The sequence below is a fragment of the Butyrivibrio sp. X503 genome (genome assembly GCF_003625475.1).
Classification (GTDB): Bacteria; Bacillota; Clostridia; order Lachnospirales; family Lachnospiraceae; genus Butyrivibrio.
The window spans coordinates 1-57671 of sequence record NZ_RAIQ01000009.1; the positions used below are offsets into that span (position 1 = coordinate 1).

Here is a 57671-nt window from a genome sequence, read left to right on the forward strand (position 1 = left end):
AGATAAGTTGGGGATTAAGAAAGAATAATGATATAAGTGGAAAATAAAAAAGAGAGGAAGCTCGAGTGAGCTTCCTCGTTTTTGTGGTTTACTTTACAATGTCAAAGCTGATTGCCGGTGTGTTTTGTAGTTGTTTAACATATTTATCATAATCTTTTTTGTCTCTACTTTGGAATTGTTTTCCGGGAGCGCTGACATCCGAATCTCTTCGAATGCCTTCGCATTCCTCCTCATGACGAAAAAGAAAGATGTGATCTTTGTAAAGGAGCTTCTGTCCATCAGATGTTACCAGAAAGGTCTCGTATATGTCTCTTGTTGCACTTGCATAGAGAATACCATCACTGGATAGCTTTATCGGTCTGTCATAACTATCTGTCTTGATGCTTCCAACGTAGCGGACATGGCTGCCGCTTTGTTTTGTAAAGAAATAAGCATAATATGATGTGTTTTTTCCATTCGAGGTATCGGGGTGACCGGTGATGGCAAAAACCTCTCCTTTGTAGCCCTTTAAATAGAATTTCTTATATCCAAAACCTTTTGGGAGGCCTTTTATTATTTCGTCAAAACTATCGCATTCATGGATGCTTTTTTGCACTATTTTACCGTCTTTATTATACGTTATTGTTATGTATGGCGTGCCTAATGTATTTAGCGAGTATTCTTGAGACGTAAAATTATGTTCGTTTTCTTTCATCACATATTCTACAGTCTCAGTAGTTTCTACGTTCCCCTTGATTGTTGCTGCGCCCGTAATAGTTGATGTAGCCACAATTCCGGCAGTTAATGCACCTATGAATAACTGTGCGCCCTTCTTTTCCATATTTTTTCTCCTTTTCCTTTGATAAACGTTAGATGAAACATGAGTTGATAATTAAAACACTCATTCCAATTGTTATACCATTGTTAAGATATTTTTGTCAAATAATGCGAAATATTATTGGCAATTGCGGGAATCTCCCAAATCAGCTCTTTTGTATTGGTAAAACATTTTAGAATAAAGTATAATCATTCTTATGTTGTTATTTCAGCTTTTATGTGAGGTATAGGTATGGTTTTATCAAATGAGGAATTAAAAGAGATTTATTTTGGGGCGTACGAATTTGAGGGGACCGAAGACGGATATCTTCAGGCTTTTCAGTACAACAAGGATCAGATCGAGTACTTCAAGGGGGCTCTGGATTTTTGGTACGAGAGATGTACGGCGACTACAGCTAAGACTTTTGAGTTTACGACTGAGGCGAGCGAAGTTTCTTTTGACTACAAGATAATCTGGAAGGGCTCCGAAGACTCTTTTGAACTAATGATAGACGGACAGATCACGAACATTGTCTATGTAAAAGATATTGCGGATGAGGGAAGGCTTTCATGGAAGCTTCCCACCGGTAAAAAATCAGTTGTTATTTATCTTCCTGCGGACGAGACAGTGCTTGTAAGGAACTTTGAGATTGACGCGGCATATACTAAGGCTGCGAAAAATGAGAAGGTTCTTTGGCTCGGAGATTCGATCACACAGGGCTACGGACCGCTTCGTTCGGGCTGTACTTATGTGAGCGTTGCGAACAGAATTCTAAATTATGATATAGTCAATCAGGGAATCGGCGGATATATCTATGATAAGAACTGCCTGATGAAGATGGAGGGGTATAACCCCGATAAGATCATCGTTGCGCTCGGAACCAACCAGTACGGCGATGCTGATGCTGTGCAGGCTGTCGAGGAGTACTATGAGAGGCTTATAGGAATTTACGGAAATGAGATTCCGATCCTGTGCATTTCACCTTTGTGGCGCGGCGACAGCGAAGAGGGAATTCCGGTTCTTATGGCATTCTGCGAGAAGGTAAAAGAGATCGCGGGTAGCTATAAGAATGTGAGCGTAATAGACGGAATGGAGATGGTTCCGCACCTTCCCGAATACTTCCTTGATCTTCTTCATCCGAATCCGCTTGGATGTGAGATCTACGGAAGGAATCTTGTGGAAAAGATTCGTAAGCTCGGATGGTAAGCATAGTAACAATGCGTTCCGATAATACTCGGGACTTTTGGAATAAAACAGTTTTAAGGAGATACTTGGCAATGATACACGACAACGTGCTCGCTGCTGTAGGGCATACACCAATGATAAGGCTTAACAGGATCGCGGATCCGGACGGAGCGGAGATTCTTGTTAAATATGAGGGACTTAATGTGGGCGGTTCGATCAAGACAAGAACCGCGCTTAACATGATAAAAGCTGCTGAGAAGCAGGGACTTATAAACGAAAATACTGTGATCGTTGAGCCGACGAGCGGCAATCAGGGAATAGGACTTGCGCTTGTAGGAGCGGTAAGGGGCTATAAGACGGTTATCATCATGCCTGATTCCGTAAGTGAGGAGCGAAGAAAGATAGTTAAGCACTACGGAGCTGATGTTATTCTGGTTCATGATGACGGCGATATCGGTGCTTGTATTGAGGAGTGCCTTAACACGGCTCTCAGAATGAGAGATGAAGATCCCAATGTTTTTGTGCCTCAGCAGTTTGAAAATCCGAATAACACAATGGCGCACAAGAACCACACTGCGCTTGAGATAATGGAGCAGGTTGAAGGACCTATTCACGGTTTTTGTTCGGGAATCGGAACGGGTGGAACCATTACCGGTATCGGAGAGGTTCTTAAGGCGCAGTATCCCGAAATTGAGATCTGGGCTGCAGAACCTGAGAATGCTGCGATCCTTGCAGGGGGAAACATCGGAACGCACATCCAGATGGGTATCGGAGACGGAATTATTCCGGACATCCTTAACAGGACCATATACGATAATATTCACATCGTTTCTGATGATGAAGCACTTACAATGGCTAAGAGACTTGCGAGAGAAGAGGGGATCATGTGCGGAATTTCAAGCGGAACCAATGTTGCTGCCGCAGTGAAGCTTGCAAAGAAGCTTGGGCCCGGAAAGACGGTTGTTACCGTGCTTCCCGATACCGCGGAGAGATATTTTTCAACACCGCTATTTGAAGAATGACGGAGGAAAAGCTTTTGGGAGAGAGAATTAAGAAGAATACTGTTTTATCATGTCTTATCATATTTGGTCTTTTGATCCTGGTACATGGTCTGGAAGCGATAGTTGTCCGTACGGATGAAACTGTTCTTGGAGAGAATTGCATCAATAAGATTTTTGGGATCATCATAGTATTCATTGTTTTGGATCTGCTTAAGTGGAAGCCTATCGACATAGGCTTTACCAAGGAAAAGATAAGAAGAAGCATCGGAATCGGCCTGGCTATGGGTTTGGCTTCTTTTATCATAGCTTACAGTATAGAGATCATTGTCTTAAGAAGCTACGGATACACGGTTTCTTTTGGCATATTTACGACAGGTTTTTCGCTTACGGGAGAATCTGAGATTCACAAGGGAATCGGCTTTATACTGATGTGCATTTTCTTTAATATCATCAATGTGGTTATGGAGGAAGGCACGTTCCGTGGGCTGTTTGACAAGATATTGCTGACGGATCATTCGATGAAGTTTGCGCTGCTGTTTCAGGCGCTTCTTTTCGGAGTGTGGCATATCGTGACGCCGCTTCACAACTTGATTGACGGAGATATTAATTTTGCTTCGTTTTTGGGACTTGGAATTGGATATATTATTCTCGCGGGAATGATGGGAATAAAGTGGGGACTTTTGTACCGAATGACGGGTAGTCTGTATGCGGGAATGGCAGATCACTTTTTTAACAACTGTATCGCAACAAATCTTCTTCATGTGATAACTGAAGGGGGCGTCGATGACTTGATGATCGTGAGAGTCGTGATCGCGCAGCTTTTGTCGTTTGCGGCGGTGTTCATGATCTGGAAGAAATGCGGGTATAAGAAAACTTGCGATTCATCGCTAATATGACTTTTGACACCTATATCATATTATAATATATTATTCTGTGTTAAAATTTGAGTAGAGATATAACTATAGGAAGAATTAGGAGCAAATATGAGTAAAGTTGCACTTATAACAGGTATTACAGGACAGGACGGATCATACCTTGCGGAGTTCCTTCTTGAGAAGGGTTATGACGTTCACGGTATTATAAGAAGATCATCGGTAGATTTCCGCGAGAGGATCGCGCATCTTGAGGGCAAGCCTCATTTCCATCTTCATTACGGAGATCTCGGCGATTCAATGAGCATCATCGGTATCGTGTCCAAGGTTCGTCCCGATGAGATATACAACCTCGCTGCACAGTCACATGTTCAGGTATCATTCGATTCACCTGAGTTTACTGCTGACGTTGATGCGGTAGGTGTTACAAGAATCCTTGAAGCTGTTCGTCAGTGCGGTCTTGCAGAGACATGCCGTATCTATCAGGCTTCAACTTCGGAGTTATACGGAAAAGTTGAGGAGGTTCCTCAGAACGAGAACACTCCTTTCCATCCATACAGCCCCTATGCGGTTGCCAAGCTTTATGGTTTCTGGATCGTAAAAGAGTACAGAGAAGCTTACAACATGTTCTGCTGCTCGGGTATTCTTTTCAATCACGAGTCAGAGCGCCGCGGCGAGACTTTCGTCACACGAAAGATCACACTTGCAGCATCACGTATCGCACAGGGCAAGCAGGATAAACTTTATCTTGGTAATCTCTCAAGTCTTCGTGACTGGGGCTATGCCAAGGATTATGTTGAGTGTATGTGGCTTATTCTTCAGAACGATAAGCCTGAGGATTTTGTTATCGCAACAGGCGTTCAGCACTCTGTTCGTGAGTTTGCACAGCTTGCATTCCATTATGCGGGCATTGAGCTTGAGTTCAAGGGCGAGGGCGCAGACGAGAAGGGTTACGACAAGGCTACAGGAAAGGTGCTTATCGAGGTATCACCTGATTTTTACAGACCTACAGACGTTGTTAACCTTTGGGGCGATCCTACCAAGGCAAAAGAGAAACTCCACTGGAATCCTCAGACCACTTCTTTTGAACAGCTTGTAAAGATCATGGTTGAGCACGATATGGCTAAGGTTGCCGTTGAGAGAGCAAACGAACACGTAGAATTTAACCTTGCGGAGTTCCTTGAAAAAGGAATCGACAAATAAGAGGGAAAAGAGGCGCATATCATGATGGAAAAAAATGATAGAATTTATGTTGCGGGTCACAGAGGAATGGTTGGCTCTGCGATCGTAAGAGAGCTTAAGGAACAGGGATATTTCAATATCATCACGAGAACCCACAGCGAGCTAGATCTTACGAGACAGGACGAGGTCGAGAAGTTCTTTGCCCAGGAGCAGCCCGATTATGTTTTCCTTGCAGCTGCCAAGGTTGGCGGTATCATGGGTAATTCCGAAGCTCTTGCGGATTTCATGTACGAGAACATGATCCTTGAGATGAATGTTATCCACGCGGCTTGGAAGAACGGCTGTAAGAAGCTTGAGTTCCTCGGTTCATCCTGTATTTATCCCAGAATGGCTCCTCAGCCCATGAAAGAGGATTGCCTTCTTACATCAGAGCTTGAAAAGACCAACGAAGCTTACGCACTTGCCAAGATATCAGGCCTTAAGTACTGTGAGTACCTCAATAAGCAGTACGGAACAGATTATATTTCGGTTATGCCGACCAATCTGTACGGACCCAATGATAATTATCACCCCACACATTCTCATGTTCTTCCCGCACTTATAAGAAGATTCCATGAGGCTAAGGAACAGAATCTTCCTTACGTTACATGTTGGGGCGACGGAAGTCCTTTGAGAGAGTTCCTCTACGTAGACGATCTTGCGAACCTCTGCGTATTCCTTATGAATAACTACAGCGGCAACGAAACGGTCAATGCCGGAACGGGAAAAGAGCTTACGATAAAAGAGCTTACGGAGAAGGTTGCATCCATCGTTGGATACACCGGCGAAATCAGATGGGATCCTACAAAGCCCAACGGAACGCCCAGAAAACTTCTTGATGTATCAAAAGCCAAGGCGCTTGGCTGGACGTATAAGACAGAGCTTGAAGACGGTATCAAGCTTGCGTACAAGGATTTCTTAGAGAATCCTATGCGCGCGGAGAGATAAAGATTGGAAAATGAAAACCCTCTACACAGTTGAGTTGTGTAGAGGGTTTATTATTTGATTCAAAATTTATTTTGGCAGATAAAGATTTACAAATATTACTTGATCGGCGTTTTCGCCGTTAAATGTTTCTGCGGGGATAGATAAATTGGACCATGAATCCCAGCTTGATTCGTATAAGCTGTTTCCGCTTAGTATTTTGCCGTCTTTATCAAGTATAAGTCCGCAACCTGTTTTGGTGCTGTAGGAATTCATATGCTCCGTATCGGAAACCACCTCGGATTTAATGCTGTAATTTCCGGAATCACCCTTGTCTAGTTTTGCGGAGATTTCGTATGGAGTATATTCTAAGTCAAGAGGCTGGATTTCAACCTTGTTCCACTTGATGTTTCCGGAAGGAACCTTTTCTAACAATTCCAAAGTAATTGCTACAGTGTTACCTGCCCAGATTTCAATATCATCAGTGAAGATGTCCTGTATATAGGTACCGTCTACGCCTTCAACATTACCGTCCAATGATAACTTGATATTCTGATCGGTTGTATTGGTAAATGCTACGACCAAATGGTGGTATTCTACGCTTACCATATTCTGAGTGTCAATATATGTTCCTTCAGAAACTACGATGCCGTCTGTCGGCATGTATTCAGCTTCCCAATTTACTTTTGAATAATTTGTTGTTAAAGCATCAAGCTTTTTCCGGACCTCATCTGAAATAGGGTATTCCTCTTCAGATTTTTTACCGAATTCTATTTCGGCTGTATTTTCGGTAGCTGCAGCTTCAGTGCCCTGTTCGGGTGATGACTCAGCGCTTTCTTTCTTTGAACCGCATGCGGCAAGCATTGTCACAGTTCCCAATAATGCAAGTGTAAGTCCAAGTAATCTAGTCTTTTTCATATTATGTCCTCCTATATTATGTTGATTAGATTTTAAGGCTTCTGCAAAATAAAGTAAAGATTCTATTGTGAAAATATGAATTATTTTTTAATTACGGCAAAATAAAACCTTTACACATCATAAACAATCATAAATGTGTAAAGGTTGCAGGTAGTATATGCTTTTTTCCAAGAATATCCCGCAGAAATTTGAAAGACAGGCCCTTTAAGTGTAAAATACTGAATAGAGTGGGATTTTATAACTTGTGGCAGAAGAGGGCACAGGCTTTTGGATGTCCGAGAATATGAATCAGGAGTAAAAACAATAATGAAGCTACTTAGTGTTGTTGTTCCCTGCTACAACGAGCAGGATAATATCGCGGATTTCTACAACGAGCTTTTAAAGAACGAGTCTTTTTTCAAGGAAAAAGATATCGAGCTTGAGATCATATACATTGATGACGGGTCTTCAGATAACACGCAGGAAGAAGTGAAGAGTCTAAATGAGAAGGATAAGAGAGTTCATCTTGTCAGCTTTTCAAGGAACTTTGGAAAAGAGGCGGCAATGTACGCGGGACTTCAGAAGTCAAAGGGCGACTATGTCGTGATCATGGACTGTGACCTTCAGGATCCACCGGCTCTTTTGCCTGAAATGATAAATGCGGTGATGGATGAAGGATACGACAGCGTAGCCACCAGAAGAGTCAGCAGGAAAGGCGAGCCTCCGATCAGATCGTTCTTTGCAAGGATGTTCTACAGGCTCATCAACAAGATTTCCAACGCGGAGATTGTTGACGGGGCAAGAGATTACAGGCTGATGACACGCAAATTTGTTGACGCGGTTCTTTCTATGGAGGAATACAACAGGTTCTCCAAGGGAATATTCGGCTGGGTCGGCTTTAAGAATAAATGGATTGAATTTGAAAATATCGAGAGAAGAAAGGGCGAGACCAAGTGGTCTTTCTGGAAGCTTTTTACCTATGCGATTGACGGAATTGTGGCTTTCTCGACTACGCCTCTGACAATTGCATCTGTTTTGGGCATGCTATGTTGTTTTGTCGCCTTTATCTTTGTCATATTTATTGTTATAAGGCAGCTTACTGTGGGAGATCCTAACCATTTGGCAGGATGGGCTTCCATGGCGAGTATCATTTTGTTTGTTGGCGGATTGCAGCTGTTCTTTGTGGGTGTGGTCGGTCAGTACCTTTCAAAGACGTATCTTGAAGTTAAGAAGCGTCCTTTGTACATCGTAAAAGAGGAGTTGTAATGGTCAGTATTATCGTGCCGGTCTACAATGCGGCTAAATATATAGAAGATACCATAGCCATGGTATGCAATCAGACATACAAGGATTGGGAGCTTATTCTTGTGGACGACGCATCAAGAGATGGGAGTGCGGATCTCATCGAGGAGTGCATCAAAGAGCAGGGCAAGCGTATCAAGCTTATTAGAAAAGAAGTTAACGAGGGAGCGGCTGCTGCGAGAAACACAGGAATTGACGCTTCAATCGGAAGGTATATAGCATTTCTTGACGCAGATGACGTATGGGAGATGGATAAGCTTGAAAAGCAGATTGCTTTCATGGAAAAGACGGGAGCCGCTTTTTCTTTTCACTCTTATGAATTCGGAGATGAGAAGGCGCGGCCTACGGGAAAGATTGTTCATGCGCCCGCTACGCTTAATTTCAGGCAGGCGCTTTCCAGAACAGTTATTTTCACGAGTACGGTCATGTTCGATACGGAAAATATAGATATGGAAATTATCCACATGCCTATGGTTCCGAGTGAGGACACGGCGACGTGGTGGAGGATACTTAAGAGCGGAATTACAGCTTACGGACTTGATGAGAATCTTACGATCTACAGGAGACCACCAAAGTCTCTTTCGTCCAATAAACTTATCGCTATGGAAAGAATCTGGTTTTTATACAGAAATATAGCCAACCTATCGGTGTTGGAATCTTTATTTTACTTTGGAGGATGGGCTGTCAGAGCGACTCTTCGCAGGCTGTAAAAGAGGACAATGATATAATCTGCCGAATGAATAATTTGCGAGAAAGATGACGGTCATAGGGAATAATATGAAACGTTCTGAATCATCAAGAAGAATAACAGTTTTGTTGTTGGGATTTGTGGGGCTTGCTATGCAGACTGCGGTTTACGCATGGCTTTGGTTTAGTGTTTATTATCCGATCTTACATGATTGGAGAAGAAAAACTCTTCAGCTGGATCAGGAGACTGGGGAATATGTTCTTGTAGGCGATTGGTACATGGGTCGAGGTCTTACGTATACAATATGGGGCCACATATTCACACTACTTCTTTATTTTGTATTGCTGATAGTTATTTCTAATGCTTATGGCGGACTTAAAATAGGCTACCTTAAGCCATTGGATGTTTTTTTGTCACAGATCTTTATATTGTTTTTGGTAAATTTCTTTACTTACGCCCAGTTTTTGATCATTAGAATTCAGTATGTTGACGTCCTTCCGATGTTGGGGATGTTCCTGATTCAGTTATTGATATCTTTTGCATGGGCATACATAACAAACGCTCTTTATATGCGGATATTCCCGCCGAGAAGGCTTCTCCTTGTAAACGGCGAGTATGCTGCGGATGATATTATCAGTAAATTTGATACAAGAAAAGATAAGTACACTATTGTAAAAAAGATCAATATTTCCGAGGGTATTGATAAGGTATACGAAGAATGCCTTGGAGATTACGACGGAGTTATCATCTGGGATGTTCCGAGCCAATACAGGAATGGGCTTGTTAAATACTGCTATGGCAGAAATATAAGAATATATGTTATGCCCAAGATAACGGATGTGCTGTTAAAAGGGTCATCGCAGCTTCATGTTTTTGATACACCGGTTCTTTTGCTTAGAGAATATTCCATCAAGATTGAGCAGAGATTTATAAAAAGATTCCTTGATATCTTGATATCTCTTTTGCTTATTATCATTACTTCGCCGCTTATGCTGATCGCAGCGATCGTTACTAAGCTTTACGACGGAGGCCCGGTCCTGTACAAACAGGTAAGGTGCACCAAGGACAGGCGCGAGTTTAAGATAATGAAATTCAGAAGTATGAGTGTGGATGCGGAAAAGGACGGTGTTGCAAGGCTTGCTGCCAAGAATGATTCCAGGATCACACCTTTTGGTAAGTTTATCAGGGCGTGCAGGATTGATGAGCTTCCGCAGCTCTTTAACATTCTCATCGGAGATATGTCTTTTATCGGTCCGAGACCCGAGAGGCCTGAGATCATAGATCAGTACATGGAAGAGATGCCTGAGTTTGCGTTCAGGACCAAGGTTAAAGCAGGACTTACGGGGTATGCGCAGGTTTACGGCAAGTACAACACAACGCCGTATGACAAGCTTAAGCTTGATCTTACTTATATAGAGAACTATTCGCTTTGGCTCGATCTTAAGATTGCGCTGCTTACACCCAAGATCCTTATTACTCCCGATGCGACGGAGGGAATTGAGGATGACCAGATTACTGCTAAGAAGAACTCATAAGGAAGGCGGCGCGCGGATAATTGATTTGTGTAACCGATAATTGCGATACGGAGACTTGATACATGGACAGAAACAAGAATAAGTATATGGATGAAACGTTAAATCTTAAGAGTTTCTATCTTAGATTTTTGAAGAAAATATGGCTGATTCCCGTGGCGGCGCTCATTGGTGCGCTTATCGGAGCGGGAATCTATTATCTTGTGACCGTGGCTTTTGGTGCCGAAAGGCAGTACGAGGCACAGACCAATTTTTATCTTACGTATTCACCTGAAGCTTATATCACCAATGAAAATGGCGGAACCATGATAGATTATTACAATTCTTATTCATGGTCCAAGTTGGTATTGCCTTCATATGACGTTCTTGATGAGACAATGAAGATACTTGAGGCTGAAGGAGTGGATGTAACCAAGGAAGAGGTCGAAGCTTCCGTAAGCGCAGATGTTCCTTCGGACTATCGTTTTCTTGTTATTACGGTAAAAAACACAGATAAAGAGCTTATAAATAAGATAACAGATGCAATTATTGAAAACCTGAAGAATTTCCCGAATGTCAGTGTGATGCACGCGGTGGATTCTATAGATGTGATATCAAGAAGTGATATTTATCTTGAAAAAGTCGACAACAGAATAGTTACAGCGACAATATTCGGCGCGGCTTTGGCAGCTCTTTTGGCATTTTTGATCGTTCTTTTGCTTGATGCTGTTGATGATTCCGTATACGTGCCGGAAGAGTGCGAGAGAAGATATGGAATCCCGGTTCTGGGGGTTGTTTCCGATAAGGGCAATATCTGCGGCATGCTTAAGAATGAGCTTACAGAGACTTTTGAGAAATATGTTTCAAAGGCTGAGAATGCATTCTTTATCTCAACGGATAGCATGGAGGATTATGAGAGATCGGGAAAAGATCTTGATGTTCTCAAAAACGTACTCGGAAACGGAAGAAGCGATAGCGTATCTAAGCTTACTCCCATGGAGGTTCCGGGAAAAGAGCTTGAGAATTACAGGAAGATAAACGCTTCCGACGGAGTTGTTATAGGAATACCTATGGGGAAAAAGAACGGAGCGATGATCGAGCATATTATTTCGCAGCTTAAAAAGCATGATTGCCCGGTTCTCGGAACCGTTATAGTACGCGCCGACGAGAAATTTATCAAGCGCTATTATGGGATTAAATGATATTTGGGGAAATATCTTTTTACTAAAAAATGGGATGATGGTGGAGACAGATGTCCGACAGACTTGAAATACTGATATCGGCTGTAGACAAGGCGGCCGAAGAACTACCTAACAAAATGAAAATAGAGACTGACGCCGTGATCGTCAATCAGGTGCCTGACGGAAGCGGCGCCGACAAGGATGAGATGATCGTTGCGCTTAACGGAATTTGCAAGGTGCTTACAAGGCACGCCAAGGGAGTTGGCCTGTCGAGGAATATGGCGCTAGATACAGCGACCCATGAGCTTATTCATTTTGGCGACGACGATATAGTCTATGATGAAGGATACTCAGATAGGATCATTGAGGAATTTGACAAGCATCCCGAGGCGGATGTGCTTTTGTTTAATGTTAAGGCGCAGCCCGGAAGAGAGACCTATTGGAATGAAGATTTTGCCGAGATCACATGGAGAAACTACGGCAGATATCCGGCATATGCGATCGCTGCAAGGAGAGAAAAGCTTGTAAAGGCGGGCGTCAGATATTCGCTATTATTTGGCGGCGGGGCCGAGTTTATGAACGGTGAGGACTCTCTCTTTTTACATGACTGCTTAAAGGCGGGGCTTTCAATGTACAGAACGCCCGTTGCACTCGGGCATGAGGAGCCCGGAGAATCTACATGGTTCAAGGGTTATACCGAGAAATTCTTTTTTGACAGAGGAGTGCTATATCATTTCCTTTACGGAAAGATGGCTAAGATACTGGGATTTAGGTATTTGTATAAGAATAAAGACGAAATGTGCAAGGAAATGGGGCTTTTACAGAGCTACAAGATTCTTGTAAAGGGCGTTAAGCACGGCAAAAAAGTAAAAGCAAGATAGTTTCAAATGCATATTGAAATAAGGCGAAAGGTTATAGATGGCAGTTTACTTGGCTTTGACGGCGTTTGTCATACTGACGGCAATGCTGATCAAAAAGACGGAATTTAATACCGAATATGCAGGAAATCTATGTGTCTATCGCGGCATGAAAAGACAGGATATGGTCAATATTATTGCTATGTTCACTATTTTCATGGGGCTTTTTTTGGTTGCTGCGTTGAGAGTCAATGTCGGCAATGATTATGCCAAGCATGTAGAGTTTATGCATCTTGCTTATTGTGATGCCTATGTCCCCACGGAATGGGGATTTAACATGGTAACACGCGTTATCTATTCGCTTTGCGGATCTGAGCAGTTTATATTGGTATTTGCTTTCTTTGCTTTTTTTACGGTTTTATTTTTTATGAAAGCAATTTGGGATCAAAGCGAGTGGTTCCTTATTAGCTTTGTGATGTTTATGTTTCTTGGATATTATTTCCAATCATTAAGCACCACTCGTTATTATTTAGCACTGGGAATAGCGCTGTTTTCGATTAAGTATGTGATAAAAAAAGACTGGCCGAAATTTGTGTTTTTTGCGCTTGTGGGATGTCTTTTTCATAAATCGATGTTTATGATACTCGTTTTTTACCCGCTTTGCAGGATTAAGTGGAAGAGATGGATGTATGTGGTCGGCGCGGCGTTTTGTGTATCGTGTTTGTTTCTGCAAGATCTTTATCTTAAGATTGCCATTCATTTTTACTCTTCTTACAAGGATAATGCGGATGAGTATGTGAGCGGAATAAGCTATGTAAATATCGCAAGATGCATCGTGGTTCTAGCTCTTGCACTATGGGTGTTTAGGGACAAGATAAGAGAGAGCGGTAAATATTCATTCTATTTTCATTGCAACCTTATGGCGCTTGCATTATACGTATTCGGCTCGTTCCTTCCGATTGTTTCGAGAATTGGATACTACCTGAATATAACACAGATATTGTTTGTTCCTGCGATCATAAAGAATATAAAGGATGAGAAAAAGAGAAAGCTTTTGACCGTGGCGACAGTTGTCGGATGTATTTTGTATTTTATGATCTATATGAGAGGGGCGGCCAACGACGGTATCAGGATACTTCCGTACCGGACAATTCTTTTTCATGATATGCCGCCGATCCTTTCGGAGAAAGGCTATTAAGGAGTTAGTTTTTATATGAAGAAACCTTTTTTTACAATAATAATAGTTTCATATAATCCGGGAAATAAGCTGATTGAGACTGTCGAGAGTGTCAAGAAACAGACTTATTGTAACTATCGGATTTTGATAAAAGACGGAATGTCTACCGACGGCTCGCTTGAGAGGCTCAGAGAAAAATATGGCATAACAGGCGATATTGATGAAAAAGGCGAGGTAACTATTGTTGAGAGCTGTGACAATGGTATTTATCACGCTATGAATATTGCGGCGTCATACTTAAATGAAAAGGTTAAAAGCGCAAGGGCAGAGGGTGAAGAACTTGAAGATTCGAATGATGTTAAGATACTTCGTGCGGGAGAGCTTCCATCGTACATTTTCTTTTTGAACTGCGGCGATACCTTCAGAGACGAAAATGTGCTCAGGAAGGTGCATGACAATATCATTACCAAGATTGAGAAGAGCGGAACAACGGTTCCCTCGATCTTTTACGGAGATACGTTTGATTGTATGACGGGACAAAGAGTTGCGTCCAATCCCAGAATCGATGATTTTGCTTGCTACAGAAATGTTCCTTCTCATCAGGCTTGTTTTTATGATGAGAGGCTCATATACAGAAATCCGTTTGATCTAAAGTACAAGGTCAGAGCGGATTATGAACAGTTTTTGAGATGCTTTTATAAAGAGAAAGCGCAGGCTGTATACATGCCTGTAATTATTGCTAATTATGAGGGCGGGGGATTCTCTGATGTGAACAAGAAACTTTCCGAAGAGGAGAGGCGTGAGATCATCAAATTGTATCTTCCGAAGTCACAAATCAGAAAATATGATATAATACGGATATTTACTTTTGCAGCGTTTAGAACGGCGCTGTCATCAAACAAGCTAACATCAGGAGTTTACAACACGCTTAAGAGCTTAATTTACAAGCTAAAGGAGAAGAGAAATTGAGAGTTTTATGGTTATGTAACATTATGCTTCCGGCGTATGCCGAAGCACACGGAACTGAATATTCGGTAAGAGAAGGTTGGCTTACGGGCTGCCTTAACAGAATCATTGGGGAAAATGATTCTGAAAAGAATAAGCTTACTTTGGGAATTTGTTTCCCTAAGGAAGATGCAGGTAATTACAAAGAGGTTATCGATGGAATAACCTACTATGATTTCACGGAAGATCTTGATCATCCCGAAACTTACGATCGTTCCATAGAGGAAAGATTCCGTAATGTTTTGGACGACTTCAATCCTGACATCGTGCATATTTTTGGAACAGAATTCCCGCATACGCTTGCAATGATGAGAGTTTTTAATAACCCGGATAAAACACTTCTGGGTATTCAGGGACTTTGCGGTGCGATCGCGTTTGATTATATGGCGGGTCTCCCTGTAAATGTACAGGAAGCGGCAACCTTCAGAGACAGATTGAAGGACGATTCGCTCGTAAAACAGCGTAATAAGTTTTTGATCCGTGCCGAGCATGAGAAAGAAGCGATTCGACTTACCGGAAATATAACCGGAAGAACCGATTTTGACAAGTCGGAGACTGCCAAGATCAATCCTTCCGCCAAGTATTTTTTAATGAATGAGACTATGAGACCCGGATTCTATACGGGAAAATGGGATGAAAAAAAGGCAGATCCTCATTCAATATTTATGGCACAGGGTGACTATCCGCTTAAGGGCTTGCATTTTATGCTTGAGGCCATGCCCAAGATTTTGGAGAAGTATCCCGACGCGCATTTATTCGTTGCCGGAAACAACATACTTGGAAAGGGCAACAGCAAATATCCGTTTTTCCTTAGAGCAAGCGCTTACGGCAAGTATCTTAAGAAGCTTATATCTGCAAACAAGCTCAAGAAGAAGGTTTCAATGCTTGGAACGCTTGATCAGGAGCAGATGAAGGACAGATTTTTGCACAGCAGCGTATTTGTATGTGCTTCTGTGCTTGAGAATTCGCCCAATTCGGTTGGAGAGGCCATGCTTTTGGGCGTTCCAATCGTTGCTTCGAATACAGGCGGAATTCCCAATCTTCTTACAGATAAGAAGGACGGTCTTTTGTTTGAGAAAAAGAATCCGGAAAAGCTCGCCGAAGCTATCATCCAGATCTGGGACGAGCCTGTAATATCGGCAGTGTACGGTGACAATGCAGCCAAGCACGCGCGTATAACACATGACGCGGATGCAAATTATGAGAGACTTCTTGAAATCTATAACGAGCTTGATAGTAATAAGGAGTAAACCAAGTGGTTATTACTTTTGTCTCTAACTACATAAATCACCATCAGATTCCTTTTTGCAAGGAAATGGCGGGATACGGCGAAGGCGTCGAATTCCGCTTTGTTCAGACTATGCCTATGGAGCAAAAGAGGATAGATATGGGCTGGGCGGTTGATCCTGCGGATTATCCGTTTGTTTCCTTGTATTATGAGGACAAAAGAGCTTGCGAGGACCTCATCCTAAATAGCGATGTCACGATATTCGGATGGTCTGAGGGCATTGTAAAAGAGCTTGAGGCAAAAAGACTTTCTTCCGGCAAGCTCTCTTTTCGCGTTAGCGAAAGGATTTACAGAGAAGGCCAGTGGAAGATGATAACCCCCAAAGGGCTTATCAATAAATACAACGAGCATATCAAATACAGGAATAATCCCGTATACTTGCTATGTGCGGGAGCTTATGTCGCTTCGGATTTTAATCTGATAAGAAGTTACCCCGGTAAGATGCTCAAGTGGGGATATTTTCCGGTAGGGAATATTGACCGGTATTCTAAAAACATCGGAGAGGAATCCTATTCTTTCCAAGATGAAGAACGCAAGGTCGGCTATCCCATCAGGATTTGTTGGGCAGGAAGACTGATCGATCTTAAACATCCGGAATTTGCTGTCGAATTGGCTGAGAAACTTAAAGGCCACGGATATGATTTCAAGATGGAGATCATAGGCGACGGAGAGCTGAAAAATGACCTTGAAAGAAGCATAAATGAAAAAGGTATTGAAGATAAAGTTGTTCTGACAGGTGGTAAAAAGCCTGCAGAAGTGCTGGAATATATGAAAACAGCTGATATTTTTATATTCACAAGCAACTATCTTGAGGGTTGGGGCGCCGTTGTTAATGAAGCCATGTCGTGCGGATGCGCAGTTGTTGCATCGCAAGAGGCGGGAGCTGTTCCTTTCCTTATAGAGAGTGGTGTGAACGGTTACACGTATTCAAACGGCGATTTCTTTGATTTTTACAACAAAGTATTGCTCTTATTTGAAGATAGAGATAAAATCTTGGAGTTTGGAGAAAAGGCTAAGGAGACAATTTCTGAGCTTTGGAATCCGAGACATGCGGCAGTTGAGCTTATTCGCTTTTGCACAGAGTTTTTAAGCGGTAAAGAGCCGAGACCTTCCATGGAAGGACCTATGAGCGCTGCCGAAATAATTAAGCCTGCAGGTTTTTTGAGAACTTTGCAGGAAAAGAATCAATTGGAATGAGGAATTTATGAGAAACATCGATGAATTATTTGAAACCGAATTTAAGATCTTCGGCCTGACCATCACAATATTTGACCTTTTCTTTTTCACGGTATTGACGTGCCTTGGAATAATAATGAGAATGTCGCTCTATGATATAGTTTCGGGTGATTACAAGCTTGCTTTTGCCGATTGGATGAGAGAGTGTCATGAGGCAGGAGGTTTTCATTATCTTGGAATCAAGCCCGGCGTATCCGATGCAAGTACATTTGACTACAATTGCATGTTCCAGTATGTAATCGTGATACTTCACTATATCGGCGGCGGAATAAGCGATATGTACCTTGTTAAGACGGTTTCGGTTATATTTGATTTTGTCTGCGCGATCACTATATTTAGGATCGCATATGCGGTTACAGAGGGCGACGTTAAGAAGTCCATGATCGCATACGCAGCTACAATGTTCCTTCCGACAATGGTACTTAACAGCGGAGCTTGGGCACAGAATGATTCTATATATACTACGTTTGTTTTCTTATCCCTTCTTAGTATCATCAAGAGAAAAGATAACAGAGCGTTTATTTATCTGGCACTTGCCTACAGCTTCAAGCAGCAGGCTATTTTCTTTGTGCCCTTTGTGATACTTATGTGGCTCAAAAATAAAGTGAAGATAAGATATATTTTCTGGATACCCGTTATTCACGTGCTTGCAATGGTCCCTGCGGCTATTGCGGGAAGAAGCTGGGGAGACCTCCTTGGAATTTACGGCAAGCAGGTTACCATGTTCTCAAGGCTTACAATGAATTATCCCAGTATCTATGCGATAATTGCCAATGACCTTAACTCAAATATCAGAAAGATCCTTATACCTGTCGGTTCGGTTGCGACGGTTATGATCTTCGGTATTATTGCTTATTATATTTATAAAAAGAAATTTGAGATTACCGGCAGATATATGATAACGCTGGTTATCTTTACATCGCTGCTTTGCTGCTTCTGTCTGCCTGCAATGCACGAAAGATATGCATATATTCCCGAGGTACTTGCAGTTGTTTATGCCGTATTTTCATATAAGAGAATGTCAATCTGCACAGCACTTCAGGTTATTGCGATGATCACATATTCGAGATATCTTTTCGGCTCGACCGTGACTACGGTATGGCCGCTTTCGATCGCAATGCTTATAACCATTATGGTAGTTGGATATGATCTTTTCCTTCAGATGAAAGAGAATGAGATAAAGGCAGAGTCTGTTGTGGATGAGCAGACCGAAACTGAGACGGAGGCTGTTAGTGGCTGAGAATACCGGAAAATTAACGGTTATCATACCTGCATATAATATCGAGGATCTTCTTGGAAGATGTATCGAGTCTGTGGCTTCTCAGGATTATCCTGCGGAGCTTTTGCAGATTATAGTTGTTGATGACGGCTCGAGCGACTCTACAGGTAAGATAGCTGATGAGTACGCTGCAAAATATGAGAATGTCATGGCTCTTCACAAGGAAAACGGCGGCTCCAGCAGCGCCAGAAACCTTGGAATAAGCCATGCAACGGGAGACTACATCGGATTTGTAGACAGTGATGATTTTGTCGACAAGAGCATGTTCAGTACGCTTATGGACGCGGCCAAGAGAAATGACGCCGACATGGTGCAGGTTTCAAGAGATGAGATCGCTGAAGACGGTTCGATGCTTCCCGATGTGATCACACCCCCGGATAAAGAGAGTGTTGTTACACCAAAAGAGCATATGAAGACACTCCTTATGCACACGGGAGATGCGTCTTTTTGCACGAAGATAACAAGAAGGTCGATTCTTTCTGACGACCTAAGGTTCCCCGAAGGTGAACTTAATGAGGACTTTTATCTGATGATCAAGGTCCTTGCAAGGATAAATAAGCTTGTCATACTTCCCGAAAAGTACTATCACGTTTTTTACAGAACGGGCAGTAATTCAAGAAAAAAAGCTGAGGATAAGGACTATTTCCCCTCTGTTTTTACTGACATTGTCAGAAATGCGGATGTCGCGCTGGATATCGTAAAGAACAGATATCCCGAGCTTGTTCCTGTTGCCGAGAGATTCGGTTTTTATCAGAGACTTGATTATCTTTTGCATATCCCGACAAGCAAGATGACAAAAGATAATGATTTTTACCTGGGAGTGGTAAAAAACATCAGGAAGAACCTCGGAAAGATTATCGGAAGCAAATATCTTTCCAAGAGGGATAAGATATATCTTTTGATACTTGCTCCTGCGCCGAGATTTGTGAGGAAACTCCACGCTTATGTTAGGGGACTGTAAGCATGAAAAAATATGCTATTTACATAATCTTACTTATATCGATTCTGGTAAGTGTATTTTACGGATTCCAAAAGAAGGGCTTTCATGAGGATGAGTATTATACATATTTTTCTTCAAACAGAAGCCTTGGACTCTATCAGCCTGACAGAGAGTGGCAGGACAGGCAGACTGTCTATGATGAGTTCTCTGTAAAAAAAGGAGAAGGCTTTAACTACGGGCTTGTTAAGCTCGTTCAGTCTTGGGATGTTCATCCTCCCGTATACTATTATATTTTCCACACTGTATGTTCATTGACTCCGGGAAACTTTACCAAGTGGAGCGGGATCATAACTAATTTAATAGCCTTTGTTATCTCATTTATAGCGATGGTTATGCTGATGAGAGAACTTGATGTTCCGATTTGGGTACAGGTTTTAAGTCTTACTTTCTGGGGATTGAACACGCAGACCGTTTCCTGCAATTTACTGATCCGTATGTATGCATGGCTATGTGCCGCGATAGTTCTGTGTGCAATTGTCCATGTTAGATTCATGAAGGCTTATGATGAGTATTCGGATGATAAAAAGAGGCTTTTCCTTCGGGGAATACTTCCGATAATGGTGATTTCTTATATCGGATTTCTGATCCAGTACTTTTATATCTTTTTCTTTGTCAGTATCGGAGCGGCGCTTACATGCTGGATCTTGTTTAAAAAGAAAGATATTAAGACGGCGATTCTTTATGTTGTAAGCTGCGCAGTATCGCTTATGCTGGCCGTTATCACATATCCCGCAAGTGTTCATCATCTTTTCGGCGGATACAGGGGAACCGGCGCGGCCGGAAGCTTTTTTGACATTAAAAATACCGGAATGAGAATATCGTTCTTTGTGGGTCTGCTTAATAATTTTGTATTCTCGGGCGGATTGATGATCGTAGTGATCATGCTTATCCTTGGTATAATGGCTCTTTTGGTCAAAAACAAAAAGCACAAGGGTATGGGGGCACAGATGGTTATTCTGACAGTCGGAACCGTAGGATATTTCCTTCTTACGACCAAATGTGCGCTTCTAGTGGGAAGTGCGTCCGGAAGATATGAAATGCCAATCTACGGACTTGTGATCTTATTGTTATTCTGGGATCTTTATTACGTCATCGACGCTATTGGCAACAAGGCATACATGATCGCAATGACTGCAGCTCTTTTGCTTTTCCTTGCTAAGGGACATTTCATTGATAAGAATGTTTTGTTTTTGTATCCAGAGGATGTGGAGAAAATGGCCTATGCAGCCGGCAATAAGGATTCGGTAGCGGTTGTTATGTTTAACCCTGCGACTGCTCATAATGTATGGAGGCTTACGGATGAGCTTCTTTGCTATGACAAGGTCTTTTACATGGATGAGGAAAATACACAGAAGCTGGAAGATAAAGACGTTACACAGGCAGATAAGATTATCCTTTATGCCGCAGATGATGATATGCAAAAAGAGGCTTTTGATAATCTGATTTCTTCTTGTGCGGTAGCAGGGGATTTTAAGCAGCTGTTTACGGAAGATATGTGGACGACTTACGAGGTCAGATGACAGTGTACGGGCGCGGATGTGACGCAGTGAATTTTGACCTTGTACGCGCGATATATTATAATCAATTAGTTAGAGAATGCGAGAATTTCGGTATTCTTCGGAGGTTTTATTAAGATGAGAGCGGCAGTGATCGGAGCAAGCTCCGAGTCAATATATACGATAAATAAGGCTAAAGAGTTGGGACTTGAAGTGCTGGCGCTTGACGGAAATCCGGATGCACCGGGGCTTAAAGCGGCAGATGTTTCATTTGTTGTAGATATCAGGAGCCCTGAGAAGGTTTTTGAGATTCTGGATAAAGAAGAAAACAGACCCGATATGATACTTCCGGTTCCGATCGGAAGATATCTTACGACTACAGGTGCGGTTAATGATAAATACGGTCTTACAGGAGTTACAGCTTATGCTGCGGGCATTTGCACCGACAAATATGAGTTTCATAAGGTCCTGAATGAGAAGGGACTTAGGGATGCTGAGCTGTATCTTTTGCCTGCGGGATCCGATGTTATGGACGCTTCAGAGCTAAATGAGGTGTATCCTGTTGTGGTAAAGCCCAGATTCGGCTCTGGTAGCAGGGGCGTTGAAATTTATAATACCCGCGAAGAGCTTGAAGAGAAATTTCTTAAGGCTCAGCCTTATGATGAGGATTATTGCATAGAGAGCTGCGTTCCGGGACCCGAATACGGCGTTGACGGAGTGTTTGTTGACGGTAAATTCAAGCTTATCCTTCTTAGGGGCAAGAAGAATACGCCGCCTCCGTACAGAGAGTGTGTTGGATATTATTCTGTTCTTAGAACGGATGAGAATAAAGATTTTTATGACAGGGTCATCGATCTTATGCAGAAGGTCGGCGAAACCATAGGGTTTAAGGATAACCTTATCCATGCTGATATTATTAAAGATGTAAACAACAGGCCATTTATCATTGAAACGTCAGCAAGACCTTCGGGACATAATCTGCACAATCTTTTTACCCCGATGGCAAGCGGTGTAGATGAGGTTGCTGAGTTTATTAAGTTTGCATTACCGGGTCTCAATAGACCGTATTCGTTTGAAACCAAGACTAACGGGAACATGGTGATCAGATATTTTGATTTTGAAAATGTAAGGGTCAACAAGGTTCCCGATGAAAAAGAGCTTTATAAGAAATATCCGCTCAAGGCGTGGCAGTGTAATCTGACACCCGGTATGTTCCTTGGAAAAGTTACAAACGGCGCATCCATTATGGGAAGAGGTTTCTATGTGCTTGAAGCGGCAACTCATTTTGAGCTTGACGGATATTGTGATGCGATAAAGAGCGAGTTTGAGCTGGAGGAGACGAAATGACTTCCATAGCCATAATCACAGCCAGGGGCGGAAGTAAGAGAATCCCCGGAAAAAACATAAAAGAGTTCTGCGGGCAGCCTATAATTGCTTATTCAATAGAGGCGGCTCTTGAAAGTGGCGCCTTTGACGAGGTCATGGTCTCAACGGATGATGAAAAGATTGCTGAAGTAGCCAAAAGATACGGTGCAAAAGTGCCCTTTTTTAGATCGGAAGCTACTGCGGGAGACTATGCGACGACCGATGAAGTTATCGCAGAAGTCCTTGAAAAATACAAAGAACTTGGGCAAAACTATGACAGATTTTGCTGCATATATCCTACAGCACCATTCATAACAGCTGTTAGGCTAAAAGAGGCGATGAAATGCCTTGATGAGCATGAATCGGTAACTCCCGTGTGCCAATTTTCATATCCTCCTCAGAGGGGATTTGTTGTTGTGGACGGACGACTTGTAAGAAAATATCCCGAATTTGAAAATACAAGGTCTCAGGATCTTGAAAAGTTATATCATGACAGCGGGCAGTTCTATGCTTGCAGAACCGATGCTTTCTTCAGAGGCAGAACTACTGATGTTGAAGATATGGTTCCCGTGATCCTCTCGGATGACGAGGTTCAGGACATAGATACTTTCGATGATTGGAAGATCGCGGAGCAGAAGTATGGAAAGCTTCACCCCGATGACGATGCTCGAAGAATCGCACTGTTTGAAGAGGCTTTAAAGAGCAGCGAGGAATTCGACGACAGCAAGCTCGCAACTCCGTATTACAGAATAGACGAGAAGCTTCTTGATGCAGATATCGACATGCTCAAGACCGCTCTGGATAAGGGCTGGAATAATTACATCTGTTCTTATTCGGTAAAGACCAATTCACTTCCATGGCTTCTTAAGCACTTTAAGGACAATGGATTTTTTGCTGAAGTTGTATCCGCCGAGGAATATGATCTTGCGAAAAGAATCGGATTTAAACCCAATGAAGTTATATATAACGGACCTATCAAAGACAGAGCATCTTTTGAAGAGGTTCTTTTATCGGGCGGAATCGTTAATCTTGATTCCAATTACGAACCTGACTGGGTTCTTGAGATTGCAAAGGATTATTCGGATAAAAAATTAAATGTAGGTTTAAGAGTTAATTACGATATTTCCAGGCTTCTTCCGGAGGAAGTTCTTGCTGACGAAGAGGGAAGCAGATTCGGATATTGTTATGAAAACGGTGCGCTGAAAGCTGTAATCGATAAGCTAAGCGCAGCTAAGAACGTTAAGATTGCGGGGCTTCACCTTCATTCATCAACAAAGTCCCGTTCAATAAATGCGTACAAGGTTCTTGCCAAGGTCGCAGGGATAGTTGCGGACGAATATGGCCTGGATCTTGATTATGTCGATATGGGCGGCGGTTACTACGGCGGAGTTAAGGATAAGCCTGACTTTAGAAGCTATGTGCCTGCAATTGCCGAGTCCCTTTCGGAATTTTTTGATGTATCAAAGACCAAGCTTATCATGGAGCCCGGAGTATCCATGGTTTCATCGAGTTTTGATTTTATAACAAGTGTTATTGATGCAAAACAGGTCAGAGAGCACAGATACGTTATCATCGACGGAAGCAGAGTTAATCTCAATCCTCAGGTTACAAGAAGATGGTACCCTCACAGATTCGAGATTGCGGGAGAAGAATCCGGAAGAGAGAAGCTTCCCGCGCAGATGATCTGCGGATCGACATGTATGGAGTACGACAGGCTCTTTATGGCAGAGCAGGAACCTGAGCTTAAGGCCGGGGACAGAGTGGTGTTTACCAATGCAGGAGGTTATACGATTTGTCTTTCACCTCTTTTTATCCACTATTATCCCGCGGTATATGTTAAGAAGGTTGACGGAACGCTGTATACCGCAAGGCTTCCTTGGACCAATGATGAGTACGTTATGAAAAATAATTATGAGAGCTGATATTACCGGATCTCATTGCTATGGAGGAAATGATATACATGCCAAGATATGAACTTAATCAAAATATCAAATTGGCTGATCATATTATCGGAAACGACCATCCCGTATATATTATTGCGGAGATGTCCGCGAATCATCTGCAGGATTATAACAGGGCGGTTGAGATAATCCACGCCGCAAAAGAGGCGGGTGTAGACGCCATAAAGCTGCAGACTTACACTGCTGATACAATAACAATTGATTCTGATAAGAGTTATTTTCAGATTACCGGCGGTACAATCTGGGACGGCACAACTCTTCACAAGCTGTATGAAGAAGCCTACACTCCTTGGGAGTGGCAGCCTAAGCTCTGCGAGGTTGCAAAGAGTCTTGGACTCGACTGCTTCTCTTCACCTTTTGATGACACGGCAGTCAGCTTCATGGAAGAGATGAACATGCCTGCTTACAAGATTGCATCTTATGAGATTACGGATATTCCGCTTATCAGAAACTGTGCTTCCAAGAAAAAGCCATTGATCATCGCAACGGGAGTTGCCAGAGAGAGCGATATCAGGCTTGCAATTGAGGCATGTCTTGAAGAAGGAAACAAAGATGTTATCTTGCTTAAGTGTACATCGGCTTATCCTACGCCTTATGAAGACGTTAACCTAAACATGATTCCTACGCTTGCACAGGAGTATGGCTGTATCATGGGCCTCTCCGATCATACTATGGGTTCGGCTGTTGCGGTGGCATCGGTTGCGCTCGGAGCAAGAATGATCGAGAAGCATCTTACGCTAAAGAGATCCGACGGAGGTCCTGACGGAGCTTTTTCCATGGAACCCAAGGAATTTGAGGAACTTGTGAAGAACGTGAGGATGGTTGAAAAGGCTCTCGGAAGCAAGGAATACAAGCTCACTCCCGTTCAGGAGACGGAAAGGGAGGGCGCGAGATCTCTTTTTATAGTAAAAGACATCAAGGAAGGCGAGGCGCTTACGGCCGAAAATATCAGGTCAATAAGACCCGGAAACGGCCTTCCGCCCATTGAATATGATAAAGTTATAGGTAAGGTTGCAACGCGTGATCTTTTCAGAGGTGATCCGCTCAAATACGAAGATTTTCGGTAAATGAGGCAGATGCGATATGGGAAAAAAGATTTGGATTAAAGCAAACGGTAACGGAATCATTGCAACAGGACATATAAGAAGATGTATGACCATTGCTCAGGAGCTTAAGGCTCTTGGCGCTGAAGTGGAGTTTGTGCTTTCCGATGAGGACAGCGCCAATCTTTTGCAGACGCTTTCTGACGAAGAAGGTATGCAGTATGATGCACGAATCCTTCATACGGTTTTTTCCGAGCCCATGCAGGACATAGAGGTTCTGGAGGAGATGTTTGCGGAAGAGAAGCCGGATTTTTACCTGATGGACTCGTATTTTCTTAAAGAGGATTATTTTGAAGCGGTAAACGAGATCATCAAGAAAAACGGTCTTGCTACCAAGACAGGCTTTATTGACGATCTTTATAAATTTGATTATCCCGTTGATCTTGTGGTCAATTACGATGTGGAGGTTCCGAAGGATTTCTACAGTGCGCCTCATAAGCTTCTGGGAGCCGAATATGCTCCTCTTCGCAAGCAGTTTGAGGGTATAGATTATAGTGTTATTCCCATAGCCAAAAGAGCTTTTCTCTCCGCAGGAGGAACCGATCCTTATCATATAGTCGGCAGTCTCCTTAAGGAAGTATATGAAAACGACGGACCGTGCAGGAAGATACCTGATTTTATGCTCTTTACCTGTGACGTTATCGTCGGAGCTCTGTTTGAGGAAGACTATGTCAAAGAGTTAAAAGAGCTTGCGGCTAAATATCCTGCAATAACACTGCATGAATCAACTCCCGATATGGCGGGACTTATGAAAACCTGCGACTTCGCGGTAACGGCAGGCGGAACAACACTCTATGAGCTGTGCGCAGTCGGAGTGCCTACCGTGGTTTACAGTATGGCAGACAATCAGGTTGAATTTGTAAAAGCGTTCGATAAATGCGGCGCTGTGAAATATGCGGGCGACCTTAGAGAAGACGAAAGGATTGTTCAAAGAATCGTTGCATGGGGAATCGCAGCGATCGACAATCAAGAATTCAGAAAAAAAATGAGTGACAAAGCAAGGAAACTTGTAGACGGAGGCGGTGCTAATAAAATTGCACATGCTATTTTAGAGATTATATAAAACATGAAAAAACTGAGTATTATCGTGCCTGTTTATAACATGGCAGCTGACGGAAAACTTGATTATTGTTTAAAGAGTCTGGTAAACCAGCAGCTTTCTTTTGGTGAATACGAGATAATTGCGGTGGATGACTGTTCTACGGATGAATCTTATGAAATCCTTAAGGATTATATGGCAAGATACCCGGATAAATTCATAGCCCTTCATTCCGAAGTCAATCACCATCAGGGAGGAGCCAAGAATATCGGCCTTGCGAAAGCCCGGGGCGAGTGGCTTGGGTTTATAGATGCGGATGATTTTATTGTTCCCGACTACTACGAGAGGCTTCTTAAGAAGGCAGAAGAGACAGGCGCTGATATGGTCGGCTGTGATTATACTATGGTGACTGATCATAGCTTTAACGTCGGAAAGATAGTCCACAACAATAATTATTCACAAACGGGTGTTATGAATAAAGAACGATACAGGAATCTTTTGATAGAGACAGGTTCTTTGGTCGTTAAGGTCTACAGACGAGAACTTATTGTGGGTGACTATGTTCCCGGAACCAAAGACAAGCTCGATATATTCCCTGAGGACATCTTTTACGAGGATAACGCTGTTAGCAATACCTGGATGCTCAGATCCAAACATTTTGAATATATAGACGAGCCTTTATATTTCTATTATCAGCACGATGCTTCAACCGTTCACAGCATTTCTATGAAGAACCTTGAAGACAGAATGACTGCGGGAAGAGAGATAGTCGCTCAGGCTAAAGATAATGGCTATTTTGAGGAATATAAGCCCGAGATAGAGTTCCAATACACGGTGCTCTTTTATATAAATACATTGTTTTCGGCGATGCCAAAGAAGTCCGGACTTAAAAATGTTTACGGATTTTGCAAGAAGCTCGCTATCGAAATGAAGGAAACCTTTCCAAATTTCCAAGACAATGAGTATTACAAAGAGAAGATACACCCCGAGGAAAAGAAGCAGGTTTCTTATCAAATGAAATCACATCTGTTTTTTTATATATATTACAGACTTTTGTGGTTTTACAGGGGATTAAGAAATGGAAAGAAAAATGCATAATAGAATATATGTATGCCATACCTTTTACCATGTGTATGTGGCATGCCTTAAGGAATTTTATATTGCAGACGGAGGGAAAGCTTCTCTTGTTCTTTCCAAAATGTCCAATAACTTTGGAAAAATGGTTGAAAGAGCCAAGGACAGCGACATTTTCGATGAAGTGTTTGAGTACGATGAGAAGGAAGATACTTTTTTCCCTGAGCTTAAAGAGCTCAAGACCGATTCGGGTAATATCGTCACCAATATGATCAAGCGGATAAAGTTCTGCAAGAGATTTGGCAAGCTTCAGGAACAGTATATTCCCGTTGATTTTAAGAAATACAAGGATATATATGTGTTCTGCGATTCAGATCCGATAGGGTATTATCTTAATTACAAGAAGATAAAGTATCATGCCGTAGAAGACGGACTTGACTGCATAAGATATTATGACACGGCAAGATACGATAACAGGGGGCATTTTAAAATCAAAGCATTTATGGCGTCTCTGGGGCTTATACATATACAAAACGGATACGGAAGATATTGCATCGACATGGAAGTAAATAACATATCCGTTCTCCCGTATCCTTGTGAAAAGTATGTTGAACTTCCAAGAAAGAAGCTTACGGACAGACTATCTTCAGAAGAAAAAGAGAAGATGCTTGAGCTTTTCGTTGATGATATGAAGGGACTGAAAGAAAAGCTATTAAAAGACAGTGATTCCAAGACACTTCTTGTATTATCCGAGCCGCTCTGTGACCTTGAGACAAGAGAGCGTATCTTTAAGGATATTATTGACGAATATGGTACTATAGATGGTAAGCGTGCTGTGGTACTTATTAAACAGCACCCGAGAGATTATCTTGATTACAACAAGACATTTCCCGATGCTATCGTTCTTGACGGATCGTTCCCGATGGAGATGCTTAACTTTATCGAGGGCCTCTCTTTCGATAGACTTGTTTCTGTATATACGGTGGTTGATTCGATTCAGTTTGTAAAAGAAAAGCATTATCTCGGAGATGATTTCATGGACAAATATGAAGCTCCCGAGATTCACAGACAGAATGAAGCGATAACCGATTAAAGCTTTTGAATATATTAAAACCGGAAGGATATATTGGTTTTATGCGTAAGATTTATAAAAAACTGATACTTTTGCTTGATGCAAAACAAAAAAGACAGATGGTGGGCATGGTTTTCATGATGCTTGTGGGAGGTATGCTTGAAGCCATCGGAATTGCGCTTATATTGCCGATACTAAAGATTATTTCAACTCCGAAGGAGATAGCAAAGAGCAAATATTTATCTTTTGTCTGCAATGTGCTTAATATTGATTATTCAGATGTTGGGCGTCTTACAGGAGTATTTTTGGTAGCAATTATATTGGTTTTTGTCATAAAGAATGTTTTTTTGTTTTTTATGAATAAAGCTCAGCTTAAATTTGTTTATACCAACCAGTTTGCGACATCCAGAAGAATGATGATCAATTTTATGCAGCGCCCGTATGAGTATTATCTCAACGCCGATACCAGTGTTATTCAGCGTAACATCACATCGGATGTAAATAATATGTATGGACTTATTCTTAGTTCACTGCAGCTTATAAGTGAAGTCATCGTATTTATTTTTATCGTAATATTCCTTTTGAAAACAGATGCGATCATGACGATTTCAATTGCATCACTTCTTGTTATCGTTCTTTTGCTTGTTAAGTATAAAATAAAACCTGTTATGGTTAAGGCGGGACAGGAGAATCAGGACTATTACAGCGGGCTGTACAAGTGGATCGATGAGTCTGTGACAGGTATAAAAGAGATCAAGATTGCAAATAAAGAGAATTATTTTATTAATGGATATGCTGATTGCGGAGCGGGTTATGTTAATGCGGTACAGAAGTATAATCTGTACAATTCAACTCCGAGACTTCTTATCGAGACTGTAGCAATTATAGGATTGATGGGATATATGCTGTTTGACATGTCTGTGCTTGGTGCGGATATCAAACAGCTTGAGCCGCAGCTTGGTGTACTTGCCGCAGCTGCAGCACGTCTCCTTCCGAGTGCCAATAGAATAAACAATTACCTCACAAGTATCGCTTACTTTGAGCCTTTCCTCATGAACGTAAGCGACAATCTTCAGGAGGAGATCAACGACAGTTCGATATCATACAACGGTGACGATTACAGAAAGAAGCTTGAAGTGCAGAAGCTTCCCGTTAATAAGACTATTTTGCTAAAGGATATTACTTACAAATATCCGAATTCGGATAAATACGTTCTGAATCATGCAGATATGGAGGTGCCTGTCGGTAAGTCAGTAGGTATCGTGGGAACTTCCGGTGCCGGAAAGACTACGATTGTAGACGTAATGCTCGGTCTGCTTTGCATAGAGAGCGGCACTATCTATGCAGACGGAACGGATGTGATGAGCAATTATCCCGGATGGCTCAAGAATATAGGATATATCCCTCAGACTATCTTTATGCTTGATTCGACTATCAGGAAGAATGTGGCATTTGGATATGCAGATGAGGATATTGATGATAATAAAGTATGGCAGGCACTCAAGGAGGCATCTCTTGATGAATATGTGAGATCCCTTCCCGAAGGTCTTGATACAAGTATAGGAGAGAGAGGAATCCGTCTCTCCGGAGGACAGAGACAGAGAATCGGTATCGCGCGAGCTCTTTTTGAAGATCCCGAGGTCCTTGTCCTTGATGAAGCGACTTCCGCACTTGATAATGAGACCGAGGCGGCTATCATGGATTCAATAAACAGGCTACATGGAAGAAAAACACTTGTTATCATTGCGCACAGATTACAGACAATCGAGAAGTGCGATATGGTTTACAGTATAAAGGACGGCAAAGCGGTCGTAGACAGACAATAAGCACAGCGATGTAGAATAAACAAGACAGACGGAGGCTATGATGACCGGCCAAGGTATGACACAGAAAAGAAATGCGAATATTGAACTTTTAAGGATCGTGGCAATGCTGATGATCCTTACGCTTCATTTTAATTTTCAATCGAATGCTCTTCCTGAACTTGGAGAGCCTGCTTCGCATGTCGGTATATTTGCAACGATACTCGAAGCCATCGCCATTACGGGTGTTAACGTCTATGTGCTTATAAGCGGATATTTCCTATCCGCCTCAACAGTTAAGTTCAGCAAAATGCTTCAGCTTATTCTTCAGGTTTATTTCTATACTCTACTTGTTTCCGCAGCTATGATTTTCGTCGGTGCGTATACGGTCAGACCGGAAGATAAGCTCGACAGGACTCTTAAATATTTCTTCCCCATATCTGCGGAACATTACTGGTTTGTGACTGCGTATGTGATCATGTATGTGCTTGCGCCTGTTATGAACGCGGCAGTCAATACTCTTAAGAGAAAGCAGCTCAAGGCAGTCATTATAGGGCTTTTGACTTGGTTTTGCTTTATAAAGAGCATTGTTCCCGTTATGTTCGGAACAGATAAGATGGGATATGATTTTGGCTGGTTTATATGTCTTTATCTGATCGCTGCCTATATCAGGAAATATAATATCGTTCTTTTCCACGACGCCAAGAGAAGTGCGATCGTTTTTGCAGTATCGGCGTTTGCTATTGCGGCTCTCAGCCTTATCTTCCACAAGATCAATCTGGATACCGGAAGATTCAGATATTATGCCGGTGTTCCGAACCATTATAATTTCATATTCACATTAACGGGAGCACTCGGACTGTTTTCTGTCTTTAGATTTATGAGGTTAAAAGAAAACAAGTTTGCCGAAGCGATCAGGATAATTGCGCCGTATACACTTGGCGTATACCTTCTTCATATGCACTTTGAGATCGCGGACAGATGGGTTGAATGGATCGAGAATATCATTGGGGAGACTCCTCTTGATAACATTCCGATGTATTTCATTCATCTGGTTGTTTCGATCTTGATAGTATTCTTTGCCGGAATATTTGTTGATTGGGTCAGAAAATACGTCTTTAACTTTATTGGAAGAATATGCGAAAACACTAAGCTTTTCAAACTGATCAAACGTATAGACGAGGATTTATGCTAAAAAATATCAGAAGCTATTTTATGAAACTAAAGGGATTTCAACGCCCGCTGGAGAGATATTTCTTTCCCGTGGTCTTGTTGTTATATCCCTTTTTTGGTATTACAGCCGGCCTTGATATTGCCGACACGACATACAACCTCGGTAATTTTCAGTATATGAGCAACGTGGATCCGATGTGGCTTTTTTCCACTTACCTTTCCAACCTTATCGGAAACGTGATAATGAAGCTTCCGGGAGCGGGCACGATGATAGGCTTTGCTGTTTATTGCACGTTCTTTATAAGTGCGATGGCGCTCATAGCTTACTACGTACTTCAGAACTGGCTCCCGGGTTGGATGATCTTTATCGGAGAGTTTATCGCAGAAAGCCTTTGCTGGGCTCCGAGAGTTATCCTGTATCAGTACATACCGTACTTTTTATTGACGATCGGATCGGTATTACTTATCCTTGGTATCTTTTCCTGGAAGAAGCAGAATATACTTCTCTTTGCGGCGGGAGTATGCCTTGGACTAAACGTACTTGCACGTTTTCCTGCTATAGTGGATTGCATGCTGATCCTTGTTTTGTGGTTCTATTCGTTTATCAACAAGGATAAGTTTATAGAGGCAGCAAGAAAGACGGGTGTCTGCATCGCGGGATATGTAGCGGGTCTTGGTCTTCCGCTCATTATAATTTCGATAAGATATGGCTTTAATGCTTATCCCGAAGCTATAATGAAGCTCTTGTCGATGACTGAGGGAGCTTCCGATTATTCATCCGGAGGAATGCTTGAGCTTATCATTGAAGCATATTTGCATACCTTTAAAAATATGATAATAATGATCCCTTGTTTGGCCGCAGGAATAATCATGTTCCTTATGGCAAAGGGAAGATTTGTACTTCTTAAGAAGCTTGCTTTTATAGCAGGTCTCTTGGTACTCGCAAGATATTATTACGGACAGGGCGTTCTTACTGCCAATTATTTTTACTATGACTGCATGTTTCAGGTTGCGATGATGTTTTTGATAATATCGGTTGTATTGTGCATTATAGGGGCGCACGGAATCCTTAACGGAACCGTGGAAGAGAGAACGTTGTCAGCCATGGCACTTGTGCAGATCCTTGTTCTTCCGCTCGGAAGCAATAACCGTACGATGCCGATCCTTAACTGTCTGTTCCTGATAGCACCCATTAGTCTGTGGCTTATGAGAAGACTTATGCAAAGACTCGGCGACGGAGAATGGAACTTTGCATGGCAGGCAATGATAACAGGAGTTATTATTGCAACGCTGTTCCAGGGCGCTCTTTTCCACATTAACTTCTCATTTGTCGACGGTATGGACGGAACACCTCGCGACACGAAAGTGACGGAGATCCCTAAAGCAAAAGGCCTTGTGACGACCGCAGATAATTACAGTACGCTAAAAGAGCTGAAGGCAAGCCTTGAGGATAATAACCTGACATCCGGAAAAGTTCTGACTTTCGGTGAGATCCCGGGTATTCCGTATGTTTTTGACATGAGTCCTGCGATAAATACAACCTGGCCCGATCTTGACAGCTATTCGGTTGACAGTTTTGATAACGCCCTGAGTTCTCTGGATGCTTCAAAAGAGCCCGCTCCGACTGTAATAATCGGATATAAAGAGAATGACGGATATGCCAATTTTTCTGTTAAATACGATAAGCTGATGGACTATATCGGCAAACACGATTATAATAAAATCTTCGAGAGTGATAGATTTACGGTTTATACCGCAAACAATCAGTAAGACGGCGGGCAAAGCGCGCATAAGAATATTTAGGCAAGAAAGAGGAAAAGATTATGAATAAATTATTGGCACAGATTGCCAAATTTGGCGTAGTCGGAGTTATCTGCTTTATTATCGATTATGTAATTTACAGGATTTTCAATGCCGGATTCGAGGCGGTGGGATTTGATAATGTTTTCCCACAGTATTATTTGATCTCAGGATTTATAGCGTTTACGGTTTCCGTAGTTGCTAACTATATCCTCAGCTTTAAGTTTGTATTTGAGAGAAAAGAGGATATGAGCAGGAAGAAGGAGTTCATAATCTTCGTTATCCTCAGTGCGATCGGACTTGGAATCAATGAACTTTGTCTTTTTGTGGGATTCGATCTCATATACAAGAACTGGTCATGGCTTAACGGCATTATGAGCGCTTCTTTTGCAAAGGACGTATTCTTCAAATTCGGAGCAACGGGCGTTGTAATGGTTTATAATTTCATTACAAGAAAGATTTTCCTTGAGAAGAAAGACTGAAACAGCAACCGGGGCAGAAGATATTATAAAAATAAGGTCATAGCTTATGAGAATTAACTTCAATGTACCACCCTATACGGGAAAAGAATTTGATTATATAAAAGAGTGTGTGGAAGCCCAGAAGATCTGTGGAGACGGTAAGTACACGGATCTTGATAATAAGTGGATCGAGGAAAAGACAGGCTGCACAAAGGCGCTTCTTACAACCTCCTGCACACATGCAACCGAGATGGCAGCTATACTTGCAGGCATCAAGGAAGGTGATGAGGTTATCATGCCTTCATATACCTTCGTTTCAACGGCCAACGCATTTGTTCTTAGAGGAGCCAAGGTAGTATTCGTTGATATCAGACCCGATACCATGAACATCGATGAGAACCTCATTGAGCAGGCAATAACACCCAAGACCAGAGCAATCGTGCCGGTTCACTACGCAGGCGTAGGCTGCGAGATGGATACCATCATGGATATAGCAAAGAGACATAACCTTCTTGTTATCGAAGACGCTGCGCAGGGAGTTATGGCAACATACAAGGGAAAAGCGCTCGGAGCTATCGGTGATTTCGGTAATTACAGCTTCCATGAGACCAAGAACTACAGCATGGGTGAGGGCGGAGCGCTTCTTATAAGGGATGAGAAGTATGTCGACGACGCCATCATTATAAGAGAAAAGGGAACAAACCGTACACTCTACAAGCTAGGCAAGGTTGATAAGTACAGCTGGATCATGCCCGGCTCTTCGTTTCTACCAAGTGATATGAACGCTGCATATCTCTATGCTCAGCTTCAGATGGCCGATGAGATCAATAACGACAGATTAAAGAGCTGGAACGCATATTACGAGGAGCTCACTCCGCTTGCGGAAAAAGGGCTTATAGAGCTTCCTTACGTGCCGAAAGAGTGCGTTCACAATGCTCATATGTTCTACATAAAGTGTAAGGATTTTGAGGAAAGAGAAGGACTTATCAAATACCTTAAAGCTAACGATATCCTTCCTGCTTCTCACTATGTTCCTCTTCATTCTTCCAAAGCGGGAGTTATCTACAGTGAATTCCGCGGAGAGGACAAATATACTACAAAGGAGAGCGAGAGACTTCTTCGCCTTCCTATGTACTACAAGCTCACAGACAGTGACCGTAATGAGGTTATTACAAGAGTAAAAGAATACTATGAAAAAAACGTATAAAATATCCAACTTCATAATCTCTTTGGTTTTGGTGCTGGTGGCGGTTCTTTTCATGGGCTTTATAGGTGATTATTGGTTTGAAGCCAATGATGACGTCCTGATAAAGGATCTACTTTCGGGAGCCTATACAGGCGCTCCCGAAGGTCATAATATACAGATGCTGTATCCGATAAGCTTTTTCTTCTCGCTCCTTTACAGAGTGGTAAGAAGCTTAGACTGGTATGGCATTTTTTTGTGCGGCGGACAATATCTGTGCCTGTTTTTAATAGCGCATACGACGCTTAAAACCTGCAAAAAGCGTGGGCATAAGATCGCTGCGTCGTTATTTATGCTGCTTTTTGCGATCGGAGTGGTAGGTTCGCACTTTTTATTCATCCACTACACGTTTACCTGCGGATTCATGTCGGGTACGGCAGCTTTTTTGATCCTTATGCATGAAAAAGACAAAGATAAGAACTTCGAGATTGCTCTTATCCTTTTGTTTATCGCATTTTTGCTAAGGTCAGAGATGCTTCTTTTGACACTTCCGATGGTGTGCGTGGCCATTTTTATCAGATGGCTTATGAAGCTTAACAAGACAGAGTTTTTTGGCTGTCTTAAGCTCTTTGGCGCGATAGTAACAGCCTTAGTGATCGGATTTGTCATACATCAGGTTGCTTTCTCAAAATCCGATTGGAAGCAGTACAATGACTTTTTCGAGGCCAGAACACAGCTCTATGATTATCAGAACATTCCCGAGTATGAAGAAAACAAGGAATTCTATGATAACCTCGGACTTGATAAAAGTGAGTATGAGCTTTTGGTAAATTATAATTTCGGGCTCGATGACAAGATAGATACGGCTGTTTTGAACAAAGTGGCAAGCTGCTATAAGGAGCAAAGATCGGGCGAGCAGCCTTTTGCTCCGCACTTAAAGCAAGCGATTTCCGAGTATATTTACGAACTTCACAATTTTTCAGAGCAAAAAGACTATCTTGAACCCGGATCGTATTTTCCTTGGAATGTCATTGTCATAGTTCTTTATATCGGAGTGTTGATCTCGTATATTCTTCCAAGGAAGGATAGCAGTAACAAAGAGATAGTACGAAGCGTGGGAGCACTGGCTCTTTTGTTTGCATGCAGAACGTCGCTGTGGATATATATGATCATGGGAAGGCGAATTCCCATCAGGATCGCGCATCCTTTGTTCTTTATCGAGATAATGATCCTGTTTGCGATGCTTCTAAAACGCGCGGAAAAGAGCAGCTATTGGCCATATAAGATAATACTTGTCGCAGTTCTTTTATCGGCTCTATCGGTTCCCAATCAGAAAGCTGTAATAAGCGCAGAGCAGCGTTCAAGGGAGCTTATGAGGATGCATTACGACGCTTTGGATGACTATTTTGATGCCAATGAGGACAATTTCTATTTCATAGATACATACACATCCGTTTCATGCGGAAAAGACAAGGCGGAGGGCGAAGCTTTGTTCTCCGAGAAGCTCTTTGACAGAGTCGATAATTCTTTTGCCAACCACGATCTTATGGGCGGCTGGGGAATAAACAGTCCTCTTACGAAAAAGAAGCTTGCAAAAGAGGGATTTACCGATATGCAGTCGGCTCTTTTGACAGATAAGGCATATTTCGTTCAAAATAAATCTGAAAGCACAGATTGGCTGGTGGATTATTACAGATACAAGGGCTTGGAAGTTACGATCGAGCAAAAAGACGTTGTGGCCGATGCCTTCGCAATATACGCGGTCAGAGAAAAGTAATACAGGTAAAGCCGGACGGAGAATAATATGAAAAAAGAAATGCAGGGCTTTGATGTCTGCGGGAATAAGGTATCTATTCGTAAGATTACCCCGGACGACACCGAGCTGATTGTAAAGTGGAGAAATAACGAAAGAGTACGAAACAACTTCGTTTATAAAGAGATATTTACCAAAGAAATTCATGAGAACTGGTTTAAGACCAAGATCATGACGGGAGAGGTCGAGCAGTTTATTATCTGCGAGAACGATAAAGACTACAGACCCGTCGGAAGCGTGTATTTCAGGGATATTGACAGGAAAGAAGGAACCGCCGAGTACGGAATTTTCATCGGTGAGGACGACGCTGTCGGAAAAGGCTACGGAAGTGAGATTGCACTGATGGCTCTTTCCTACGCCAAAGAGATCGGATTAAAAAGAGTCTACCTTAAGGCATTTACCTATAACGAGATCGCCATAAGAAGCTATTCCAAGGCCGGTTTTGTCAAGACCAAGGATCTTTTGCAGGTAGAGTGCAGTGATGGGCAAAAAAGTGATATGATACTTATGGAAAAACTCTTATAAATGCAGTTTTGACAGATTATTTGGAAACCCGAATAAGGCGAAAGGTTTTGATGAGAATGCAGAAAAAATCAGTAAGCTTTGTAATTCCATGCTACAGATCCGAGAACACCCTCGGAGGAGTTGTGGATGAGATAATAGAGACAATGAAGGATTCCGATGAGTACATCTATGAGATTGTGCTTGTAAATGACGGATCTCCGGACAATACATGGGGCAAGATTGGCGAGCTTGCAGATAAACACTCAGATATCGTGACCGGGATCAACTTCTCCAAGAACTTTGGACAGCATGCAGCGCTTATGGCGGGACTTAATGCAGCGCAGGGCGACTATGTCGTATGCCTTGACGACGACGGACAGACTCCGGCCAACGAGGTTTATAAGCTCCTTAATGCGCTTAGAGACGGCGCTGATGCAGTATATGCAAGATATGCGCATAAGCAGCACAACGGCTTTAGAAATTTCGGAACGGCAATGAACGAGTGGATGGCGCACGTGATGCTCGGAAAGCCCAAGGATCTCTTTGTTTCCAGCTATTTTGCGGTAAAGAGATTTGTTGTTGAGGAAATGATCAAGTACGAAAGCTCATATCCTTATGTGATCGGCCTTGTTCTCAGAACAACCGGCAATGTTGTCAATGTAGACGTCAACCACAGGAAAAGAGAAGTCGGAGAGAGCGGATATACTTTCAGCAAGCTTATGAAGCTCTGGATCAACGGATTTACCGCTTTTAGTATAAAACCGCTTAGAATTGCCACTTTGGCAGGCGGAATCTTATCTGTTTTGGGATTTTTATTTGGTGTTTACACCGTTATTTTGAAGTTTGTTTATCCGAATTCATCCCAGTTTAAGGGCTATTATGCACTTATGTCCGCATTGGTATTTATCGGCGGAATGATACTTCTGATGCTGGGAATGGTAGGGGAATATGTGGGAAGACTCTATATCTCACAGAACAAGAATCCTCAGTATGTAATTCGAGAGACGACGAGAGATGACAAAGAATAATTTGGGGCTAGGATCCGAAAGTGACAACAATATAAAGAAAAACGTAGTAGCCTGGCTTCTGTCAGGCTTATTTGGCGTTTTAGCGGGCGCTTTTAATTTTATCGGATACAGCCTTGAGAAGTTCGATTCGATCAAATTTGAAGGCAATATGACGCTTATAATGCTCTTTATCATGGTAATCCTGACCATCGATGCCAGATATGTCTGGAAGAGCTACGAAATGTCTTTTTACGGAAGAAAACTGTTTGGCTTTATTGATCTCAATGCACCGCCGAAGCCCATATCGGAAAAGGATTTTAAGAAAAGAACCTTCTTCACCTTGATACTTCTTAATCTGCCCGTTCTTCTTGCGGAGTTTCCTGGGTTTTTCGTGTATGATGCACAGGATGAACTTAACGAAGTGCTGACAAGAAGCTTTACAACGCACCATCCGCTCTTGCACGTACTTCTTTTGGGAGGAACGATCGCGCTTGTTCACAAGCTCACGGGCTCTTGGAATATCGCGATATTTACGTATATTGTCCTTCAGATGCTCGTGATCACACTGATCATGACCTACGTGATCAATTACCTCAGAAAAAGAGGGATCGGCAAGAATTCGATCATCCTTTGGACGCTGTACTACGGCGTTTTCCCGACAATAGTCATGTACACGCTATGCTCAAGTAAGGACGGACTTTTCTCGGCGTTTTTACTTCTTATGACAGTTCTTTTGATAGAACTCGTGCGCGATACCGAAGGGTTTATGTCGGATAAAAAGAAACAAATGTTATTATTGGCATCCGCTGTGCTCATGCCGCTTATGCGTCACAACGGATTCTATGCTTACCTTGTTTTTATCCCGTTTGCACTTATTTATTTCAGGAAAAAGATATCAGGAAAGCTTGTGGGACTTTTGGTAATCCCGATAATAATTTATCTCATCATATCAACGGCTCTGTCAGCAGCCTTTACCGCAGGACATAAGGACAATCAGGAGATGCTGACGGTTCCGATCATGCAGATGGCGCGCGTCTATAAATACGACAAAGAGGAAATGACGGAAGAGGAAAAGGCCATATTAACAGCCTATATTCCCGAAAAGAACTTGGAGAAATATACCCCGAGAGTTTCCGATCTTGTAAAGGTAGGCTTTAACAACGCGCTATATGAGCAGGATAAAAAGAACTTTTGGAAGCTTTGGACGGGACTTTTTAAAAAGCATCCTATGACCTATATTAACGCATGGTTTTTGACTTCTTACGGATACTGGTATCCGCCTGCGGACATCAATGTTTACAAGGGAAATACGGTTTATACCTTTACATACGACGAGAGCTCATACTTCGGCTATGAAGTCGAACTTCCGGGAGAGAGAATAAGCCTCATCCCGCCTATAGATAAGTTCTACAGATATATATCCATAGGCAGCTTTCACAAGGATGCACCCGTGATCGCATATCTGTTTTCGCCGGGACTACTTGCGCTCATCTATCTGTTTGTATTTTTGTACAGGCTTAACAGGCGGAATTTTGGCGGAATAGTGCCGTTTCTACCTGTTATACTCACATGGCTTACAGTTCTGCTCGGACCGACCTATCTTGTAAGGTATGTTGTTATACTCTGGCTGGCCCTTCCGCTCCTTACAATTACGGGTGACAAGCGGTTTGATTAAGGCTTTGGTGTATGATAATATTTAATGATGGATTTTTTGCGAAAATAGGCAAATATATCGGAAAGAATAATGGAACTTATGAGAAGTATTGTTGATAAAAAAACTGCATTCAGGGCAGTGCTCCTTATTTTTGCACTTGTTGCCATAATGAGCATTTTTCCTTGCAGAATATGGACTAACGTACTGAATACCTACGATGGCGGAAACAGACAACCCGGTTCGCAGGAAGTTAATTGCGATTACAACATAAGCCAGAAGTTTGTTGCACAGTATGACAGACTCAGCTCTGTAGACATATATGTTGACTCGCTTGAAAAGGGACATTACATGTATGTCTCGATAAGAGAGAATTATGATACGAGCTACTTCAACACATTTGTGGATATAAGTGATGCCACACTCCCGGGATATGTGAATATTCCCATGGAATTCGATCTTGAAGTCGGAAAAGAGTACAGCCTCTTCGTCATGGGCTGCCGCTCCAAGTACAATGTTGTATTTACCGATGTTCCTGATAATTCACAGTATGTGGGAAGTGCGTTTCTTAACGAAACAAACGAGTTTCCCGGAAGGCATCTTGATGCAAAGTATAATTACAGGCTTCCGATATCCAAGAAGCTGTCGCTCATACTTATAGCGGCAATTCTTGCAGTAACGGCGCTTATTTATGCATTGATAGGCATTTATTATAATAAGTATAGGGAAAAGAACTCTCTTATAACCGTGGGAAAGGTGGTAAAAGTTGTAGCCAATCCCATCGCCGCAGTGCTCTTTTTGACACTTATGATCATGGTATTTCCGCTTAGGATCTTTGATATGAGGGTGGCCGATATTATCTTTTACGAGATAGGTCTTCTTATAAGCGCGGCGATCGTGTTCTATGCGATCAATCACAAAGCGGTTAAGCTTCCAAACGGAGTATCTTTCTTCGAAGGAATCGAGCTTGCAGATAAGGTAAGATACGTTTTTATCATGTTTGCAATGGCCATGGTTATATGGAATTCCTGCGAATCCATGAACGGACTTGCCAATATATTCGTCTGGCTTCCGGAGCGCAGGATGATCATCTGGTTCGCGATCATGATACTTCTTACGTTTACGACCTCGGAAGTATTGAACATTCCGAACCTCATCTGGCTAGTGGCATCGGCTTTGGCAGGATTTAGGTATTACGGGCTTAATAAGCTCTCGCCCGATGAAAATGAATACGACCTTTTCAATCTTAAGCTTAAATATGAGATTATCATTGCTGTTCTCGGCGGTATCGTCGTGATCAATGTGATAAGGATATTGTTTAGATATATCACGGATAAGACAAGCAGAGAGATTAAGATATCGGGTTATGGAATCCTGGTTGCACTGTTCTTTATCGGACTTATCCTGATGCGAAAAGACAGACTCTGGGAACCAATGCTTGCAACTATGTTCTTATGCCTCTATATAAGGCTTGCAAAGTGGAAAGGCAGAGAGCACTTCACTCGTATAGTTGCCGGCGGACTTATGATGAACTTTGCTATCTCACTGGGATTTAGCTTGCTTCACAGATATTTCTCGGGATACGTCAGCGGAAGATTCGGATTCATATTCCACACACAGACGGTTACCGCTGAGTATATGATATTTATGGCAGGTGCCGCCACGGTTCTTCTCGCGGCCAAGATAGTTGCATTCCCCAAGGGACTTGGCGTAAAAGAGCTGTTTAAATCGGCTTGGAAAGAGATGATCCTGTTTGGATGGATCTCGGCATATGCTATATTTACGGTTTCAAGAACTGCATATCTTTCGATCTTTGTGGTTGTATTTACGGTTCTGGCAGTAGTGTCAACACGCCACAAAAAGCAGTTTATAAGAATATTGGCAACAATGATAGCGGCTGTTATTATTTGTTTCCCCGCTACATTCACTCTTCAGAGAATTGTTCCGGCTATGGTTGCAAGACCCGTGTTCTATGCGCCCGACGATGCGGATCAGTTTGTGAGAGGTGGAGCTTCATGGGACAACAGCAATTTCATGTGCATTGAGAGATTCGTTAATCTCTTTGAGAGTAAGATACTTGGTATGGAAGTCGGAGAATATGACTACCCCAATGATATTCTTAATTATGACATGAAAAAGGGTGAGCCTATTTATGATTACTACGGAAACCCGTACGATGGAAGCGATGAGCAGGAAGACAGAGAGAGTCGGGGTATAGAGCCTTCTTCCGAAGATAATCTTCTTGCCGCGGCAGGCATATCAAGAGCAGAGCTTGCGATGCTTCTTGAGATCTCGCATGTCGATGAAAACAGCAGACTTGATGTTTTCTCAAACGGCAGAGTAACGATATTTAAGATCTACGCCAAAGAGCTGAACCTTACAGGACATACCGAGCAGCCGGCATTTCCTGATGGAGAGGTAATCCTTCATGCGCACAATACGTACCTTCAGATCGCATACGATCATGGCGCTATAGTAGGTCTTTTGTATTTGCTATTTATAATCGGCGGATTTGTGGTTGGAGTGATCCACTACAAGAAGAATGAGGAAAAAGAGCCTCTTTCACTCCTTTCATTTGCGATTATTGTGGGTGTTGCCGTTGCAGGCATAAGTGAGTCGGTATTGGAGCTTTCATATCCGATGACAATGCCGCTTATGCTGTCAATCGCACCTTTATTATTCAAAAATATAAACAGAGAATAAGAATATGAACGACAAGAAAAAAGAACCGTTTAATTTTCAAAAACTGTATAGGCGCACAGGACTTATAATCTATGACATCCTTAGTGTCATCATAGCCAATTATCTTGCGCTCATCATAAGGCATGATTTTAAGATCTCGAATATTCCCGAGCATTTCTTGATGCCCGCGACGGAATTTTTGCCTATAAACATAGTGCTTACAATAGCTATTTTCTTTATATTCAAACTCTATGACAGCTTGTGGGCATATGCGGGAGAGAGAGAACTTCAGAATCTCGTTATGGCTTGTGTGCTTTCGTCCGTTCTGTATGCTATAGGGCTTCAGTTCTTTAGATATCCGGGCGAGCAGGCGGTTCCTCTTACCTGTTATTTCCTGTATCCGTTCCTGCTTATAGCCTTTATCTTTACGAGCAGGTTCTCGTACAGATTCTTCCGCAGCCAAAAGCACAGGGCGGAAAACAGGAACAACAGCCAGGCGGTAATGATAATCGGTGCCGGCGAGGCTGCCAATATCATCATTAAAGAGATAATCACAAGCAATTACTCAACGATGTCCATTAAGTGCATCATTGATGACGATCCCAATAAGTGGGGCAAGTACATCCAGGGCATCAGAGTTGTCGGCGGTAGAGACAGGATCGTCGAGTGCGCCGATCTTTACGACATAGACCAGATCATTGTTGCGATTCCTTCCGCATCAAGAAAGGAATTCAAGAAGATCCTTGATATCTGTAAGAACACGAACTGTAAGCTCCGTGCACTTCCCGGAATGTATCAGCTAGTTAACGGAGAGGTCAATGTATCAAGACTTCGTGACGTTGAGGTAGAAGACCTTCTCGGAAGAGATCCTATCGCGGTTGACCTTGATTCCATCGCAGGCTATGTGAGCGGCAAGACCGTTATGGTAACCGGAGGCGGCGGATCTATCGGCTCCGAGCTCTGTAGACAGATCGCAGGACATAAGCCCAAGAGACTTATCATTGTGGATATCTATGAGAATAATGCCTACGATATCCAGCAGGAACTTAAGACCAAATACCCCGAGCTTGATCTTGTGGTGCTCATCGCATCAGTAAGAAACACGCTCAGGATCAACAATATATTTGAGAAATATAAGCCCAACATCGTATATCATGCAGCTGCGCACAAGCATGTACCTCTCATGGAGGACAGCCCTAACGAAGCTATCAAGAACAACGTCTTCGGAACATGGAAGACAGCTATGGCAGCAGCGATGAACGGCGCGGAGAAGTTTGTTATGATCTCTACGGATAAGGCCGTTAATCCCACCAATGTAATGGGAGCCAGCAAAAGAATCTGTGAGATGATCGTACAGACCTTCAATAAGCATTACGACACAGAATTTGTAGCGGTTAGATTCGGTAACGTCCTTGGATCGAACGGATCCGTTATCCCGCTTTTCAAGAAGCAGATACAGGCAGGAGGCCCTGTTACAGTTACAGACCCTAATATCATACGTTATTTTATGACTATATCCGAGGCGGTTTCTCTCGTGCTTCAGGCAGGTGCTTTTGCCAAGGGAGGAGAGATATTTGTCCTCGATATGGGTGAGCCCGTCAAGATCCTTGATCTTGCGGAGAACCTTATCAAACTCTCAGGCCTCAAGGTCGGAGAGGATATCAGGATCGAGTTTACCGGCCTTCGTCCCGGTGAGAAGCTCTACGAAGAGATGCTCATGGATGAAGAGGGACTTCAGGATACATCCAACAGGATGATCCACATCGGTAAGCCCATTGAACTCGATGAGATGAAGTTCTTTGCGGAACTTGAAAAACTGAACGTTGCATCAAGAGAAGAATCATCCGAGACTAAATCAATTGTAAGAGAGATAGTTACAACCTACCATCCGACCGACAATAAGGCGGACAGGACCAAGGAGCACATGGAAGCTCTTAAGAGGGCAGCAGAGAAGATAAACGAGGATTAATGCTATGGAACTGAAACCTTTTGAGAAAAAAATATATCTTTCATCGCCCACAATGCACGGCGACGAATTAAAGTACATGCAGGAAGCCTATGAGACAAACTGGATGTCCACTGTCGGAGCCAACTTGAACGAGATAGAGAAAAATGTCTGTGAAAAGATAGGCTGCACCGACGCGGTTGCACTGTCATCGGGAACGGCGGCTCTCCATCTTGCAATCAAGCTTGCAGGCGAGAGACTCTACGGTCAGCCCAAGGTCGGACACGGTGTACTTGAAGGTAAAAAAGTATTCTGCTCAGATATGACCTTTGATGCGACAGTTAATCCCGTTGCCTACGAAGGCGGCGAGGCTGTTTACATTGATACGGAGGCTGATACATGGAACATGTGCCCTAAGGCGCTTGAGAAGGCTTTCGAGATATATCCCGATGTTAAGCTCGTTGTAGTTGCGCATCTCTACGGAACTCCGGGTAAAGTGGACGAGATCAAGAAAGTCTGCGATAAACACGGCGCGCTTATCGTTGAGGACGCCGCCGAGTCATTCGGTGCTACTTATAAGGGCAAGCAGACAGGACTTTTTGGTGACTACAGCATAATCTCTTTTAACGGAAATAAGATAATAACAGGCTCAGCCGGAGGAATGTTCTTAGCTCACAGCAAGGAAGACGCCGACAAGGTAAGAAAGTGGTCAACTCAGGCCAGAGAAGATGCGCCTTGGTATCAGCACGAAGAGCTCGGTTACAACTACCGCATGAGTAACGTGATCGCAGGTGTTGTAAGAGGCCAGCTTCCTCATCTGGAGGAGCATATCGCCCAGAAGAAATCCATTTATATGAGATACAAGGAAGGCTTCAAGAACCTTCCCGTCAAGATGAATCCATACGATGAAAAGAATTCCGAGCCCAACTTCTGGCTCTCATGCCTTATCATCGATAAAGAAGCAATGTGTAAGCAGGTACGCGGCGAGCAGGATGTACTCTACATCAGTGAACCCGGAAAGAGCTGTCCTACAGAGATCCTTGATGCTATCGCGGCTCTCAATGCAGAGGGACGCCCCATCTGGAAGCCAATGCACATGCAGCCCATTTACAGAATGAACGCTTTTGTGACTAAATCCGGAAGCGGACGGGCAAGAAGTAACGCTTACATCAAAGAGACAGGAATGGTCGATGTCGGCGCAGACATCTTCGAAAGAGGCCTCTGTCTTCCAAGTGACAACAAGATGACTCCCGAGCAGCAGGATGTGATAATTGAGGCTGTTAAGAAGTGCTTTGAATAAGACATAAAAAATCCGATGACATTGCGTAAATGCGTTGTCATCGGATTTTTATATTAATCATACATGGTAAGACTTACAAATCTCTTCAAGTTTAGCTTCGGCGTCACGGGCGAAAGGCAGCTTGCTGCAGTTTTCAAGAGAAGTCTTAAAGCGATAAATAGCCTCGGGATAATCGTTTGTCTCGTATGCTATAAGTCCCAAATAGTATTGATGATGCATTCTGGATAATTGAGAAACACGATGGTTATTTATGTATTTCCTGATAAGTTCCTTTGCTTCGTCAAACTGCTTGTTATCAAGCGCTTCCTTAATTTTTAAGCTATCCAGTGTAAGATCCAATTGAAGATTCTTCTTTTTGCTGGAGGCCTTTATTTGCTCAAGCCTCGCTCTGTAAATGGCAGCTTTTTCCTTGTCGCCTGATTCGTAAAAATATGAGGTAAATGCAGTTAAAATGCGGATGTTAGAGCATTTTTCAGGATTGGCCGGGATTATATTTTTTAAATAATTCCAGGCAGTATCATAGTCTTCAAGTGAGTAATAAGCCAGTCCAAGCTTCATTTTTCTGGTTCTGGCATATCCGGTGTATCTTCTGAAAAAGAAATTCTGTCTAAAAAGAATCTCTTCGGCATTTATGTATTTCTCAGGATCGCACAATGTAAGGAATATTCCGTAAAAAAATAATTCCTGCATGGCTTCTACAATGATCATTAACAGTAAACATACGACTACTCTTATCAAGAATAAAGAAAAAATAGAATTATAAAGCCCGTTGTATATTTCTGCAGATTCCGGATCCGCGTACTTAAGCGGTAATATATAAAAGAATCTTTTCAAAAACAAAGTACCAATGGCGAATAGGACCAAAATATATATAATAAAATAAATAATCTTGTTTCTTTTAAAACGTGCCGCACACTCTTCAGGCGTCATATTTCTGTATTTCTCTTGCATTTTTTCTCTCCTGATTTCATATTAAACGTAAAAATTGTGAAGACTTGTTGTGAACAATCATCCCATATCATGAAATGTTTGTCAAAGGTTATTACTCGTTTACAGGCTATTTTCAAAAAGACTCCTTGACGAGATAATTGCAACAATGTTAAGATATATGTTAATAAATTGTTGGGTGTTGAACGGATGAATAAACTAAAAGAGAACAGAACATTACTATTTGTAATTTTATATTATATCTATTCCGGCGTATATTTCGTCATTCATATGATTGACGCAAAGAACCCTTTTATGACAAGCACTTTGGACTGCGTGCTTGTTATGATAGGGATATTTTTGTGTTTTGCCGGACTGTTCCGCTCAAGCGAACCTCGTATATTCCTTATCAAAGGGCTTAAGTGCTTTGCTGTCTGTGATATTTTTTCTTTATTTCTCCAGTATTTGTACGGGAAAGAGGTTTCTCTTTTTTTCATATGGATGAATATCATCCTCAAAGTTTTTATTGCAATTGTATTGATCAGAAGAATATTGGATTATCTGGCGGAGATTTATTGGAAAAACGGCGCAAAGAACAAGAGTGTGAAATTTAAAATGAGAAAATTGCGGCTGGGAATAATTTTTCTGATAAGTCCTGTGATTATTAATTATTTATATGTCGCAGACTTAAGACATCGCAATTTTAATATTATATACGGATATATATTCATTTGTTATTTACTTGGATTAGTACAATATATCCTTTTGCTGCGAGAAAGCATGTCCGGATATGTCAACAGTTTAAGCCCTGAAGAGGAGCCATATGCCCGAAAATGGTTCTTTTATTGGGAGTGGGATCGATATAATCCCATTTCGATGATTGACAGAGTGCTGTCCGCATTTGCAGAGATCTTATTTGGAGATAAAAAAAGGGAGACTATTATTATTTCTGTATCTGCCACGTTGATGTTGCTGACTGTTATTTGCAACGGAATATATGTAGGTGGTAAATACAGAATCGATAATCCACCAACAGAAGAGCTTTCCAAGATTACTTCAAGCCGAGCGATATATGATGATCCGTGTATAGATTGTCCCGAAGTAGAAAACGGAAGTTTGAAGGTGTATAGATACTCAAAGGATAATCTAACTCCCGTTAACAGTAAGATTCATAAAGTAAAGTATGGGATTGCTACAGATGATGGTGTGAACACAGGTGCTAAATATCCAGTCAAAATAAGCTTTGAAAAGGGTTTATCCGAGGATGGACTCGGACATATAATCGATTATCACGGAAATGTGGTGTTGACGTTGCCTAAGATTGCCCTAAGCCGCATTTCGGCAAAAACTAAGTTTTATAGAGAGGTTTTTGCAAAAGAAAGAAGACAAATTAGTTTTGGTAAAATAGATGGAACAGATAGAGTCGTAGTCTTAGGAGAAAATGGTTCTAAAAGGTTGCTGGCAGATAATGGATCTGCGATTTTTTATTCCGAAGTGCTAGGAAGCTATGGAATGTGTGATAAGAATGGCAAAATCATTGTAAAGCCTGAACAGATTGATTACACAAGATCTCGATTGGAAACAGAAAAAATCTGTATGTTTCATAAGGATGACGGTGCATATATCTACAACTATGATGGTAAAGATATAACCGGAAAAATACTTGAGAGCTACTATAGCGGTTTAGAATTCATCAAAAATGATCATGAATTGGATTGCGTTATTTATTGCTATGACAATACCAAAACAGGAACCGGAGATATAAATGCTCATGATTATCTTAGAGTGGTCGATTATGAAGGAAATATAATAGCAGACAATATTATATATTGCCGGAAAATTGACTCGAATAAGTACCTGCTTACTTTGGAAGATAACAGGCAATACATATTGACAGGGTCAGATGGTAAGCCGGTTATAATTGAGGAAGAAGGGGGATTTTTATCGGATGATGAGACTATAAATGAAAAGCTAATGCAAGATGTGAAAATTCGCAGAGGAGAAAAAGTAGAATCCGCCGCATGGGTTGATGAAGACCATAGTTTATACCGCGTTTCGATAGAGCGTACAGAAGAGGTAGAAGGAGAATATGCTCATCTAAGGGACTATTTTTTCTTAAAGAATAATGAAAAAACAATTTCATTTATGGTGGATTATCCTTCAAAAAGCGATTACATGTATAGTGAGCGATACGTGTTTGACGCATGTGATTTTAATGCTGCATATGTTGATGTGAATTTTGATGGACACAAAGACGTCGTCATTTCCTTGGGACATCAAGGCGTTGCAGGAGAAGAAGTACATTGCGCATACATATATGACAATAGTGGGGAATTCGTATATACAAAATCATTTGAAATAGTCCCAAATTACTTTATTGATGAGGAAGAGAATGTTCTTAAGGGCTCATACGGATCAGGTCCCGGCGGACACGTAGAACTAACGTATAAATATGAAAATGGCGAATTTGCAAAGATATCTGAAGAGAAGAAGCCTAACTAGATTCAAGGAGTGTTTCGTAAAATGAACAAGATGCGTATAAAACCAATAATCACATTGACACTTGTACTTGTTTTACTAATTTGTGTAACAGCCTGCACAAACGATAGAACGGCCGTAAGCGAGGCTAAATCAAGCGTAAGCACTGATATAAGTGCTGCCGAGAAGTTTTTCCCTTCATTGGAAGGCGCTAAGGAGATCGAATGGGAGCAGGTTACTTTGGGTAGCGGAAACGACAGAGCTCCCGGACCGGCTGACTATAAATTTCAGGGATACATAGTGTTGTCGGATGATGCAGCTTCGAAGTACACTTCATCTTACGATTTCGCAGAGGCTAAGCCTGATGTGACATTTGAGAACATCAAGGAGCGCGAAGGCAATTGGAAATATTCGGAGGATTTCTGCAAAGACATAATTCCCGAGTACTATTTGGGCTCGGTATGGATAGACGGAAATACTGTTCTTTTTTCCGTGTCAACGACCTGATCTTAAGAAATGGCGGGTGACAAAGAGATTATGAAAAAAGCAATGCTATAATTGATGAAGTGCTTGAGATAATCGGGCCTATGGAAGATGAGGAATAAATTATGATCACTTACACATGTAGAAATTGCGGTGGACAGCTTAAACTCTCGGATGCGGGAGGATTTACTTGCAAATATTGCGGAAGCAGAGCATATATGTCTGATTCCGAGCTTAGAGGTAATGATGAATTCCGAAAGAAGATCATTTCCTTTTGGATGGCCAAAGCCGTAGAAAAAGATAATGATTATTCGGGCGATACGCTTTGGGAAGAGAACGGAAACGTCAGCTATGAGATGGACAACGGGCAGGCGCTTAGGATCGCATATATGGATAAGTACGTGTATCCGCGCATGATATGCTATCTTGCCAAAAGAAATGTCGTATATATATTTGATGATTCCAGAGAGGCCGATCTGTTCCTTGGCGGTTTGCGAAAGCTCATTTTTCCCGAGGCAGACATGAAGCTCGACAGGTGTTTTCCTGTGATAAAGCAGAGAGTATCACTTAAGGACGGAAAGGAAGCTCTGGTTTTCGAGCGTAAGCCGTATTTTTATCCCGCGGAAATATTTGCGCCGTATAAAGCCGAGCATCTGGCATGGGTTATTTCACGAATGGAGAATATCTGCTGCGCATTTGAATATTCAGAGATCACGCACGGAGATATCAGCCCGTCCAGCGTTTTTGTCAATCCGTTGACGCACGAGGGAATGCTTTTTGGAGACTGGAGATTGGTAGGAAGAAAAAGAGCCGGTGTAGACCTTGAACATGTAAGGACAGCCGCAAAGAAAATAAGCGGAGGAGACGGCGGAATTACTCTGCTTACAGAATTTTTGAACTCGATTCCCAAAGGGGATGCTTACGCAGACTTTGAATATTGGGATACAGTTATAGAAAAAGGTTTTGGTGGACACAAATTTATTAAGATGTAAAAGGAGAAAAAAGAATGGGTTACGGAAGTTATTCGGCATCGGATTGGAAGAAGCTTAAGCAAAGCAGAAATCTGTCTCAGGGACAGAACGTAGAGGAAGTGTTTAAAAGAAGGAGCTGCGATCCTAAATTCGATCCTAAGTTTATCGGGACAAGAGAATGTTTCGATTCCGCAGATCATCCCAATACGACACCTATTGTAGTGGGCCTTGATGTTACTGCTTCAATGGGATATGTTGCCGTAGAAGTTGCTACAAATGCGCTTAACGAGCTTATTACAAAGTTATATTCAACAGGAGCTGTGGATGATCCTGCGCTTATGTGCGCGGCATACGGCGATTATCAGGACGCTTCTCCGCTTCAGGTAACACAGTTTGAGTCAGATATTCGTATTGCGCAGCAGCTTCTTGAAATCTATTTTGAGAGCCGCGGAAACGGAGATGTTGTTCCTACATGTCTCTGGGAATTCCTGTCTCGTCACACCAATATTGACGCAGTAAATAAGAGAAATAAGAAAGGTTTTGTATTCACGATTGGAGATAATGCAACCATCAGAATTGACAGCGTTGATGATACGATCGGTCGAGTGATCGGAGATAATACGTCATATGGAGGACGAAAAGCCGTTCTTGAGGAGCTTCAAAAGAGCTTCTATGCGTTCCATATCATGATCGGCCCCAGAAACCCTAAGAATGATGACCTACTTCCCGGACATACCATCTATATTGACAGAAGCGAGATCGGACAGATTCCAGAGATCATCATAAGTACTATCCAGATGCAGAACGGAAAAGGCTTGGACGAAGTATTGAAACAGTGGGATGAACTCGAAGTTCCGAGCATCAGAAAAGCACTTGAGCAGATTTCATTAAGTGATAGCGGTATGCAGTTATGAAAGCTATTGCCGTTATCGGGAAAAACTTTGGTGATGAGGGTAAAGGCCTTGCTTGCGCTAGCCTTGCCCAAAAAGTAAAAAACACCCTCATCATCAAGCATAACGGCGGCGGACAGGCAGGACATACCGTTGAGGAAGCCGGCGGAAAGCGCTTTGTGCATCATCAGATTGGTTCCGGAGCGGAGTTTGGCGCGGATACTCTTTTGGCGGAGACTTTTCTTGCAGATCTGTATCAGCTTGGAAAAGAGCTTGAGGAGTTTAAGTCTCTTTATGGCTTCGCGCCTAGGATCTATGCAGAAAAAGATACCAAGATCACTGTTATAGACGACGTGCTTCGAAATATGTTCATAGAGTCTGCCCGCGGAAAAGAGCGTCATGGCAGCTGCGGAATGGGTATCGATGAGTGCCAAAAAAGAAACGCTCACGGATATGCCATTACAATGCAAGAAGTAAGTGACATGACGGCGAAGGATCTTTTCCAAAGGCTAAAGACTATTCGCAGTGAGTATGGCAGCAGGGATTTACAGAAGATAAAAGAAAAGTTTGAAACAAACAATCCCGGTGTGAAATCCGAGTACTATGAGATGCTTACGGATGATGAGGTTCTGGCATCTTTTTCCGAACATATAAAAGAAGGAATCGAAGCCGTGACCATTATAGATGCATCCAAAGACATGCTTGAAAAGTACGACCGGCTTATCTTTGAGACGGGGCAAGGGCTTCTTCTTGACGTGGACTACGAGCTTTATGCACCTCACCTTACTTCGTCCAAGACAGGGCTTCACAATATCGCTCTTTTTCTTGATAAGAGAGAAATGGCGCTTGATGAAGTTATCTATGTGACGAGATCCTATGTTACAAGGCACGGAAACGGGCCGCTTCCCTGCGAAGTAAAAAGAGATGAGCTTCCTGGCGTTGGCGTGGATCTGACCAATGTTACCAATGAGTGGCAGGGCAGCATCAGATACGCCAAGCATGAAAGCATCGAGGCTTTTGCAGCGCCCATAAAAGAAGATCTAAAGAGCGTCGAAAACAGTAAGAGTACCCGGAATACCTCAAAAGCTCTTTTGCTGACTCATCTTAATGAGACCAATGACATGGTTTATTTTGAAGATACGGACATCTCTGCAGATGAGCTTTCAAAAGAATTGACGACCGCTCATGGATTTGACAGGGTATACACCTCGCATTCCTGCTATGACACAGATATTTAAGGGAAAAGAAGCTATGAGATCAGTTTTTCGTAAGGCTGTTTTTATTCTGAGTGCGATAGCTTTGATTATGGCTGCGTTTGCACTGATGCTGTACTTTGGAATAATACATCCCAATAATCCGAGTAAGAAAAAATATCCCGTAAGAGGCGTCGATGTCTCTTCGTACCAAGGGGTTATAGATTGGAATGAACTAAGCGGCCGGAATATTGATTTTGCTTATATAAAGGCCACAGAAGGGTCATCTCATGTCGACCCTTACTTTAATGACAATTGGAATAATGCCAAAGAGACTGAGCTTTGCATCGGCGCATATCATTTTTTCAGTTTTGAGTCGTCAGGAGAAGACCAGGCGCAGCACATAATTGATACGGTTTCAAAAGATACTAAGATGCTCCCTTTGGTTATCGATGTTGAATACTACGGTGGCTTTAAGACAGTGGATGACATCGATGTTTCCAAAGTAAAAAAAGAGCTGAGAGCTTTGATAGATTTATTGGAAAAGGAATATGGTACCAAGCCTGTTATTTACGTTAGCAGTGATACTTATGAGACGATAATTCAAGATGATTTCAAGGATTGCGGCCTTTGGTACAGAAGCGTTTACATGAAGGTTCCAAAGGATGTTGACTGGACGTTTTGGCAATATTCCAATCGCCATGTTTTGCGCGGTTATAAGGGAAAAGAAAGATATATAGACATGAATATCTTTAACGGAACCAAAGAAGAGTTCTTAGATTTTTATGAAAAATAGGTCTTTGAATGTTATGATAGTAATTGTTGCCTTGAGCACAAAATAATATTCAAAAGACAAAGGAGAGAGAAATATGTTTATTGTATGGGGTACCCAGACCAAGAAAAAGAGTTATGCTTCAATAGGACCGGTAATATGTCCGAGTTGCGGAAGCTACGGAAGATACAATATTTTTAAGACGTACACGGTTTTGACATTCTTTTTCTTTATTCCCACATTCAGATGGGGCACACAGTTTTATGCGCAGTCAACTTGCTGCGGAGCATTGTATGCCCTCGATAAAGAGATTGGAAAGACTGTAGCAAGCGGAGTACCGGTTGAGATTAAACCTGAACATCTTAGTCTTATCAGAGCAGGTTATGTTCAGCAGGCACAGCCCGCACAGCCCGCTCAGCCTGTGCAGATCGTCAAAGATGTAGAGATGAAAAAGTGCTCTCAGTGCGGCACCGAAACATCTTCAGATGCAATGTTCTGCCCAAGCTGCGGCACGAAGTTTTGATTGTAATATAAGGGAAGAGTAATAAATGGAAAGGTCGAAGTTTAATTCAGGTACAATAAGAAAAGCTTTTTTGGCTATAGCGGTTTTTAATTTTGCGAATCTGATTCTGCATTTTATCAGCTGCTATTTTCCTGTTGTTTTCCTGCAGTTGGACTACGGCCTTTACATAGCTAAGATTTCGATATATCTGGCTTTATATCTGTTTCTTAAAAAGAATTTCGGAAATTGCTTTATTGTTTGCCAAAGATTAATTATGGCAACAATAGTGCTGGACGCGGCAGAATTATACTTGTCTAACATGATAAGTGAAATAATAGTACTGCCGTATATTTTGCTGTTGCTTGTCCTGATCAAGTTTATTATTGATTGCCTTTTATTCATGGAATATAAGTGTATCGCGATGCAGGAATCGTTTGTTGATCGCGATTACGAAAAGGTATTGGTAAACAGGGAAAATAATAGCTGGATCAAATTCAATGTATTCATTCTTGCCTGCTTCGGCGTAACCTTTTTTTCAAAGTGGCTTATTCTTTTATACTTTACGCTTTTTATGATGATTGTCAGATTTGTGTATGAGATCTTGATAATCAGAAGTGCTTCTCACGGTTTTAGATTTTGCGAAGGTCCCAAGGTCTTTGTTGAAGATAAGACACTTGCCTGGATGATCCATAGAACAGGTTTTTATAGGAAGAATAATAAATGCAATCCTGCTTTGAAAAAGTGTTTGCTTGGAGCTATCGGAATCATATTGCTTTTGGGTATATATGCGTATTTTTCATATGATGACAATATGGACCATGTGCAGCTTTCGAGTAAGCAAGAGTTAAAATATCGGGAGACCGAAGGCATTTCCTGTTATTATGTCTCTAATAAGATGCCCGAGTGGACAGGCTTAAGAAGAGAAAAGTTCGGATTTATCAATAATGAGACCGGAATGGATACGGGTGCTCGGTTTAAAAGTATCGACTTCGATAGAAACGGAATAACTTGGGATGGCGATGATAAGTACATTGACAGAAATGGCAATACGATTACTAAGATACCGTTTGCTGCACTGATCACCACATCGCATAGGCAGCACATTTTAAGGTATTTTGTGACTAACAGCCCCAGATTTTTGGATGGATATACATATGATTATTACGGACATGCATATGATGATCACGATGATTGTATAGATTACTGGAATTCAATGTCGGAACTGCGCGCTGAATATTTTAATAATTCAGTTTATTTTACCCCGGCTTTTCAAAGCGGAGTAAACGTTTTCTACAGTGGTTTTTATGATTGTTATGGGCTTTTAAGAAAAGACGGGACTATTGCTGCGAAGCCTGTATATAGATGGCTAGAACCTAATGATGATAGCAGCTTGGCCTATATACGAGATAAAAGAGGAAACCACGGAGTAATCAATTCCGATGGGAAGGTGCTTATAAAGCATATTAATTTTAGGTCTTGGGATTTTCACCTTTTTTCTAGTGACATAGGTGTTTTTGCATTTGAATCATGGGATGATAAATATATATACCAAACCAATAACGGTGAAAGGCTATATCATCTGATGGACAAGGACGGCAATGAGTGGGACGGCTTGTATTCATTTATGATACAAGGTACTCAAGTAAAAACATTTCACAAATACACAGGTGACTATGAGTATACAACAATAGCCGTATCAGATGGAAAAATATTGTTTGAGTCCGATCAATATGAGGAATTCATCGGTGAAAAAGAAGATGATGGAAGGGTTACCGAACTTATCGGAATAAAAAAGTCCGGTGAAAAAGAAACGATATATTTGGAATAAAACACAGGAGCAATCGGTCCAAACCGCCGATTGCTCCTGTATCACAAAGAATATGATTTGGAGTAAGTATAAAAGTGAAGAGTATATTTGCCAAGAAGTGGAGTTTACTTATAATTGCAGTACTAAGTGCCCTGGTGACAGGTCTTTTTTGTATGTATGAGGGAAGAGACAAGTTTAGCGAGTATTATATCGGGGCAGCGGATGAAAACTCTTTACTTGGAAACAAAAAGCTTAATATCCCTGAAATAGGCACCGTATCACAGAGCTTAAGATCATATCACACGGGCGCAGTCAGCAGCTTATTAGGAGAGATGATGTATTGTCATTATGACCGCGAGCCTAAAAATTTTGTTGGCGAGATCAATGGCGATCTGCCCATCCGTTTTTACAATGATGCGAAAGGCAAATACGGATATGTCGATAAAAACGGAAAAGTAATCATTAAAGAGGAATATGTCGATGCAGATGACTTTTCCGATATCGGAATTGCTGAAGTAGTACGCAATAATCGTGATTTATATAGAGCACGCCTTATTAATGCAAAAGGCGATATTATCACAGTAGTACCTGAGAGTACGGATGAGATCGGTTATAGCCTTATTAATTACCGTATTGATGATACGGATAAAGTGATATTTTATTCATATAAAGCCGAAAACCTAAATAAAACCGACATTTCTGCTGAGGAGTACTTTTACGTTATTACAGATTATTCGGGAAAGGTACGAGTTGAACTGACTAAGGAGCAAGTTAAAAGCATTGGACTTAGGGATGAGTACTTACATGGGACGATTGATAATGAATACATGAAAGATCTTAAGAAACAATGCAATTTTCCGGAGGATTGACAGTGAAAATAATGAAGAAAACAGTTAACAGACCACTGTTATCCTACATGATTGTAGTGATGATCCTGTCTGTGCTTGAGTTTGCAAATTATATAATTCAATATATTCCGGTGGCGGTGTTTCTGATTCTGGGATTTGTGAGAGCTTTTACAGTCTTTAAGATAGTTGATCATCTTAATATGGTAAAAGAGAAGATCAGTGAATCTAAAGATCGGGATTATCTTTTGAATACATGTAAAAAGAATTATTCCGCTGCAATATTTTCATATAATGCCTTGGCAATCATATGCTGCGTGGATGCGATCGTATCAACTGTGTCAACAATCCGAGGATTCTATGGCTATGCCAACGTGTTTATTGTATTTTTGGTGATTGAACACATACTTGATTTTGTTGGGATTACAAATCTTGTAGTGGTTCATACAGACAGATTGGGATTGTTCCTTCCGCTTGAAGAGATTTGGATCTTCTCCAATATCGCGATGGTGGGATTGGTTGGAATGGCATGTTTAAGTATGGTTCACTGACTTTTTTTCAGAATACCTCGGCTAGGCTTTTTGGGTTTTGTTATATGCGCGATAGTATCTTCCTGCTACAGACTCATCTACGCTACTGATGTGGAGCGCAATATAAAAAAGTATTTCGTAGAAAATAAAGAGTAAAATAATACACAGGAGCAATCGGTCCAAACCGCCGATTGCTCCTTTTTCATTGACTTCTCCTTGGTTTGGTGTATATTAATAGATATAAAGAGATATAAAAGGATATAAAGAGATATAAAAGAATTTTGAAGATATAAAGAGATATAAAAAGATATAAAAGAATCTCAAAGATATAAAGAGATATAAAAGAAACAAGTGGAGGTAAAAATGCAAAATCCGTTTTCAATTTCATTCGGAACACTTCCAACTCAATATATTTCAAGACT

General features: G+C 41.9%; 49 protein-coding genes (1 of these 49 running past the window's edge). 46 read left to right on the forward strand and 3 right to left on the reverse strand.

The window, feature by feature from the left end; translation table 11 throughout:
- Window positions 1-88 precede the first annotated feature (88 nt).
- The gene (locus tag D6853_RS13460) at window positions 89-820 is read right to left on the reverse strand and encodes a hypothetical protein (RefSeq protein ID WP_120658532.1); all 732 of its coding nucleotides are present in this window, start codon (window positions 818-820) and stop codon (window positions 89-91) included.
- 228 nt (window positions 821-1048) lie between these two features.
- On the opposite strand from D6853_RS13460, the gene D6853_RS13465 reads away from it, so the two are divergent.
- The 5 genes from D6853_RS13465 to D6853_RS13485 all read left to right on the forward strand — a co-directional run bounded on the left by D6853_RS13465 (window position 1049) and on the right by D6853_RS13485 (window position 6023).
- A complete protein-coding gene (locus D6853_RS13465) occupies window positions 1049-2002 on the forward strand; it encodes an SGNH/GDSL hydrolase family protein (protein ID WP_120658533.1) in 954 nt (317 codons plus the stop codon).
- Window positions 2003-2073: 71 nt separating this feature from the next.
- Window positions 2074-3003 (forward strand): cysteine synthase A, encoded by a 930-nt coding sequence (gene cysK / locus D6853_RS13470; protein ID WP_120658534.1) that lies wholly within the window; start codon window positions 2074-2076, stop codon window positions 3001-3003.
- A 14-nt stretch (window positions 3004-3017) separates the two neighbouring features.
- Window positions 3018-3878: a CPBP family intramembrane glutamic endopeptidase gene (locus tag D6853_RS13475; protein ID WP_199713040.1), complete on the forward strand. Its 861-nt coding sequence runs from the start codon at window positions 3018-3020 to the stop codon at window positions 3876-3878.
- A gap of 87 nt (window positions 3879-3965) precedes the next feature.
- Window positions 3966-5057 carry a GDP-mannose 4,6-dehydratase gene (gmd, locus tag D6853_RS13480; protein WP_120658536.1) on the forward strand — a complete coding sequence of 364 codons (1092 nt, stop codon included), beginning with the start codon at window positions 3966-3968 and terminating at the stop codon, window positions 5055-5057.
- Between the two features lie 24 nt (window positions 5058-5081).
- Window positions 5082-6023, forward strand: coding sequence for a GDP-L-fucose synthase family protein (locus D6853_RS13485; protein ID WP_334295387.1), 942 nt, complete (start codon window positions 5082-5084; stop codon window positions 6021-6023).
- 66 nt (window positions 6024-6089) lie between these two features.
- Here the strand turns inward: D6853_RS13485 and D6853_RS13490 are convergent, their stop codons facing one another.
- Window positions 6090-6917, reverse strand: a complete 828-nt coding sequence (locus tag D6853_RS13490; protein WP_120658538.1) for a hypothetical protein — start codon at window positions 6915-6917, stop codon at window positions 6090-6092.
- Between the two features lie 306 nt (window positions 6918-7223).
- On the opposite strand from D6853_RS13490, the gene D6853_RS13495 reads away from it, so the two are divergent.
- The 30 genes from D6853_RS13495 (at window position 7224) to D6853_RS13640 (ending at window position 45851) form a co-directional block, all read left to right on the forward strand.
- Complete coding sequence (locus D6853_RS13495) at window positions 7224-8162, forward strand: glycosyltransferase family 2 protein (protein WP_120658539.1); 939 nt, start codon at window positions 7224-7226, stop codon at window positions 8160-8162.
- Window positions 8162-8908, forward strand: coding sequence for a glycosyltransferase family 2 protein (locus tag D6853_RS13500; protein ID WP_092245661.1), 747 nt, complete (start codon window positions 8162-8164; stop codon window positions 8906-8908). The genes D6853_RS13495 and D6853_RS13500 overlap by 1 nt, the downstream gene beginning before the upstream one ends.
- A gap of 67 nt (window positions 8909-8975) precedes the next feature.
- The gene (locus D6853_RS13505) at window positions 8976-10421 is read left to right on the forward strand and encodes an exopolysaccharide biosynthesis polyprenyl glycosylphosphotransferase (RefSeq protein ID WP_120658540.1); all 1446 of its coding nucleotides are present in this window, start codon (window positions 8976-8978) and stop codon (window positions 10419-10421) included.
- 62 nt (window positions 10422-10483) lie between these two features.
- Window positions 10484-11599: a hypothetical protein gene (locus D6853_RS13510; RefSeq protein ID WP_120658541.1), complete on the forward strand. Its 1116-nt coding sequence runs from the start codon at window positions 10484-10486 to the stop codon at window positions 11597-11599.
- 50 nt (window positions 11600-11649) lie between these two features.
- Window positions 11650-12459: a glycosyltransferase family A protein gene (locus D6853_RS13515; protein WP_120658542.1), complete on the forward strand. Its 810-nt coding sequence runs from the start codon at window positions 11650-11652 to the stop codon at window positions 12457-12459.
- 37 nt (window positions 12460-12496) lie between these two features.
- Entirely contained in the window at window positions 12497-13633 is a 1137-nt protein-coding gene (locus D6853_RS13520; protein ID WP_120658543.1) for an EpsG family protein, read from the forward strand.
- A gap of 15 nt (window positions 13634-13648) precedes the next feature.
- Window positions 13649-14581 (forward strand): glycosyltransferase, encoded by a 933-nt coding sequence (locus D6853_RS13525; protein ID WP_120658544.1) that lies wholly within the window; start codon window positions 13649-13651, stop codon window positions 14579-14581.
- Complete coding sequence (locus D6853_RS13530) at window positions 14578-15867, forward strand: glycosyltransferase family 4 protein (RefSeq protein WP_120658545.1); 1290 nt, start codon at window positions 14578-14580, stop codon at window positions 15865-15867. Before D6853_RS13525 ends, D6853_RS13530 begins: the two co-directional genes overlap by 4 nt.
- Window positions 15868-15872: 5 nt before the next feature.
- Complete coding sequence (locus D6853_RS13535; RefSeq protein WP_120658546.1) at window positions 15873-17102, forward strand: glycosyltransferase family 4 protein; 1230 nt, start codon at window positions 15873-15875, stop codon at window positions 17100-17102.
- Window positions 17103-17109: 7 nt separating this feature from the next.
- Window positions 17110-18381: a hypothetical protein gene (locus D6853_RS13540; RefSeq protein ID WP_120658547.1), complete on the forward strand. Its 1272-nt coding sequence runs from the start codon at window positions 17110-17112 to the stop codon at window positions 18379-18381.
- Window positions 18374-19381: a glycosyltransferase family 2 protein gene (locus D6853_RS13545; protein WP_243108363.1), complete on the forward strand. Its 1008-nt coding sequence runs from the start codon at window positions 18374-18376 to the stop codon at window positions 19379-19381. The genes D6853_RS13540 and D6853_RS13545 overlap by 8 nt, the downstream gene beginning before the upstream one ends.
- Before the next feature lie 2 nt (window positions 19382-19383).
- Window positions 19384-20940 (forward strand): hypothetical protein, encoded by a 1557-nt coding sequence (locus D6853_RS13550; protein ID WP_120658549.1) that lies wholly within the window; start codon window positions 19384-19386, stop codon window positions 20938-20940.
- A gap of 114 nt (window positions 20941-21054) precedes the next feature.
- On the forward strand, window positions 21055-22263 hold the full coding sequence (locus D6853_RS13555; RefSeq protein ID WP_120658550.1) for an ATP-grasp domain-containing protein: 1209 nt from the start codon (window positions 21055-21057) through the stop codon (window positions 22261-22263).
- Complete coding sequence (gene pseF, locus D6853_RS15600; RefSeq protein ID WP_120658551.1) at window positions 22260-24203, forward strand: pseudaminic acid cytidylyltransferase; 1944 nt, start codon at window positions 22260-22262, stop codon at window positions 24201-24203. The genes D6853_RS13555 and pseF overlap by 4 nt, the downstream gene beginning before the upstream one ends.
- Before the next feature lie 38 nt (window positions 24204-24241).
- On the forward strand, window positions 24242-25309 hold the full coding sequence (gene pseI / locus D6853_RS13565) for a pseudaminic acid synthase (protein ID WP_120658552.1): 1068 nt from the start codon (window positions 24242-24244) through the stop codon (window positions 25307-25309).
- Between the two features lie 16 nt (window positions 25310-25325).
- Complete coding sequence (gene pseG, locus D6853_RS13570) at window positions 25326-26408, forward strand: UDP-2,4-diacetamido-2,4,6-trideoxy-beta-L-altropyranose hydrolase (protein ID WP_120658553.1); 1083 nt, start codon at window positions 25326-25328, stop codon at window positions 26406-26408.
- Window positions 26409-26411: 3 nt separating this feature from the next.
- A complete protein-coding gene (locus D6853_RS13575; RefSeq protein ID WP_120658554.1) occupies window positions 26412-27482 on the forward strand; it encodes a glycosyltransferase in 1071 nt (356 codons plus the stop codon).
- Window positions 27463-28551, forward strand: a complete 1089-nt coding sequence (locus tag D6853_RS13580; RefSeq protein WP_243108364.1) for a glycosyltransferase family 52 — start codon at window positions 27463-27465, stop codon at window positions 28549-28551. Before D6853_RS13575 ends, D6853_RS13580 begins: the two co-directional genes overlap by 20 nt.
- A 41-nt stretch (window positions 28552-28592) precedes the next feature.
- Window positions 28593-30356 carry an ABC transporter ATP-binding protein gene (locus D6853_RS13585; protein WP_120658555.1) on the forward strand — a complete coding sequence of 588 codons (1764 nt, stop codon included), beginning with the start codon at window positions 28593-28595 and terminating at the stop codon, window positions 30354-30356.
- Window positions 30357-30396: 40 nt separating this feature from the next.
- On the forward strand, window positions 30397-31527 hold the full coding sequence (locus D6853_RS13590; RefSeq protein ID WP_158588760.1) for an acyltransferase: 1131 nt from the start codon (window positions 30397-30399) through the stop codon (window positions 31525-31527).
- Window positions 31521-33275 carry a hypothetical protein gene (locus D6853_RS13595; RefSeq protein WP_120658557.1) on the forward strand — a complete coding sequence of 585 codons (1755 nt, stop codon included), beginning with the start codon at window positions 31521-31523 and terminating at the stop codon, window positions 33273-33275. The genes D6853_RS13590 and D6853_RS13595 overlap by 7 nt, the downstream gene beginning before the upstream one ends.
- Window positions 33276-33328: 53 nt before the next feature.
- Window positions 33329-33787 (forward strand): GtrA family protein, encoded by a 459-nt coding sequence (locus D6853_RS13600; RefSeq protein ID WP_092245608.1) that lies wholly within the window; start codon window positions 33329-33331, stop codon window positions 33785-33787.
- A gap of 46 nt (window positions 33788-33833) precedes the next feature.
- Window positions 33834-34973: a dTDP-4-amino-4,6-dideoxygalactose transaminase gene (gene rffA / locus D6853_RS13605; RefSeq protein WP_120658558.1), complete on the forward strand. Its 1140-nt coding sequence runs from the start codon at window positions 33834-33836 to the stop codon at window positions 34971-34973.
- Window positions 34957-36726: a hypothetical protein gene (locus D6853_RS13610; RefSeq protein WP_120658559.1), complete on the forward strand. Its 1770-nt coding sequence runs from the start codon at window positions 34957-34959 to the stop codon at window positions 36724-36726. The genes rffA and D6853_RS13610 overlap by 17 nt, the downstream gene beginning before the upstream one ends.
- A 27-nt stretch (window positions 36727-36753) precedes the next feature.
- On the forward strand, window positions 36754-37287 hold the full coding sequence (locus D6853_RS13615) for a GNAT family N-acetyltransferase (protein ID WP_120658560.1): 534 nt from the start codon (window positions 36754-36756) through the stop codon (window positions 37285-37287).
- A 50-nt stretch (window positions 37288-37337) separates the two neighbouring features.
- Window positions 37338-38294 carry a glycosyltransferase gene (locus D6853_RS13620; protein WP_330542423.1) on the forward strand — a complete coding sequence of 319 codons (957 nt, stop codon included), beginning with the start codon at window positions 37338-37340 and terminating at the stop codon, window positions 38292-38294.
- Window positions 38281-39948: a DUF6020 family protein gene (locus tag D6853_RS13625; RefSeq protein ID WP_120658561.1), complete on the forward strand. Its 1668-nt coding sequence runs from the start codon at window positions 38281-38283 to the stop codon at window positions 39946-39948. Before D6853_RS13620 ends, D6853_RS13625 begins: the two co-directional genes overlap by 14 nt.
- Window positions 39949-40017: 69 nt before the next feature.
- A complete protein-coding gene (locus tag D6853_RS13630; RefSeq protein WP_120658562.1) occupies window positions 40018-42627 on the forward strand; it encodes a hypothetical protein in 2610 nt (869 codons plus the stop codon).
- 4 nt (window positions 42628-42631) lie between these two features.
- Complete coding sequence (locus tag D6853_RS13635; RefSeq protein WP_120658563.1) at window positions 42632-44575, forward strand: polysaccharide biosynthesis protein; 1944 nt, start codon at window positions 42632-42634, stop codon at window positions 44573-44575.
- Window positions 44576-44579: 4 nt separating this feature from the next.
- Window positions 44580-45851, forward strand: coding sequence for a DegT/DnrJ/EryC1/StrS family aminotransferase (locus tag D6853_RS13640; protein WP_199713041.1), 1272 nt, complete (start codon window positions 44580-44582; stop codon window positions 45849-45851).
- Between the two features lie 57 nt (window positions 45852-45908).
- Here D6853_RS13640 and D6853_RS13645 read toward each other — a convergent pair whose 3' ends face one another.
- Window positions 45909-46802, reverse strand: coding sequence for a tetratricopeptide repeat protein (locus D6853_RS13645; RefSeq protein ID WP_120658564.1), 894 nt, complete (start codon window positions 46800-46802; stop codon window positions 45909-45911).
- Between the two features lie 756 nt (window positions 46803-47558).
- Between D6853_RS13645 and D6853_RS13650 the strand changes: the two genes are divergently transcribed.
- From D6853_RS13650 to D6853_RS13700, 11 genes are all read left to right on the forward strand, one after another.
- Entirely contained in the window at window positions 47559-49280 is a 1722-nt protein-coding gene (locus tag D6853_RS13650) for an XAC2610-related protein (RefSeq protein ID WP_207667220.1), read from the forward strand.
- 21 nt (window positions 49281-49301) lie between these two features.
- Window positions 49302-49763, forward strand: a complete 462-nt coding sequence (locus D6853_RS13655) for a hypothetical protein (RefSeq protein WP_120658566.1) — start codon at window positions 49302-49304, stop codon at window positions 49761-49763.
- A 101-nt stretch (window positions 49764-49864) separates the two neighbouring features.
- Window positions 49865-50731 (forward strand): hypothetical protein, encoded by an 867-nt coding sequence (locus D6853_RS13660; protein WP_120658567.1) that lies wholly within the window; start codon window positions 49865-49867, stop codon window positions 50729-50731.
- Between the two features lie 14 nt (window positions 50732-50745).
- Window positions 50746-51624, forward strand: coding sequence for a hypothetical protein (locus tag D6853_RS13665; RefSeq protein WP_120658568.1), 879 nt, complete (start codon window positions 50746-50748; stop codon window positions 51622-51624).
- Window positions 51621-52838 (forward strand): adenylosuccinate synthetase, encoded by a 1218-nt coding sequence (locus tag D6853_RS13670; RefSeq protein ID WP_120658569.1) that lies wholly within the window; start codon window positions 51621-51623, stop codon window positions 52836-52838. The genes D6853_RS13665 and D6853_RS13670 overlap by 4 nt, the downstream gene beginning before the upstream one ends.
- Before the next feature lie 13 nt (window positions 52839-52851).
- A complete protein-coding gene (locus D6853_RS13675; protein WP_120658635.1) occupies window positions 52852-53589 on the forward strand; it encodes a GH25 family lysozyme in 738 nt (245 codons plus the stop codon).
- Between the two features lie 73 nt (window positions 53590-53662).
- Complete coding sequence (locus tag D6853_RS13680; protein ID WP_120658570.1) at window positions 53663-54088, forward strand: zinc ribbon domain-containing protein; 426 nt, start codon at window positions 53663-53665, stop codon at window positions 54086-54088.
- Between the two features lie 25 nt (window positions 54089-54113).
- Window positions 54114-55895: a hypothetical protein gene (locus tag D6853_RS13685; RefSeq protein WP_120658571.1), complete on the forward strand. Its 1782-nt coding sequence runs from the start codon at window positions 54114-54116 to the stop codon at window positions 55893-55895.
- Between the two features lie 74 nt (window positions 55896-55969).
- Window positions 55970-56743, forward strand: a complete 774-nt coding sequence (locus tag D6853_RS13690) for a WG repeat-containing protein (RefSeq protein WP_147367772.1) — start codon at window positions 55970-55972, stop codon at window positions 56741-56743.
- 2 nt (window positions 56744-56745) lie between these two features.
- A complete protein-coding gene (locus D6853_RS13695; protein WP_120658573.1) occupies window positions 56746-57270 on the forward strand; it encodes a hypothetical protein in 525 nt (174 codons plus the stop codon).
- A gap of 342 nt (window positions 57271-57612) precedes the next feature.
- A protein-coding gene (locus D6853_RS13700; protein ID WP_120658574.1) for an ATP-binding protein crosses the window boundary here: on the forward strand, window positions 57613-57671 show its beginning. 982 nt of this gene lie beyond the right edge of the window; the window shows 59 of its 1041 coding nt (coding positions 1-59); its start codon is at window positions 57613-57615; its stop codon lies beyond the right edge, outside the window.

Coding starts and splice junctions, on each gene's coding strand:
- D6853_RS13460 (WP_120658532.1), bottom strand. CDS start 820: ATGGAAAAGAAGGGCGCACAGTTATTCATAGGTGCATTAACTGCCGGA.
- D6853_RS13465 (WP_120658533.1), top strand. CDS start 1,049: ATGGTTTTATCAAATGAGGAATTAAAAGAGATTTATTTTGGGGCGTAC.
- cysK (WP_120658534.1), top strand. CDS start 2,074: ATGATACACGACAACGTGCTCGCTGCTGTAGGGCATACACCAATGATA.
- gmd (WP_120658536.1), top strand. CDS start 3,966: ATGAGTAAAGTTGCACTTATAACAGGTATTACAGGACAGGACGGATCA.
- D6853_RS13485 (WP_334295387.1), top strand. CDS start 5,082: ATGGAAAAAAATGATAGAATTTATGTTGCGGGTCACAGAGGAATGGTT.
- D6853_RS13490 (WP_120658538.1), bottom strand. CDS start 6,917: ATGAAAAAGACTAGATTACTTGGACTTACACTTGCATTATTGGGAACT.
- D6853_RS13495 (WP_120658539.1), top strand. CDS start 7,224: ATGAAGCTACTTAGTGTTGTTGTTCCCTGCTACAACGAGCAGGATAAT.
- D6853_RS13500 (WP_092245661.1), top strand. CDS start 8,162: ATGGTCAGTATTATCGTGCCGGTCTACAATGCGGCTAAATATATAGAA.
- D6853_RS13505 (WP_120658540.1), top strand. CDS start 8,976: ATGAAACGTTCTGAATCATCAAGAAGAATAACAGTTTTGTTGTTGGGA.
- D6853_RS13510 (WP_120658541.1), top strand. CDS start 10,484: ATGGACAGAAACAAGAATAAGTATATGGATGAAACGTTAAATCTTAAG.
- D6853_RS13515 (WP_120658542.1), top strand. CDS start 11,650: ATGTCCGACAGACTTGAAATACTGATATCGGCTGTAGACAAGGCGGCC.
- D6853_RS13520 (WP_120658543.1), top strand. CDS start 12,497: ATGGCAGTTTACTTGGCTTTGACGGCGTTTGTCATACTGACGGCAATG.
- D6853_RS13525 (WP_120658544.1), top strand. CDS start 13,649: ATGAAGAAACCTTTTTTTACAATAATAATAGTTTCATATAATCCGGGA.
- D6853_RS13540 (WP_120658547.1), top strand. CDS start 17,110: ATGAGAAACATCGATGAATTATTTGAAACCGAATTTAAGATCTTCGGC.
- D6853_RS13550 (WP_120658549.1), top strand. CDS start 19,384: ATGAAAAAATATGCTATTTACATAATCTTACTTATATCGATTCTGGTA.
- D6853_RS13555 (WP_120658550.1), top strand. CDS start 21,055: ATGAGAGCGGCAGTGATCGGAGCAAGCTCCGAGTCAATATATACGATA.
- pseF (WP_120658551.1), top strand. CDS start 22,260: ATGACTTCCATAGCCATAATCACAGCCAGGGGCGGAAGTAAGAGAATC.
- pseI (WP_120658552.1), top strand. CDS start 24,242: ATGCCAAGATATGAACTTAATCAAAATATCAAATTGGCTGATCATATT.
- pseG (WP_120658553.1), top strand. CDS start 25,326: ATGGGAAAAAAGATTTGGATTAAAGCAAACGGTAACGGAATCATTGCA.
- D6853_RS13575 (WP_120658554.1), top strand. CDS start 26,412: ATGAAAAAACTGAGTATTATCGTGCCTGTTTATAACATGGCAGCTGAC.
- D6853_RS13580 (WP_243108364.1), top strand. CDS start 27,463: ATGGAAAGAAAAATGCATAATAGAATATATGTATGCCATACCTTTTAC.
- D6853_RS13585 (WP_120658555.1), top strand. CDS start 28,593: ATGCGTAAGATTTATAAAAAACTGATACTTTTGCTTGATGCAAAACAA.
- D6853_RS13590 (WP_158588760.1), top strand. CDS start 30,397: ATGACCGGCCAAGGTATGACACAGAAAAGAAATGCGAATATTGAACTT.
- D6853_RS13595 (WP_120658557.1), top strand. CDS start 31,521: ATGCTAAAAAATATCAGAAGCTATTTTATGAAACTAAAGGGATTTCAA.
- D6853_RS13600 (WP_092245608.1), top strand. CDS start 33,329: ATGAATAAATTATTGGCACAGATTGCCAAATTTGGCGTAGTCGGAGTT.
- rffA (WP_120658558.1), top strand. CDS start 33,834: ATGAGAATTAACTTCAATGTACCACCCTATACGGGAAAAGAATTTGAT.
- D6853_RS13610 (WP_120658559.1), top strand. CDS start 34,957: ATGAAAAAAACGTATAAAATATCCAACTTCATAATCTCTTTGGTTTTG.
- D6853_RS13615 (WP_120658560.1), top strand. CDS start 36,754: ATGAAAAAAGAAATGCAGGGCTTTGATGTCTGCGGGAATAAGGTATCT.
- D6853_RS13620 (WP_330542423.1), top strand. CDS start 37,338: ATGAGAATGCAGAAAAAATCAGTAAGCTTTGTAATTCCATGCTACAGA.
- D6853_RS13625 (WP_120658561.1), top strand. CDS start 38,281: ATGACAAAGAATAATTTGGGGCTAGGATCCGAAAGTGACAACAATATA.
- D6853_RS13630 (WP_120658562.1), top strand. CDS start 40,018: ATGGAACTTATGAGAAGTATTGTTGATAAAAAAACTGCATTCAGGGCA.
- D6853_RS13635 (WP_120658563.1), top strand. CDS start 42,632: ATGAACGACAAGAAAAAAGAACCGTTTAATTTTCAAAAACTGTATAGG.
- D6853_RS13640 (WP_199713041.1), top strand. CDS start 44,580: ATGGAACTGAAACCTTTTGAGAAAAAAATATATCTTTCATCGCCCACA.
- D6853_RS13645 (WP_120658564.1), bottom strand. CDS start 46,802: ATGCAAGAGAAATACAGAAATATGACGCCTGAAGAGTGTGCGGCACGT.
- D6853_RS13650 (WP_207667220.1), top strand. CDS start 47,559: ATGTCCGGATATGTCAACAGTTTAAGCCCTGAAGAGGAGCCATATGCC.
- D6853_RS13655 (WP_120658566.1), top strand. CDS start 49,302: ATGAACAAGATGCGTATAAAACCAATAATCACATTGACACTTGTACTT.
- D6853_RS13660 (WP_120658567.1), top strand. CDS start 49,865: ATGATCACTTACACATGTAGAAATTGCGGTGGACAGCTTAAACTCTCG.
- D6853_RS13665 (WP_120658568.1), top strand. CDS start 50,746: ATGGGTTACGGAAGTTATTCGGCATCGGATTGGAAGAAGCTTAAGCAA.
- D6853_RS13670 (WP_120658569.1), top strand. CDS start 51,621: ATGAAAGCTATTGCCGTTATCGGGAAAAACTTTGGTGATGAGGGTAAA.
- D6853_RS13675 (WP_120658635.1), top strand. CDS start 52,852: ATGAGATCAGTTTTTCGTAAGGCTGTTTTTATTCTGAGTGCGATAGCT.
- D6853_RS13680 (WP_120658570.1), top strand. CDS start 53,663: ATGTTTATTGTATGGGGTACCCAGACCAAGAAAAAGAGTTATGCTTCA.
- D6853_RS13685 (WP_120658571.1), top strand. CDS start 54,114: ATGGAAAGGTCGAAGTTTAATTCAGGTACAATAAGAAAAGCTTTTTTG.